A 57,671-nucleotide genomic window follows, 5' to 3' on the forward strand; every position below is an offset into this window, starting at 1 on the left:
CTGCCGCCCACCGGGCGTTGGTTTGGACGGCATTGGAGAGACCGGGCAGCGTGCGAGTGGAGGATGTGGACACCCGCCCGAAGATACCCCTCACAGCGGGGGTACAATTTTTATCTTCAACTTTGTGGGTAAAGGTCAGCTCGGAGGCCCGCGCTCCATGGAGGCGTTTTCAAACGCGCCTGGTCATTCCGAGCCGGGCCCGAGCGGCTGCCCTGAGCTTGATGGCGTGGTGGAGGAACCGCTGCCGCTGCCGCTCCCGGAGCGCATGCGCAGCACGGGCAGGGGTTTGTAGGTGGTCACCCACACCGGAGAGCCCCAGGTGTGCGGGTAGTGGGAGGTGTAACGCACGGTTTTCTCCTTCAGCGGCGTGCCCGGGGCCGGGTGCGGCGCCTCCAGATCGTGGTAGATGTATTCAAAGGAGCCGATCGGCGAGGTCACGCGGTCATAGTAGCCCATGCCGCCCGGGTGGGACGCGCTGTAGGGGTAGAAAACACTGTGCGAAGGCGGCGGCCCATACGGGTGCTGGCTGGCCACATAACCCGGAGACCCATACGCCGGCGAGGCCACCCGTGCGGAGGTGGCCGTGGTCACCGCCGGCACCGTGCGCTGGTACAAATCTCCCGTGCAGGAGGCGGCCAGCAGCCCCAGCAGCGGCATGAGCAGGAAAGAGTGTGTCTTCATAAAAGAAAGCGTGGTGGTGAGGGGTGAGACTTCAGAAGGAATGAATCGATAACCGCAGGCCAGGACAAGTGAATAAACCGCCCCCGGCCCTCCTGTCTCTCACAAATACGCACATCCCCCGCCAATCACGCGCATTCCTCCGCACGAACCGAACACCGAACCGCGAACAGAGAACAACGGACCGAGAACAGCGAACCGCGAACCGAGAACCGAGAACCGAGAAGAGCGAACCGAGAATCGAGAACTGCTGCCAGAACCGTGAAAACGGGTCTGCCTGTCTCGCCCGGCCTGAAGGGCCGCTGGACTCAGCCCAGGGAGCAGTCGCGCAGCGACAAGCCCTGGGTTTCGTCACCCCGTCCGCCGTCGGTGCAGGGCGCGCCCTGAAGGGGGGGCGGGAACACGTTCTTTCCTGCCAGCAGATGAACCTGCCCAAGGGGTGACTTTTCAAGACGAGTCCGGTCGCGTTTGGCAGCGCTCCGAGATCCAGAGCGGCAAGAGGCAGGCGCGGGATGGAAGTGGCCTCTCCCGCGCTCCTTCAGAGCGCACCCTTTGGATAGGAGGCTGTGTTGTTGGAGCGGTCCTAGGGCTTGCCGCTGCGCGGCTGCGCCCTGGGCTGACTCCTGCGGCCCTTCAGGCCGCGTGGTCTGCGAAGGCCCCCGTAAGAAGGCCGCGGAAGATTCAAAACGAGAGCTGGGAACGAGGAACGGCTCCTCCACGCTGCACGTGTTTGCGGCGCGCTAGGATCGAGGACGAGGACGAGGGCGAGGGCCGGACAGAACGAGAGCCACCATGCATGCGCCTCGCCTTGGGGGCCCGGCCACGCGGCAGCGTCTTGGAGTGCGGCGGTCCTCCGCCGCTTTCGGGCGTCTCGTGGCCCGCGCAAAGCTCCAGAGGGCTGGAGCACTCCAGGACGCTGTCGCGCGCATCGCTCACCCTGCGCGAAAATGCTCCCGTCACTCGGCGCTGCGGACGTTGCGGCGCGCCATGATCGAGGACGAAGACGAGGACGAGGACGAGGACGAAACCGCGAACAGAGAACCGAGAACAGAGAACAGAGAACCGGGAACAAAAACCTAAATCTCCAGGCGCAACTGACGACGTTCCTCCGGCGCCATGAGAGTGGAAACGCCGATGCCGATGAGGCGCAGCGGGCCCGTCACCAGGCGGTGGCGGGCCAGAAGGTGGCAGGCCAGGCGGTAGATCTCACGCTCCGTGGTCACGGGCTCCTCCACGCGGATCTGCCGGGTCAGCGTGGTGAAGTCGCTGTAGCGCACCTTCACCTGCACCGTCAGCGCGCCCAGGTCGTGGCGTGCCAGCGTTTGCGCCACATCCAGCGCCATCTCCTTCAGCGCGGCGCGCAGCTTGGGCCGCTCGTCGGTGTCGTTAAGAAAAGTGTTCTCCGCGCTGATGCTCTTGCGCTCGTCGCTGAGGTCCACCGGGCGGTCGTCATTCCCCAGCGCCCGCTCCCGCAGCCTGGCGGCAAAGGAGCCCACCACGCCCTCCAGCGGCTGCTGCGTCGTTTGCAGATCGCCGATGGTGCGCAGCCCCAGCGCCTCCAGGCCCTGGGCCGTCACCGGGCCCACGCCATGGATGGCGCTCACCGGCAGCGGCCGCAGAAAGGCCAGCTTGTCGCGGTCCAGGATCACCGTCAGCCCGTCCGGCTTTTGGAAATCGCTCGCCAGCTTCGCCAGGAATTTGTTGGTGCTGATGCCCACGCTCGCCGTCAGCCCGCACTCCTCGCGGATGCGCCGTTTGATCTGCGCGCCCAGCGGCCGCGCCGCCTCCAGCGCGGCGTCCACTTCGAGAGAATCGTCCACCAGCGCGCTCACATCCAGGTAGGCCTCATCCACGGAGACCTGCTCGATCAGCGGCGTCAGCTCCCCCAGAATGCCCATGATCCGCTTCGACTCCGCGCGATACACCTCCATGCGCGGCCGCACAAAGATCCCCTGCGGGCACAGCCGCCCGGCGGTGCGGGAGGGCATGGCCGAGCGCACCTTGAACTTCCGCGCCTCATAACTCGCCGCACACACCACGCCCCGCTGGTCCGGCGGCGAACCCACGATGACGGGCTTCCCCCGGTACGCCGGGTTGTCCCGCTGCTCCACCGAGGCGAAGAAGGCGTCCATGTCCATGTGCATGATGATGCGGGGCATTGCTAGATGTTAGATGCTGGATGCTGGATGCTGGATGCTGGATGCTGGATGCTGGATGCTGGATGCGCGGGGCGAGTGGCGAGTGGCGAGTGGCGAGTGGCGAGTGGCGAGTGGCGAGTGGCGAGTGGCGAGTGGCGAGTGGCGAGTGGCGAGTGGCGAGTGGCGAGTGGCGAGTGGCGAGTGGCGAGTGGCGAGTGGCGAGTGGCGAGTGGCGAATGGCGAATGGCGAATGGCGAATGGCGAATGGCGAATGGCGAATGGCGAACGCGGGCCGGATCGTCCTCGTCCTCGTCCTCGTTCTCCTACTCGTCCTCGATTCATACGCTCCGCAAGCACGAAGCGCGTGCGAGCAAATCCTCGCGAAGTGGTCCGCACTCTCCGAGTGCGGCGCGAGCGTTCCCAGACTCCCAAGTTACCCATCAAAACCGTGCGTATCGATGAACTGCGAGCCCCTCTCCGCCCGCCCGACCAAGGAAAAGAGGTAGAAAGATTAGGGGTAGAAAAATTTCAGAGTCAGAACTCTGGGAAAATGTTTCCACCCCAAATCTTTCTACCTTCTCTCTGGAGAGATGAAACGGGCAGGCTCTCTCTGAATCGAGCGCCATTCATGTCTGCGAAGCGCCATGATCGAGGACGAGGACGAGGACGAGGACGAGGACGAGCCGAGAGCCGCGAACCGAGAGCCGAGAGCCGAGAGCCGAGAGCCGAGAACCGAGAGCCGAGAGCCGAGAGCCGAGAGCCGAGAACCGAGAACCGAGATCCGAGAACCGGGAACAAAGTCGTCCGCCCCTCCACGCTGCAGGTGTTTGCGGCGCGCTAGGATCGAGGACGAGTACGAGTAGGAGGACGAGGACGAACTGAGAACCGAGAACTGAGAACCGAGAACCGGGAACAAAGTCGTCCGCCCCTCCACGCTGCAGGTGTTTGCGGCGCGCTAGGATCGAGGACGAGTACGAGTAGGAGGACGAGGACGAACTGAGAACCGAGAACTGAGAGCCGAGAACAACACGCCAACTCCCCGCGTGACACCACACGCCATCCATGCTTCGCTCCCTCACCACGGCTCTATGACCACGACCCAGGCACCGCAGGTTCTTGCTCTCACCCTGTTCATCACGGGTCTCCTGGCTCTGTCCGTGGCCGCCGGGCCTGTCCCGCCGCCGCCGTCACTGCCGCAGCAGAAGCAGCAGCCTCTTGAGCCAGTGCCGCCGCTTTCACCTTCGCTTCCATCTCCACAACCACCACCAGCCGCGCCGGCGTCGGTCATCAGCGATGACACTCCGCTCGCTGAGGTCCAGGCTTTGGCGGAGAAGGGGGATGCCGCGGCGCAGTTTGCCCTGGGGCAGCGCTGCCATGCGGGCAGGGGACTGCCCAGAGACCCCGCCGCTGCTGTGCAGTGGTACCGCAAAGCCGGAAATCAGGGCCACGCCGCGGCGCAGGATGCCGCAGCCACTGCCTACTTCACCGGCGATGGCGTGAAGAGAAACGGCGCGGTCGCTGTCGAGTGGCTGCGCAAAGCGGCCGAGCAGGGCTTTGCCAGGGCGCAGGCCCGCTTTGGCATCGCCTATCAGGAAGGCCGCCACATGCCCAAAAACCCGGAGGAAGCCCTGAAGTGGATCCACCGCTCCGTAGATCAGGGCTCCGCCCTCGGCATGTACGGCCTGGGCGCAGCCTACGCCAGCGGTGAGGGTGTGAAGCAGGACCTCGCGCTCGCCCTCCAGTGGTACCGCCGTGCGGCAGACATGCGCGAGCCCCGCGCCCAGGTCGCCATGGGGCAGCTCTGCTACCGCGGCCAGGGCATGGAGAAAGATCTCCCCGCCGCCGCCCGCTGGTATCAGGCCGCCGCAGATCAGGGCTTCGCCGCCGGCCAGAGCCTTCTCGGCCACTGCTACCTCGATGGCACAGGCGTGGCCAAAGACCCCGCCAAAGCCATCGGGTGGCTGCGCAAAGCCGCCGCGCAGAGCGATGTGTATGCGCAAAACCGCCTCGCCATCTGCTGCACGGACGGTATCGGCATGCCCGCAGATGCTGCGGAGGGCCTGCGCTGGTTTCGCGCCGCCGCAGAGCAGGGCTACTCCTACGCCCAGTACCGCCTCGGCCTGTGCTACTGGAAAGGCGAGGGCGCCCCCGTCGATCCTGAAGAAGCCGTGCGCTGGTTCAACCGTGCCGCACAGCAGGGCCAGGCCTATGCCCAGTACCTGATGGGCGCCGCCCGCTGGCGGGGCCACGGCATCGAGACCGACGAATCCGCCGCGATCGAGTGGTTTGGCAAGGCCGCAGACCAGCGCTACTCCAGCGCCCAGTACCACCTCGCCATGCGCTACCTGCTCGGCCAGGGCGTGACCAAAAACGTCTCCCGCGCCTACGAGTGGCTTCACACCGCCGCAGATCTCCCCGGCTCCGATGGACGGGGCCGCGAAAACGCTCAGTATCAGCTCGGCCTCGCCTGCCAGCAGGGGACCGAGATGGCGAAGGACCCCGCCGCAGCCGCCGCCTATTTCCGCCGCGCCGCAGACCACGGCCACATCGCGGCCAGTTGCGCCCTCGGCCTCTGCTACCTGCAGGGAGAGGGCGTGGAAAAAGACGCCTCCACCGCCACCTTCTGGCTGCGCTTTGCCGCTGAGCATGGCAGTGCCACCGCGCTCCACACCCTGGCGCGGCTCTACGAGGAGGGCACTGGTGTGGACAAAGACCCCGTCGCCGCCGCGCGCTGGTCACGCCAGGCCGCCGTGCTCGCCGCCTCCGACCCCACCTGCCCGCAGAGCCCCCACCACACCGCCGACCCCCTGGCCGCTGAAAAGCGGCTGCGCAGCGCCGCGGAGAAGGGAGATGCCCACGCCCAGTACCTCCTGGGGCAGATCTACGCGCTGGAAGATGTGGAATTCTACGAGTGGAATCTCAAAGCCGCCCGGCAGGGCCACGCCCACGCGCAGTATCGCGTGGGCAAGTGCTGCCTCCAGGCCCGGGGCAGGCCTGCGGACCCGGCCGCAGGCGTGGACTGGCTGCGCCAGGCCGCGGAGCAAAACCTGGCCCTGGCGCAGTATGAGTTCGGCCTCCTCCACCAAAACGGGCGCAGCGTGCCCAAAGACCCCGCGGAGGCCGCGCGCTGGACCCGCAAAGCCGCCGAGCAGGACTACACCCCCGCCCAGTACTCCATGGGCCGCTACTTCAGCAGGGACGGCGCGGAGTCCGCCCGCTGGCTGCGCCTGGCCGCCGCCCGTGGCCACCTCATGGCGCAGTACGAACTCGCCAATGCCCTGCGGGATGGCAGGGGCATCCCCGCCAGTCCGGCGGATGCCATCCCATGGTATCTTAGAGCAGCCAGGCAGGGCCACGCGCTCTCGCAGCTCGCCCTGGGCCACCAGTACTTCAATGGCTCCGGCGTCACAAAGGACGAGGTGCAGGGCGCCGGGTGGTACCGCAAGGCCGCCGCACAGGGCAGTGCGGAAGGCGAGTTCCAGCTCGCCGTGTGCTACCGTCTGGGGCAGGGCGTGGCGGCGGACGAGGCCACCGCGGTGCAGTGGCTGCGCAAAGCCGCGGAGCACGGCCTCCCCATCGCCCAGCAGTCCCTCGGCGAATGCCATGCCCGGGGCGATGGCGTGGCCAGGAACCTCCGCGAAAGCGCCCGCTGGATCAGCCTCGCCGCGGAGCAGGGCCTGGCCAGCTCTCAGTTCACCCTGGGCAAATACTGCTTCCAGGGCACCGGCATGACGAAGGACGTGCAGCGCGGCCTCCAGTGGTTTCGCAAAGCCGCCGCCCAGGGCCACGCGCAGGCGCAGTTTGAGATCGGCGAGGCGCTCTACAGCGGCGAGCTGGTGCGTGAAGACATCCCCCAGGCCGTGCAGTGGTTTCTCAAATCCGCCGCGCAGGGCTGCGGCTTTGCCCAGGCCCGCCTCGGCGACTGCTGCATGGACGGCACCGGCATGGCCAAAGATCCCGCCGCCGCCGTGGAGTGGTACCGCAAAGCCGCGGAGCAGGACGACGCCTACGCCCAGAACCTCCTCGGAGACGCCTGCCGCGACGGCACCGGCGTGGCGAAAGACCCCGTGGCCGCGCTCTCCTGGTACCTCCTCGCCGCCGCGCAGAAAGAGCCCGGCGCCCTCGACTCCGCCACCGCTCTGAAAAAGACCCTCACGTCAGAGCAAATCACCGCCGCCCAGCGCCTCGTGGAGAAGTTTCAAAAGGATCACGCACAAGCTGAGGACGAGTGAGGGTTTCTGTTTGTCCTCCTCCTCCTCCTCGTTCTCGTCCTCCTCGTTCTCGGACTCGAACTCACCGTGCTGGCGCATGCCCAGCGCGAAGGTGAGGCACACGCGGGAGCGCCGATGTGTCACCAGCTCCGGCGTGCCGCTCCGTCATCGCGTGAGGCCATCGTCAGTCACGAGACGTTCGCCCAGAGCGGATGAAACATCGGCGCTCCCAGCAAAGGCTCCACGACGCTCAAGGGCCCAAGGCACACGCCTGGTGGCTGGGAGCGCCGGTGTGTCACCGGCTCCGGCGTGCCGCTCCGCTTCGGCCACGCCTCCGCTCGTCTCACTCCGCCAGCTTCGCCGCAGGGGGCCCCTCTTCCAATTTTCAGTTTTCACTTCGCAGTTTTCAGTGATCCCCAGCGCCCGTTTTCAACCTCAACCGCTCGCGCAGCACGCCCCTCTGACGGCGCGAGTTCCCCCTCAACAAACCTTCTGTGGTCATTTTACCTGCCGGCCTTCGCGGGCCACGCGGCCTGAAGGGCCGCAGGAGTCAGCCCAGGGAGCAGCCGCGCAGCGGCAAGCCCTGGGACTCCTCCCAGAACACGACTTCCCCCCAAAGGCCGCGCTCTGAAGGAGCGCGGGAGAGGCGGCTTCACTCCCACGTCTGCCTGTTGTCGGGCTGCACCTCTCAGCGCTGCATCGCACACACGCACCCACCTTGGGCAGGTCCACCTGCTGGCAGAAAAGAGCGTCCTCCCGCGCCCCTTCAGGGCGCGCACTGCACCCACGGTGGACTGGCGGTGGCGAAACCCAGGGCTTGTCGCTGCGCGACGGCGCCCTGGGCTGGGTCCGGCGGCCCTTCAGGCCGCGTGAGAGGCGCAGGCCCGCTTTTCAAAACGCGACCGCGCGAAGAACACACCACACCACATCACACCACGTAATATCAGAACCGAGAACCGAGAACCGAGAACAGCGAACCGCGAACCGCGAACCGCGAACCGAGAACAGCGAACAGCGAACCGCGAACCGCGAACAGCGAACAGCGAACAGCGAACCGCGAACAGCGAACCGCGAACCGCGAACCGCGAACAGCGAACCGCGAACCGCGAACCGCGAACCGAGAACCGAGAACAGCGAACCGAGAACCGAGAACCGAGAACCGAGAACCGCGAACCGAGAACCGAGAACCGCGAACCGAGAACCGCGAACCGCGAACCGAGAACCGCGAACCGCGAACCGAGAACCGCGAACCGCGAACCGCGAACCGCGAACCGCGAACCGCGAACCGCGAACCGAGAACCGCGAACCGCGAACCGCGAACCGCGAACCGCGAACCGCGAACCGCGAACCGCGAACCGCGAACCGCGAACCAAGAACCAAGAACCGAGAACAGCAACTCCCCCCACCCCACTCACAACTCCACCGCTTCGCTTTTGCCGGTGCCGCCCTGGTCTTTGGACTCGCTCAGCGGCATGTTGCGTTCGTCGGGCAGGAGCTTTCTACGGTCGGAGAGGGTGGCGAAGAGGTAGTAGAGGCCGGGGATGACGAGCAGGCCCACCAGGGTGCCCAGCAGCATGCCGCCGGCGGCGGAGGCGCCGATGGTCTTGTTCGCGATGGCGCCGGCGCCGGAGGCGCGGAGCAGGGGGACCATGCCGGCGATGAAGGCGAAGGACGTCATCAAAATGGGGCGGAAGCGCACGCGCGCGCCCTCGATGGCGGCCTCCAGAATGGAGAGGCCCTGCTGATGCTTCTGCGTGGCGAACTCCACAATGAGGATGGCGTTTTTCCCCAGCAGGCCCACCAGCATGATGAGCCCCACCTGGGCAAAGATGTCATTGTCCAGCCCAAAGGTGCGCAGCATCACAAACGAGCCCATCACGCCGATGGGCAGCGAGAGGATGACGGCCAGCGGCAGCAGAAAGCTCTCATACTGGCCCACCAGCACCAGGTACACAAACATCAGCACCACGATGAAGATGTAAACGGACTCGTTTCCGCGCGCCACTTCGTCAAAGGCCAGGCCGGCCCAGCCGATGTCATAGCCGCGCGGCAGCGTCTTTTCCGCCACCTCCTGGATGGCCTTGATGGCGTCTCCGCTGCTGTAGCCTGCCGCCGGCGCGCCCTGGATGGAGGGCGCCGGGTAGGCATTGTAGCGGGTGATCTCATTGAGGCCCTGCGTCTGCTTGAGCACCACAAACTCGGAGAAGGGGACCATCTCGCCCTTGTTATTGCCCACGTAGAGGTCCTGCAGGTCCCGCGGCATCTCGCGGTAGTGGGGGTCTGCCTGCACATAGAGCTTCCAGAAGCGGCCAAACTTGATGAAGCCCTGCTCATACGTGCTGGCCACCAGGATGGCCAGGCTCTCCATCGCCGTCTTGATGGAGACGCCCTTCTGCATGGCCATCTGGTTGTCGATCTCGATGTCGAGCTGCGGGTAGTTGGCGCTGAAGAAGGTGAAGAGGCCGTGCAGCTCCCTGCGCTTTTTCAGCGCCTCCATGAAGTCGTTGTTCACCTCCTGCAGGCGGTCGTAGTCGCCGCTGCTCGTCTTGTCCAGCAGCCGCAGGGAAAAGCCGCCCGCCGCGCCGTAGCCGGGCACCGCCGGCGGCTCGTAAAACTCCAGCTTCACACCGGCGATCACATGGCAGCGCTTCTCCAGCTCCGCGATGATCTGCCGCGAGTTCATCTTCCGCTCAGACCAGTTTTTCAAATTGATCAAACAGGTGCCTGCGTTTGAGCCGCGGCCCTCCGTGAGCACTTCATAACCTGCCAGCGATGAGATGGACTGGATGCCTTCGATCTTCTTGGCGATCTTCTCCAGCTCCAGCGACTTCGCAAAGGTGCGCTCCAGCGTGCTGCCCGGCGGCGTCTGCAAAATGGCGTAGATCATGCCCTGGTCCTCGGACGGGATGAAGCCCGGGGAGAGGGACTGGTTCACCACATAGATGGCCGTGCCCGCCAGCGTCAGGATGCCCAGCGTCACGCTCTTCCGATGGACGATTTTTTTCAGCATCCCCACATACACAGCGGTCACTTTTTCAAAGCCGCGGTTAAACTGCTCCAGCAGCCACTCCACCGGCCCGCGGTGCTTGTGCTTGTGCTGATGCTGCACCTCCGGGCGTCGCAGGATCATGGCGCACAGCACCGGCGTCAGCGTCAGCGCCATGATGCCGGAAAGAATGATGGCCGAGGCCATCGTGATGGAGAACTCCCGGTAAAACACGCCCACCGGGCCGGACATGAACGTCACCGGCACAAACACCGCCGTCATCACCAGCGTGATGGCGATCACCGCGCCGGCGATCTCCACCATCACCTTCTGCACCGCCTCGTACGGCGTGTAGGCGGTGCCGTGCATCTTGGCGTGCACCGCCTCCACGACCACGATGGGGTCATCCACCACGATGCCGATGGCCAGCACCAGGGCAAAGAGGGTGATGAGATTGATGCTCACACCGCATATCTGCATCAGGAAAAACGCCCCCACCAGGGACACCGGCACCGCCAGCGTGGGGATGAGCGTGCTGCGCCAGTCCCCCAGGAACACAAACACCACCAGCGACACCAGAATGAAGGCCTCCAGCAGCGTGTGCAGCACCTTTTCGATGGAGGCGTCCAGGAACTTGGACACGTCATAGCTGATCTCGTAGTCCATGCCGGCGGGGAAGCTCTTGCGCCGCGTCTCCTCCAGCCGGTCCTTGATGCGCTTGATCACCTCGTGCGCGTTGCTGTTGTAGCTCTGCTTGATGACGATGGCGGCGGAGGGGTTTCCGTCCAGGTCCGAGTACAAGTCGTAAAATTCGCTGCCCAGCTCCACGCGCGCCACGTCCCGCAGCCGCAGGATCTCGCCGCTTTCCGTCGCGCGCAGGATGACCTTTTCATACTCCTCCTTGGTGTTGTACCGCCCCTTGTAGGTGAGCACGTACTCCAGCGCCTGGGAGCGCTGCGCATCCGCCCGGCCCAGCCGCCCCGGCGTACCGATGACGCTCTGCTCCTCCAGCGCCTTCATCACATCATCCGTGGACACATTGTAGGCGCGCATGCGGTCCGGCCGCAGCCAGATGCGCATGGCGTAGTTGCGCGTGCCCAGGATGCGCACCTGCCCCACGCCGCGGATGCGCGCCAGCTCCGGCTGCAGCTGCACGAAGGCGTAGTTGAAGAGGAACTGCATGTCCGCCGCCTTGTCCTTGCTGTACAAGTTCACGTACATGAGCATGTTCGGGCTCACGTTGTTCACGATGATGCCCTCCCGCTGCACCAGCGGCGGGAGCTGGTTGCGCACCTGGTTCACGCGGTTCAGCACGTTCACCGTTGCGTCGTTCGGGTCCGTCCCCAGGTGAAACACCACCTGGATCGTCGCCTCCCCCGCGCTGGTGGCGTCAGACATCATGTACTTCATGTCCTGCACGCCGTTGATCGCCTGGTCCAGCAGCACCAGCACGGACTCCTCCAGCACCTTCGCGCTCGCGCCCGGGTAGGTGATGTTCACCATCACCACCACCGGCGCCACATTGGGGAACTGCGAGATCGGCAGCCGGAAGATGGAGAGCCCGCCCAGAAACAGGATGAGCAACGAGATCACGATGGCCAGAGCCGGCCTCTGGAGGATCTTCGAAAACATGGCTGGTGGTTGGACGGCGGTGCGCTACTCCGCCTTGAGCTTCAGGTGGGCGTAGGCTTCCTCCGGCTTCTCGGTGACAAAATCCTCGGCCTTCTCGCCGTCATGCACCTGGCGCATCCCTTCAAAGATGAAGGTCTCGTCCTCCTTCAGGCCCGCGCTCACCACGAAGAGGTCCTCCAGCTCCTTCTCCACCGTGATCTTGCGCTGGTGGATGACGTGGTCCTTGTCCACCACGTAGAGGTAGTGCTGCTCCGCCAGTTCAAAGGTGGACTTCTGCGGCACCAGCAGCGCGCCCTTCACCGTCTCCTGCATGCGGATGTTTCCCGTCTCCCCGTGGCGCAGCAGCCCCTTCGGATTGGGGAAGTCCGCGCGGAAGGGGATGGTGCCCGTCTTGTTGTTAAACTCCGCCTCGATGACGTTCACGCGCCCGGCCTGGTCAAAGATCTGCCCGTTTGCCATCACCAGCTTCACCTGCTTGCTCTCCTCCGTGGGGGCGCGGCTGGAGTACTCCAGGTAGTCCGCCTCCGGCACGTTGAAGTAGATCCACATCTCGCTGTTGTCGGAAAGCGTTGTCAGCAGGTCTCCCTGGTCCACCAGGCTGCCGTTTCGCAGGCGCAGGCGGTCCATGAGTCCGGTGAAGGGCGCCTTGATCACGGTGAAGCCCAGGTGCGTCTGCGCCAGGGACACCTCGGCCAGCTTCTGGTCCCACTTCGCCTTCGCCATGGTCAGCTCCTTGTCAGACACCACATTGCTCTTCAGCAGGCGCTCCGTGTTTTCATACTCCACCTTCGCCACCTGCGCCTCCGCCTCGGCCTTTTTCAGGGACGCATTGAAGACCCGCGGCAGGATCTTGAACATCTCCTGCCCCTCCTTCACCATCTGCCCCTCGTTCACCGCCACCGTCTCCAGGTAGCCGCGCTCCAGCGCGCGCACCTCGATGTTTCGGCAGGAGCGGATCTGGCACACGTAGTCCCGTGTGATGACGGTGTCCCGCCGCACCGGATTGGTCAGGATGAGCTGCGGCTCTTCCTCCTCCTCTCCCTCCGCATGGTGGGCGTGGTCTTCATGGTGGCACCCGGTCAGCGCAAACGCTGCCGCCGCCGCCAGGGCCATCGCCACGAAAGGCGCCCGCATCCACGGAGCGGACGGCCGCACGGAGCGCGAACCGGTGGAGTCAAACAAGCGGGCTGCGGCGGAGTGGGAACGGCATCTCATCATATGGGAAAACGATACTAGGTCACACGGCCCCAAAGTAAAGCCCCGCCACGCACCCTACCGAGGTACAGACTCCCCCATTCCCCTGCGTAAGGGACCCCCAGCCCCCTCACCGCCACCCACCATAGGCTCAAAGCCTATTCATTCCACTCCAGGAGGCTGGGCTTTGGCGGCCCACCCACCGCGGCGTGGTCCGCACTCTCCGAGTGCGGTGCGTGCGTCCCAGAGCCCTCGCAGCTCCCCAGCACTCCGCACACCACTCCGCCAATTTAAAATTTTCAGTTCTCAGTTCTCAGTTCTCAGTTCTCAGTTCTCAGTTTTTCGGTCACGCAAACACGTCACATCACCACGCCCAGAGCTCCGCACACGTTCCCCATCACGGACTCTCCACGCCCCATGCGCCAGCGGCACGTCATGATCGAGGACGAGAACGAGAACGAGGACGAGGACGAGGACGAGGACGAGAACCGAGAACCGAGAACAAAAACCGAAAAGCTCTTGATCCGAAAGCAGCGCTTTCATTAAAATGGTTCCATATCATTCCACAACGGCCGGCCATCCTGCTGTCCCGCATGTGCGCACGTCTTTGAAAAGCGCCGCTGCCGCCGCCCCTCTGAGCAACCATCCCACCCCACCCCACACCATATCATGAACGAACTCCTCATTGTGAAAACCGTGCAGGTCATCTCGGCGGCGCTGGTGATCGCTTTGTTGTTCGGATGGCTGCCGGCGTGGCGGGCAAAAGCACCCGAGGTGAAGACCGCGCTGTGGCGACTCTACGGCATCTGCATGGTTCTCGCCGTACTGATGCTTCTTCTTGGGAACCCCCGGTTTTTATCCAGCCACTCCATGAGAGACGGCCTTCTGTGCGGCGACTCCTCACCTTACGCCAGGCTCGACAAACTTTTGGGAGGAGAGGGATGGGGCATGAGCTATCAGGCGGGTGTCTATGTGATGGCGCAGGTGGATGGGATCCGCATCATCGCTCTTGTCTATTGCATCGCGGCCTTTCGCTTGTGGCGGCGTCAGTCCCGGCAGGAGCAGCAGCCGTCTCAGGCCTGACCATGCGCTTCCTCCCACTGCTGCTGCTGCCACCCCACCCGTCGCCTCCTCTTCCGCAGGGCGTCAGAGTCGGCGTCCCGCCCATCCGCGCTTTGTCATGAAGCGGGTTCATCACATGTCTCCGCGCGCCCGCCGCATCGCTCTCCCGATGATGGCCGTGGTCGGCCTGACGTTCTTTTCTTTTATCGCACACACCTTCATGCTGGGCACCTCCGCGTTTCCCGGCGGCAACCACGTCGGCGGCCGCTACCTCGTTGAGGAGCACGGCCGCACCATCGAACTCACCGCACAGCAGTTTTGGGCCAGCTACCTCCACGGTGTGCTCATGGTCTGCGTTTTTGCCGCCGCAGGCATCACGATCCTCGTGCTCTACAGCAAAGGCGATCTGCGGGATGAATGGCGTGACAAGTGAAGCAAAGCAAAACGCCCCCGCCCACCCACCGCGAAGTGGTCCGCACTCTCCGAGTGCGGTGCGAGCGTCCCCAGAGCCCTCGCAAATCCCCAGCACCCCGCACACCACTCCCCCAATTTACAATTTTCAGTTCCCAGTTCCCAGTTCTCAGTTCTCAGTTCTCAGTTCTCAGTTTTTCGGTCACGCAAACACGGCGCATCACCACGCCCAGAACTCCGCACACATTCCCCATCACGGACTCTCCACGCCCCATGCGCCAGCGGCACGCCACGATCGAGAACGAGAACGAGAACGAGAACCGAGAACAGAGAACCGAGAACAGAGAACAGAGAACAGAGAACCGAGAACCGAGAACCGAGAACCGAGAACCGAGAACAACAAAACTAATCCCCACGGTCTCCGCATCATCATCCATAATCGCCAGCGGCGCGGCCAGGGGCAGCGGGCGCTCGCTGAGCTCGCCTTTCTAGCTAGGCTTGTGTCCGAGAACAAGTAAAAGAAAAGCTGAGAATGTTCGGAGCTTTGAAAAGTGCGGGCAAAAACGTCCCCTAAGATAATAAACCTTGCCAGGAGGTTTTGGAGCGCTGAGGTGGGCGGGCTGGCGATCTCCCGGTGTTTTCGGCCGCCACGTCTTTCTTCCCCCCACGCGCTCCCCATTCACTCCCTCATGAAACACTTCTCGTCTTCCCACCGCCGCCACGCCTCCCTGCTCCTCCGCTTCCTCGGGGCGGCGCTGCTTCTGGTGCTGGTTGTTGCGGGCGGGGCGCAGGCGCAGACCACGATCAGTTTCCTCGACGGCCAGGTGGATGCGACCAACTACGACACCAGCGCGCCGAATGATCCCGTAACGCTGAGCATCAATACCGGCACGGCCACGCTCAGCGGCGTGCTCACCGGGGATGGGGCTGTGACGAAATGGGGGAGCGGCACCCTGATTCTGTCCGGCCTGAACACCAACACGGGCGCGACCCAGATCTACGAGGGTACGCTGGAGGTCAGCGCCACGGGCGGCCTCTCCCTGGGGGCGCAAAGCCTGCAGGTGGGCGACAGGTTCTGGAGTGGTCCGGCCAGGCTGGTCATCAGCGGCGGCACCATCAGCGACACGAACGGGATCCTGGAGGGCCCGGCCCGGGTGGCCTCGGCCACGATGACCAGCGGTGTGTGGCAGAACACGAGCGCTCTGGAGATAGGAAGGTTTTCCACGGGCCTGCTTTATCTCAGCGGGGGCAGCCTGACGGCAGGCACCACCTATCTGGCGGAGTACGGTGGGTTTGGCATGGTCAGCATGAGCGGAGGCACCTGGACCGACAGCAGCAGCCTGTATGTGGGCAATGCAGGCGCGGGCATTCTGAATGTCTCCGGAGGCACCCTGACCAGCGGCTCCACGTACCTGGGAGGCAGCGCAGGTGGGCGCGGCCGGGCCAGCCTCACCGGCGGTACATGGACTGCCACGACCCTCACGGTGGGGTTCGCAGGCAGCGGCCTGCTGGAGATCTCCGGCGGCTCCCTGACCAGTGGTCTCATCCGCGTGGGGTCGATCGCAAACGTCAGCGGTACCGTCAATGTCAGCGGCGGCACCTGGACGGTGAACGATCTTTTCTTTCTCGGCAGCAGCGGCAATGGCGTGCTCAATCTCAGCGGCGGCAGCCTCACCACCACCAACGTCACGCTGGCCGACAGCCTCGGAAGCCTCGGCAAGGCCGTGGTGAGCGGGGGCACATGGACGGTGAATGGCACCCTTGGCGTCGGCCGGGATGGCTACGGTACGCTGGAAGTAGTAGGCGGCAGCGTGCATGCGACCGGCACCATCAGCACCTCCACGCGGCCAAGCACGGGTGCCAGCCAGATCATCGTGAGCGGCGGAAGCCTGGTCGGCGATGCTGACATGATCATGGGGACAAACCACACGGGCATCCTTACAGTCTCCGGCACGGGCAGCGTCACGGTGGGGGCGGGGGGCAGCGGCACCATCACGCTGGGTAAGGGCCGGCGCGGCGTTGTGAACATCGGCAGCCCCACGCTGCAGACCACCGGCGGCACGCTGCTGGCCGGCGAGATCAACGGGTACGATAACAGCCTGGGCGACAATGGCGCGGTGAACTTCAACCAGACTAACACCTTTACTGCTTCCCAGCTCATCAGCGGCATCACGGTGGTGAACCAGTTTGGCAGCGGCACCACGCGCCTCACCCGGGCGAACACCTACCAGTCCGGCACGGTCATTGACAATGGCACCCTGGAGCTGGCTTTTGGCGGCGTCTCCGCAGATATTCTCCCCTCCGGCTCCGCTCTCTCCATGACCGGCGGCAGGCTCCTGCTCAGCGGCACGGGCACGCAGTCGCTGGGGAGCCTGAAGATCGGCAGCTATGGCAGCGCCAGCATCGTACTGGGCGCGAATGAGTCGCTGGTGGTCAGCAGCGCCCCCACCTTTGAGCTGCTGAACTCCCTGAATCTGAACACCGCCGCGGGCGGGGCCAATGCCGGCACCGCCACCCTGGGCAGCGGCACGCTGGAGCTGCCCTCCCTCACCGCGGGGGACGCCATCAACCCTGCCTTCACCGTGACGGATGCGGGTGGCTTTGGCCTGGCCACCGTGAATGGCGCAAACCAGGTGGTGCGCCTGACCACGAGCGATCTGCTGCCCGCCACGGGGGCCGTGGGCACCAGCCACTACCGCATTGACAACAACAGCGGCGGCAGCGCCGCAGCCGGCAGCTCCACCCTGGCCGTCACCGCCTCCCAGTCCGCCCTGAGCATCACGGTGGACACCAGCGCCGCCTCCGGCGTGCTGACGCTGGATCCCGGCGTGGTGGTGAGCTCCTCGGTGTGGAACTTCGGCGGCACCGGCGCCGGCGCAAACACGTACAAGATCACCGGCGGCGCCGGCTCCGGCCTCACCTCCGACGGCACGAGGCTCAATGCAGTGCAGATCAACAATTACGGCAGCGGCGCAGTCACGCTGGACACGCCTGTTCTGGATAACAACACCACCATGCTGGTCATCGGCGGGACGGGCACCGTGATCCTCAATGCCGCGAACAGCTTCACGGGCAATACGGAGGTGATGGGCGGCGTGCTCGAAGTGGCCGCCACGGGCTCCATCATCACACCTGCGTCCTCGCTGGGCGTGGCGGGCACGGGCGGCACCGCCACTCTCAACATCAACGGCGGCAGCGTGATGACTACGGACGGCGGCCTGGGCACGAGAGCGGGTGGGAACGGCACCGTCAACATCACCAACGGCGGCAGCTGGACGACGGACACTTTCGTCCTGGGCGCACTGGGCGCCGGCACGGCGAACGTCACCAGCGGCACCCTGACCGTGAACAACACTACCACCCTGGGGCAGTCTGCCGACTCTTACGGCGCCATCAATGTCAGCGGCAGCGGCACGGTGGTGCTGGGCAGCACCACGCAGGTCGGCGCGGCCGGCACCGGCGTGATCAATGTGCTGGAAGGCGGCACCATCACGGGTTCCACGCTCACGCTGGCCGCAGACGCCGGGTCCGTCGGCATCGTGAACATCGGCAGCGCCACCACGCCCGGGAAGGCGGGCACGTTTAATGTGACCAGCCTCATCGCCGGAAACGGCACGGCTACGGTGAACTTCAACCAGACGGATGACCTGACCTTCACGACGGGCGTTTCCCGCAATGTGAATGTAAGCCAAAACGGCCCCGCCACCACCACGATGACCTTTAGCAAGAACGGCTACACTGGCAGCACCACGGTGAATGCGGGCACGCTGCTGGTGCACGGCACCGCCGGCCGCCTGGGGGACGTCTCCATCGCCTCCGGCGCCACCTTTGCAGGAGATGCCGCGGTCACGATCACGCAGGACCTGTCCATGCGCGTGCAGGGCATCCTGCAGGTGGGAGAAGCCAGCCCGCTGAACGCATCCACGATGTCTGTCACCACCAGCGGCGTGGGCAGCCTGATCATGGGTTCCACGGGCGCCATCGCCATCGATCTCTTCACCGGCGCGGGCCTGGGAGACAACACGGCCACCAGCGGCGCGTCGGACACGCTCGCTGTCAGCGGCGTGCTGGATGCCACGCACGGCGGCACGATCATTCTGGGAAATCCGCAGCACATGAGCGGCTTCGCCAAAGGGGACGTGTGGAACGTCGTCAAACTCACCTCCGGCAGCGTCATTGCCGGCGCCCTGGCCGTGGACGACAAGGCGCTGGGGCTGGGCGCCGGGCTGGCCGGTTATTTCGACACCAGCACCGGCAACTACAGCATCATGGACGCCGCCACGCTGGCCGCCCAGACCTCCGCCAGCAGCACCGGGCTGCCCATGGCGAATGCGGAAGGCCAGGCGCTGCTGGGCGCCACGCAGACCGTGACAGGAGACGTCAACAACCACCTCTTCAACCTGCGCAGCGGCGGCGGTGAAGAGGACGAGGACGATGGCAGCATCTCCGCCGCGCTGGACTACGGCGTCGTGATGGGGCAGGGGGACGGGCCGGAAAGCCCTGTGGCGCGGCGCATTCCGCGCACGCGGCAGTGGCAGGTGTTTGCCACGGTGAATTACGGCAATGTGCAGCTCAGCCCCATCAGCAACCAGGCTGGCGTGCAGATTGACGCCTGGGCCTCCGGGCTGGGGATCGAGCGCCATCTCTCGCGCCACACCACACTGGGCTTTGCCGCCTCGTTTTTGCAGAGCCACCAGAGCTACACCGGCGGGCTGGGCACCGTGAAGCTGGAGGGGCCGGCGCTCTCCGCCTACGTGGCCTATGCGCGCAGGGGCTTCTGGGGCAGCCTCCTGTACAACTTTGGCGTGTATGACATGGACACCACGCGCAATCCGGGCGCGGGCTTCCCCGCGGCCAATGGAAACACGACGACCTACACGCACGCCATCCAGTACAACACGGGCTGGAACTTCCGCTTTCAAAACAACACGCTGGTCACCGGCCCGTTTGCGGGGATCGACTACCTCTACGGCAGCGTGGACAGCTACAGTGAAACCGGCGGCGGGCTGGCCGCGCTGAGCTACGCGCGGCAGAGCTTTCAGTCCCTGGTGACGCGCGTGGGCTGGGCACTTTCCAAAAAACTGCACACCGACTGGGCGGACATCACGCCGCAGCTGCGCCTGAGCTACGAGCGGCAGAACCTGCACAACAACGGCACCAGCGTGAGCCTGATCAATGCGCCCTTCACCGCCGCCGGCGGCAACCAGACACCGGGGCAGGACTACATGGTGGTGGGCGGCGGCGTGAACTTCCAGTTCACCCCCGAATTCAGCCTGCTGCTCAGCTACCAGACGCAGATCTTCCGCAACAACCTGGAGGCCCACTTCGCCTCCGTGAGACTGGGTTATCGGTTCTAAAACGGACAGCGCCCGCTCCCCGGCGCAGCGAATTCATTCGTCTCATAAACGCTTCTGCAGGTGCGAGCTCAAAACTCAGGATGAATCTGAGCCGCCTGAAGGGTGGATCCACACAGACCTCCGAAACGCAGCCCCAAGCGATGAGCGCCTGCATAACGCCGCGCCGCAGATTTATCCCCGCCCACCCACCGCGAAGTGGTCCGCACTCTCCGAGTGCGGTGCGAGCGTCCCCAGAGCCCTCGCAAATCCCCAGCACTCCGCACACCACTCCCGAATTTAAAATTTTCAGTTTTCAGTTCTCAGTTTTCAGTTTTCAGTTTTTCGGTGACGCGAACCCGGCGCATCACCACATCCAGAGCTCCTGCACACGTCCCCACACGGACTCTCACGCCCGATGCGCCAGCGGCACTCCATGATCGAGAACGAGAACGAGAACGAGAACGAGAACGAGAACGAGAACGAGAACGAGGACGAGAACGAGAACGAGGACGAGAACGAGGACGAGGACGAGGACGAGGACGAGGACGAGAACGAGGACGAGGACGAGGACGAGGACGAGAACGAGAACGAGAACGAGAACGAGAACGAGAACGAGAACGAGAACGAGAACGAGAACCGAGAACCGAGAACCGAGAACAAAAAACGAAAAGCTCTTGATCCAGAAGCAGCGCTTTCATTAAAATGGTTCCATATAATTCCACAACGGTCGGCCATCTTGCTGTCACGCATGTGAGCACGTCTTTGAAAAGCGCCGCTGCCGCCACCACTCCGAGCAGCCACCCCCACCCAACTCCATGAACGAACTCCTCGTTGTGAAAACCGTGCAGGTCATCTCGGCGGCGCTGGTGATCGCTTTGTTGTTCGGATGGCTGCCGGCGTGGCGGGCAAAAGCACCAGAGGTGAAGACCGCACTGTGGCGGCTCTACGGCATCTGCATGGTGCTCGCCGTGCTGATGTTTCTTCTTGGGAACCCGCGGTTTTTATCCAGCCACTCCATGAGAGACGGCCTTCTGTGCGGCGACTCCTCACCTTACGCGAGGCTCGACAAACTTTTGGGAGGAGAGGGATGGGGCATGAGCTATCAGGCGGGTGTCTATGTGATGGCGCAGGTGGATGGGATCCGCATCATCGCTGTCGTCTATTGCATTGCGGCCTTTCGCTTGTGGCGGCGTCAGTCCCGGCAGGAGCAGCAGCCATCTCAGGCCTGACCATGCGCTTCCTCCCACTGCTGCTGCTGCCACCCCACCCGTCGCCTCCTCTTCCGCAGGGCGTCAGAGTCGGCGTCCCGCCCATCCGCGCTGTGTCATGAAGCGGGTTCATCACATGTCTCCGCGCGCCGGCCGCATCGCCCTCCCGATGGTGGCCGTGGTCGGTCTGACGTTCTTTTCTTTTATCGCACACACCTTCATGCTGGGCGCCTCCGCGTTTCCCGGCGGCAAACACATCGGCGGCCGCTACCTCGTCGAGGAGCACGGCCGCACCATCGAACTCACCGCGCAGCAGTTTTGGGCCAGCTACCTCCACGGCGTGCTCATGGTCTGCGTTTTTGCCGCCGCAGGCATCACGATCCTCGTGCTCTACAGCAAAGGCGATCTGCGGGATGAATGGCGTGACAAGTGAAGCAAAGCAAAACGCCCCCGCCCGCCCACCGCGAAGTGGTCCGCACTCTCCGAGTGCGGTGCGAGCGTCCCCAGAGCCCTCGCAAATCCCCAGCACCCCGCACACCACTCCGCCAATTTACAATTTTCAGTTCTCAGTTCTCAGTTCTCAGTTCTCAGTTCTCAGTTCTCAGTTTTTCGGTCACGCGAACCCGTCGCATCACCACACCCAGAGCTCCGCACGCGTTCCCCATCACGGACTCTCCACGCCCCATGCGCCAGCGGCACGCCATGATCGAGAACGAGGACGAGGACGAGGACGAGGACGAGAACCGAGAACCGAGAACCGAGAACAACAAACCTACACACCCACCATCTCCTCTTCTTCCTCTTCCTCCGCCTCATCATCCACCATCACCACGGGCGCGGGCAGGGACAGCGGTCTTTCGCTGATCCCGCTCACATCCATGCTTGGCTCGCCGCCCTTCGGCTTGCGGCCGGTCAGACGGCAGAAGTCGTGATAGCTCATCACCTCAAACGTGCGGTCCAGGTGCTCCACCACCACGGTCATGCTCTCCACCCAGTCGCCAGAGTTCAGGTAGTGCACGTCCTCGATCATCTTGTCCGCCGGCGTGTGGATGTGTCCGCAGATGATGCCCTTGCAGCCCTTCCAGCGCGCCAGTTTTTGGAGCTGCTCCTCGTAGCGGCCCACAAAGCTCACCACGTTTTTCACCTTCATCTTCACCCAGCGGCTCAGGGAGAAGGCCTCCTGGTTGCGCCAGCGCAGCCAGGCGTTGTACAGGCGGTTCAGGCGCAGCAGCAGCTCGTAGCCCACCGCGCCCACCTTCGCCAGCCACACATGGTTCGTCGTCACATGGTCAAAGCCGTCCCCGTGCACCACCAGGTAGCGCCCGTGCGGCGACTCATGGATGTGCTCGTCCACCAGCGAGAGGCCCGCCAGCTTGAACGGCAGAAATTTTTCCAGGATGTCATCATGGTTTCCGCGCAGGTAGATCACCTCGGTGTTCTCCTTCTCCATCTTTTTCAGCACCGTGCGCACAAAGTGCGTGTGCTCCTGCGTCCACCGGCCCGAGCTCTTCAGCGCCCACACATCGATGATGTCGCCATTGAGCACCAGCTTCTCGCACTTGCAGTGGCGGATCAAATGCGCCGCCTGCACCGCCTTCGAGTCCGCCATGCCCAGATGGACGTCGGACATGAACAAAGTCTTGATACGAAGTTTCGTTTTCATAAGGGTGGGTGGAAGAGGGAAGGGGAGGAGAATCAGTCTGCGGCACCGCCATTGCATCACTCCCGCAAAGCCTCACGCGGACTGTGAATAGTAACGGCCCTGTCACCTAGACATCGTCTTTCACCGCCCCCTGCGAAACACCCCAAGTAAAACGTTTTCGTCACGGGCATCGCACACCGCGCGCGGCTTGCGCTTGCCGCGCTTCCTTCTCAGCCGTGCTTCCGGCGTGGCTGGGTGGCTTCGAAATTCTGGCTCAGGTGCGCGGTCTCACTGGCTGGCGTATTCAGTGGCGGACGCTGCGGCAGGCGCTGGCGCAGGCTCAGATGCGTGCAGGTGGCCTCCCCCGTCATCCGCCGGGTCCGCTGCCTGTGGCCCGCCCCAGACCTGGTCCGGGAATACGATCAACAGCAGCAGCGGCAGCATGGCCAGCATGCCGATGCAGAAGCCGGAGGCGATCACCTGCGGCCAGAGAACCCCCAACAAGCCGACGAGCGCCCCCAGCGCCAGAAGCAGCGCCGTGGCCCGCCGCAGCACCAGCGGGAAGGGCCTGCTCTTTTTCACACCCGTCCCCACCAGGCTCTGCGCGATCAGCAGCAGGTCCAAGAAGAAGAGCTGCCACTTCGTCATGCTCCAGCGCCGCGTGGCGGAGACCATGCCGTCCGTCAGCGCTGGCCCGTCCAGGGCCTTCAGAGCCTGGAGGATGCCCAGGTTCTCCATCACATCACACAGGCAGATGACCAGCGGCAGCACCAGCAGCGCCAGCGCGTAGCATGGGCGCGGCTGCCGCTGCCAGCCCCGCAGTCCCAGCAGGAGCAGCAGCGCGGTGTAAAAGGCGATAAAATACCAGTCATAACTCACGCTTTCTGCCAGCAGCTCAACATCGCTCTTCTCAGCCCCTTCAGACTTTTGCTGGGCCGGACCGGCAAAGACGGCCTCAAAGTCCGCCTTGCTCCGCGCCAGCTCCGCAAAGAGCACCGGCTGCTGCAGGTGGTCTGGCAGGCCCACCGCCATCTTGCGCTCCATCTCCACGGACCAATGGGAGAGGCTTTGCATCTTGAACGCGATGGCGCCCACGCAGAGGAGCACGACGAGGGTGAACCAGCGAAGGAGGTTTTTTTGGATTTTCATGGCTTGGCGGCGGGGAAAAAGTTGCGGATGGCGGGCATGCCCTCCTTGTCGTCCAGAAACTGCTGTACGCTCTGATCGAGGTCTTGCTTCTCCTCCTCACGCAGGTGCCAGGAAAGCGGCTGCACCTTCGGGTCCACCCCCACATGCCCGGGAAGCAGGTCCTTCTTCTTCTTCTCCACCTCTTTCTCATTCTCCTTAACCCTGGCTATGGGGTAGAAGATTTTGACGTGCGTGATCTCCACATCCCTCCCCGCCCACCGCTGCGTCAGCATGTGAATCAGGGTGCTGGAGGTGGCATGCTGCGCGCTGCCGCGTGTCTGGTACACCGCCAGCAGCGGAGACCCCAGGTCATAGAGCGTGCCATGGGACATGGCCTCGTAGCCAAAGGTCTTTTCCACCGTCAGGTGATCCCGCTCGATGTCGTTCCTGTCCGGCGGCTTCGGAAACGGATTGATCTCCAGGAAGAGCACCTTCAGCACCTTGGCGTTCTCGTTCTTCTTCGCCTCGGGTTTCGGCCCTCCGGTTGCCTCCGCCGCTGCCTGGGTCACCGCGGCCTGATCCGCAGCCGCGGGTTTCGCCGCTGCAGTCTCATTCGTCTTCGCTGCCTCCGTCTTCGCCGCCTCCCTCTGCGTCAGCGCGTCATCCAGCCACTCCACGGCCCCCACCACGGCGGACACATCAAAATAGCCGCCATCCACCAGGTGCAGAGAGTTGCCTCCTTGATGAAAGGTCTTCCACGCATCAGTGGCGCCGGCCTCCGGATCCAGGGCAGGCCGCGCTGCGGGGCTGGCAAACGGGAACGTGGCGGAGAGCCGCGCCGCACGCATCACTGGCAGGTCCGCGCGGTAGCGCTCGGTGAACTCGCACTTCCCCGGCGTGTCCCGCCCTACGCAGCAGGGAATGGTGGAAAAGGCCATCCGCTCCCCCGTCTCCACTGCCGTGGCGCTGCAGATGACTGCTGGCATCTTGAGGTTCAGCGCTTTTGTCTGCCAGGTTCCCAGAGTTTCGTCCTTCAGCGGGCTCATGTGCTGCTCGGTCAGGTGGGTCTCAAAGGTTTCCTCCAGCATCTTTCCCCGGTCGTTGAAGATGTTCCCGTCCGTGATCATGAAGGGCGCCGTGGTGCGCAGAAAATCCGTGCGCAGGGAGGACAGCAGCACGGCGGAAAGGCTGCTGGTTTTCGCCGCCGCCACCATTCCGGACATCTTGTCCGGCTCCTCGCACGCGTGCGCAAACAGCACCGCGCCCACCGCTCCGCCCGAGACACCGCTGACCAGCCGCACGGACTTTGAAAACGCGTGGTCATCGCCGATCTCCTCGTCGATTTTGGCCAGCACCGCCGCCGTCCATGCCGTGGCCTGGATGCCCCCTCCGGCCGCGGCCACCACCACCACCGGCTTGTCCGCCCGCTCACGGATCGCCTTCATCAAAACATCCCCAGGTCTTGCCTGGTTGAGGTCGGTCGTCGCGGTCGTGATCTCGTAGTAATGATCCGCCTTGCGGTAGATGCTCATCCCCGCAAAAATCAATACCATCACCACAAACACCGGGACCCGGATGTAATCCAGCAGGAAGGCCAGGGACGACATCACAAACACCACCAGGCAGAGCACCAGCATCACCGAGGCCAGCGCGGGCGGCAGGTGGCCTTCATAGCCGAAGTAGAGGAACAGCCCCAGCACCGTTAAGTTCACGCACACGTTGATCACGCTGGTCACCATGCCGTTGGCAATGTCCAGCCCGCCGCCCGGCGTCTTCACCACATAGCCGTGCGAGGCGATGGGGTGGTCCCTCTTCAGCCGCCTCGCAAGGCTGGAGCGCCAGGCCGGAGTCTTACGCGGCGAGGTTGGGGAGGCCCGGGTCGCAAAGTAAACTGCAAAGGCCAGGATCATGCCCAGCAGCAGCCCTTTGACGAGCTCCCATGTCAGGCTGCTGGCGGAGACGCGCAGGACCACTCCCGCATTGCACAGCCAGCCCGTGAGCAGCAGGAACCGCCAGCAGTAGAGCACCGGTTTCGTATCCTCCGGAAGCACGAGGCCGGAAAAGCGCGCCCTCCCCTGCTCCAGCATGATGCGTGCACTCAGATGGATGCTGCCGCAGCACGCCGAAAGCGCGCACCCCACCATCAGAGCCTCCAGAAATCCATTCACATCATAAGCGCCGATGACCAGGGAGCGCCCCGCATTGAGCGCCAGCCAAGGCAGCGCCAGGAAAATGCCCAGCCCCAGCAGCGGCACCCGGCTCAGGAAGGCGTAGTGCAGCGCCTGGGTGATCCATTCCACCACGCTGGCCACGCCACGGTACCAGTTTTTGACGCCAGATTTCACGCAGGGGAAAATTCCTCTCGCTGGATTCGATGTCGTGTTCATGCCGGAGTTGGTTTGCAGGTTTCGTCGTTCCTTGGAATCCACCTTGTGAGGCCTTCAGGCGGTGGCGGCTGCGCTCACAGCCCGCGCGGTGCCATCTTCATCGGCAGTGACGGCGCGGGCACGCTGGCGCCCGCCTTCTCCTTCTTCGGCCCCGCCAGGTCCACTGCGGGGTCGCACAAGTCCTTCACCAGCTGCCGGAAATCCAGACGCTCGAAAATTTTCTCCGGCTGCTCGTGCTGCAGCTCGGTGAGCTGCTTCGAGTTCACGCTGAAAGCCGTGGCGGACTTCGGCACAAAGTTGAAGCGGAAAACCTTGTAGTTCGCATTGTACGCCGCCAGCTGCCGGCCCGCCCGCCATTGCAGCAGCGCCGCCTCGTCCCGAGCCTGCCCTTTGAAGGCAAATTTCCACACCTGCGCCGCGCCGCTCAGCCTCGCGGCGTTGGCATACGACTTTGGCTTGAAGTCATCCCCGCAGCCCAGGGAGATGATCACCACCTGCTCGCCGTCCTTCGTCCCCCAGCCCCGGCTCAGCGCCTCCAGCAGCGTCAGGCCCAGCGTGTTGTTCTGCGTCCCCTGGCCTCCGTCGTTGTACACCGCCCCTTTCATCATCTGCCGCGTGCCGTCTGCCTGCACGTACTCCCACTTTTGGTCCGGCGCCTGCACCTTGCCGAAATACATCGCCGCATTCAGCGCCGAGCATGAGATCGCGTCCACCAGCTGCATGTCATACTCGCTGTCCAGCGGGCTGTCCTTGAAGCCCCGGCTGCGAAGGAAGTGCGTGCGCTTGCTGCGCAGGTCATACGCGGGGATGATGAGCAGCGGCGCTCCTCCCCGCTGCTTGTCCAGCTCTGAAAGCATCATGCTCCCATCCTCCGGACGGCGCGGATGGTACCTGTCGATCACCTCAAACAGCGTGTTCTGAAACGTCGCCCGGTCGTACCTCGGGGTAAAGAAGGGAAAGACCGGAAAGGGGTAGCGCGCCTTGCGCTGGAACAGGTCCACCCCCTCCACCGTGTAATAGCGGGCGATCTCCTCCGCCGGCACCCCGGCCGCCACCATCCCCGTGATGATGGCGCCCGTGCTCGTCCCTGAACACACGGAAAGCACGTCCTTCAGGGTCTTTCCGCGGAAGTCTGGCCGCCGCTGCCGCATCTCCCCCTCCAGACGCGCCAGCACCGTCGCGGGTGTGATGCCCATGATCCCGCCCCCGTCCACCTGCAGCAGCACATAGGTCTTCTTCCCCTTCGCCAGTGGCTGCGGCGTGTCCGCATCGCGCTTGATGTCCTTCGGTGGCTCCACCGGTTTTCCCGCCTGCGGCCCCAGCCGTGAGCTGCTGCTCATGTGGTTGGTGCAGGCGCAGCATGCCATCATGGCGGCCAGCATGGTGGTCCTGCGGAGCAGGTGTTTCGATTTCTTCACAGGATGGTGCGCGGCCTTGTTCATGATGCTGGATGATGCTTTTTTGTGGTAGGATTTGTCCGTGGCGCCCCCTTCAGGGTTTCGGCGGTCCGCCGCCGTGCGCTGGGCAGGCGGTCACCTGCAGGCGGATGCTTCCCAGGTTGTTCCCGTATTTGAAAAACCAGTCGTTCACATAGCACACCAGCTCCCCCGAGGCCGGGGCCTGCCAGCGCATCCCTTCGCGGATGCGGAAGGCGTGCCGGCCGTCGATGGTGCCGATCAGCGTGAAAAACGCGCGCGCCGGACTGCGCTTCAGAAAGCACAGCGGCTGCAGCAGCGGAAAGTCCCAGCCGTCCAGATTCGTCAGCTTGATCGTGCTGTCCGCAAAGTCCGCGCTGGGCTGCGCCTGGAACAGGTAGCACCGCCCGGCCTGCACGCGGATGCCTGTGCAGTTGTCCCCCGGCCTGGCTTTCCGTCCGCCGGGGCTGCACTGGGTGCCGCCGCCTTTGCTGATCACCGTGGCGTTCATGGAGCCCGGCAGCACCGTGAAAGGCCGCGTCTCATGGCTGTTCACGCACGCGCCCAGCAGCAGCGCGGCCACCACGCACAGCCCGCCCCGCAGGCCGCGCCGGACATCTTCATTTTTGCGCACTTCCGCACGCCCATGGGTTCCTGCAGTCCTGCTCTGAAAGGAATTCATTTTTCTTCATTAGCGGAAAATGCCCGTTCAGGGCAAGGATAAAATCATCTCTATGATTATGAGTAAATAGTGAAAAATGCTAGAATACATATGGTTCAGAGTGGTATCAAAGCACTAACCTAATCGGGTGATTTTTATTTCATCTCTTTAATCCGCTGATTCACAAAAGACCCCTTTAGCGTGCCTAGGCTTATGTCTCATTGAAATATTATAACGGTTTCTTTTTCCGCCGGAATTCGGTCCACTGGTCCGCTTTTTGAAACAAAAGCATCACCCTTCATCGCTTGTAAAAATGAACATCGCCTCACTGCCTGCACGCGCATTCGCCGTCACCATCCTGCTGCTCACCGCAGCATCGCCGCGCTCTTCCCGCGCTGAAGATTCACCCGCAGCCAGGGAGGCGCTCTCGCGCTCCTTTTTTACCAATCCCGTCGGCAACCTTCAAGACCGCCACATCGAGGATCTGGGGCTGGTGATCTGGGGTGCGAAACCCATCGATCTTCTGGAGCAGTCTCTTCAGGGGCTGACACGCCATGTGCCCGGTTCTGAAAAGCCCGCCCAGGGGAGCATTCCCAATCCAGCGCTGGTTCCGGTCTCTCCCATGGGCCACCCGGAGTTCACCCTCAATAATCTCACCATTGTCGCCCGGCTGCAAAACAGCCTGGATGTGGACGAGTCCAAAGCCCAGGCCGCCACCTACCAGTGGATCCGCGACGCCCAGATGGGAAGCTACTGGAACGTGGACGCCGCGGCTATTGTGGACTGGTATTTCCCGGTAGGCGCAGGATTCTTCGCCTACAACACGCAGAAGATGGCCGCCCATCTCCGCACCGGTGTGGCGTGGGAGCGTGTCACCGCGGGCAGCGCCGTCACTTCGGTGGATTTGCGTGAGGCCTTTCTTGGCGTTGGCTTTCGTCTCAAGCCCTTCAGCGCCCAGGAACGGCAGAACTTCCAGCACCAGTCCGAATTTCAGATTGGTCTCAACTACAAGGAGAACGCAGTCACAAACGACAGCCAGTGGAGCTTTGATTTGAACGTTCAGCCAGTTTTCCGCTTCCTCCCTCCACTCCTCAAAGATCAGCTTCCTTTCGCCATTGGTGAGCACTGGCTCATCCATAAGAGCGACCGCCTTGCCGCGTCGGACACGACCGCGCCGGCCGCCGTCGCCGGCACTTCCGACAATCCTGCCAACAAAGGCGCCTCCACCCTCGAAAACATCCCGGACTACTTTTATCTGAAGCCCAACTTCACGCTCAGGTCCGTCTTCAGCGACTTCACCAAAAGCGGTGGCAAGGTCAATCCCGGTGACTACCAGGTTGATTGGGGCAGCCGTGTCGGCTTCGGCTTTTTCCATGACAAGCTTCGTCTCTCCTACCAGCTCTCCGGCGTCACTCCGCTCGATCAGATGGACCGCAGCTTCATCTTCCAGGAGGCGCGTGCCGAGATCGGCCCGTTTCCCGGCTTCCCCGGCGTTTTCAGCGCACGCTACACCAAAGGCAAGCGGGCCCCGTCCTACATCAATGAGGACCGTGTCATTCTCGCGGTGGGGATCAAGTTTTGATGCGAAGGTCAGTTTTTTAGGTGTTGGTTGAGGTCAGCAAAAGCAAGGTCCGGGCGGGGCAGGAGCGGCGTTCAGCGCCGCTCCTGTCTCTGCCGGGAATCAGGCGCATGCACTTGATCCGGAGCCCAGCCCCAGTTTCAGCGCAGGCGGTGCGCTTCACCGCCCACCATAGCGCGAAGCCTGCAGCGTGCTGTCCGGGATCGCCTGTGGCTTCGGCACTCCGGCACGCTGCATGCGGGCCTCGGCCTCCCGCTGTCGCCACTCCACCCGTGCGCGCTCCGTTGCCTCCGGGCTCTCCATCTGCGTGCGGTGCTGCTGCTGCGGCGGCCGGCGGTTGGTGGAGACCTGCCACACAAACCACAGGCCCGTCACGCACAGACCCACCGCCATGATCGGCCCGCCGTAGTGGCGGATGAACCGCGTCTGCCGGCGCCATTCCAGGAAGTGGTGAATCTCATCATGTCGGGGCTTGAACATGCCCCCGATATTGAAAAGCCACGCCGCCTTCCTCAATCATCAACGCGTCACATTACCGTTGCCGCAGTGGGGGGGGGAGACAGCCCGACAATGAGACAATCGATGCTCGACCATTCTCTTCATCTCTCGCTCCACATCCCGCAAGCCTCCATGGGCTCCACATCGGAGGGGCTCATTGTCTGATTGTCTCCCCATCTGATTGTCTCTCTCTTTCATGTAGCGTCCCCAGCCACCGCTGCATAGGACATCTGTCGTCTGCAAAACCCGCGCATCCCCGCACCGCTTCCGCGCTCCGTTTCTTGCGCTCACACCCGTCACAAATTCGTCACCATCACACCTCACACTCCTCTGCGACGAGATCGTAACACGCTTGTCTTTGGCAGCGCTTCATTCCTGCCGTCACAATCCCGTCACCCGAAACATGAGCAGAATCCTGGTAGTCGATGACGAGAAGGACATCGTTGAACTCGTGAGCCTTCATTTGCAGCGCGAAGGCCACGAAGTCGTCTCCGTGGGCAACGGCCTCGCCGTCCTGCCCATGGCCGTCAAGACCGCCCCCGACCTCATCGTGCTCGACATCATGCTCCCCGGAATCGACGGCGTGCAGGTGCACCGCCGCCTGCGGGCGGACACCCGCACGCGCCACATCCCCGTCATCATGCTCACCGCGCGCGCGCAGACGAATGACCGCATCGCCGGGCTTGAGAGCGGCGCGGACGACTACCTCACCAAGCCCTTCAGCCCGCGCGAGCTCATGCTCCGCATCGGCGCCGTGCTGCGCCGCTCGCAAAAGGTCGTCATGCTCGCGGAGCAGCGCATCGGCGAGTTCCTGCTGGACCGCAAAAACATGTCCCTTTCCATCAATGGAAAGCTCGTGGAGCTCACCATCACCGAGCTCAAGCTCATCACCACCCTCATGGCCAATCCCGACGTCATCCACTCCCGCAGCGAGCTCCTCAGCGCCGTCTGGGGTTACGCGGATGACACCCACTCCCGCACGCTGGACACCCACATCAAACGCCTGCGCGACAAGCTCGGAGACCACGGCCGCCACATCGGCACCCTCCGCCGTCAGGGGTATCTCTTTCAAAGCGTGGTTCAGGAGACGGCAGAAGCATGACCACGCAGGCAATGACGGCCCCGCCGCCGCAGCAGCAGCAGCAGCCCGTTTGGAAATCAGCAGCACCAGCAGCAGCGCCATCGTCCGCGCCCTCCACCGCTGCCTCCCCCTCCCCCATGTGCATGCAGGACGACTGCGTGCTCTTCGGCTCCCTGCTCAATGAAGCGCCGCAGGGCATTCTCGTGGTGGATGACACGGACGTCATCGTCTTTGCCAATCTCGCCATGAATGTCCTCTTTCTCCCGCATGTGCTGGAGGAGGGGCGCCTCCTGCCCGCCGTCCCCGCGCTGGAGCCCGTCACCCGCGTCGTCGCAGACGCCCGCCGCCAGCGCACCCGGGTGGAGGCAGAGCTGCGCCTGCCGCTGCCGCACTCCTACGCCGCCGAGTGGTCCCATGAGCGCCACTACCACCTCTGCGCCTCCCCCTGGGCGGAAGGCCACCGCTCCGGCATCTGGGTCATGGTCATCGACCGCACGGAGCACGACATGATCGCCCAGACGCGCCAGGACTTCGTCACCAGCGCCGGCCACGAGCTGCGCACCCCGCTCTCATTGATCCACGGCTACATCGAGACGCTGAAGAGCGGCATGATCAAAAACACCGCCTCCCTCGTGCGCTGTCTCGATGTCATGGAAAAGCACAGCCGCCGCATGATGCGCATCATCGACGACATGCTCACCCTCTCCCGTCTGGAGAGCCTGGAGGAGCCGCTCAAGACAGAAACCTTCCTCGTGCGCGGCTCCGTGCAGGACGCGCTGGAGCACCTCACCCCGCTCATCGAGACACGCCAGCCCCACATCACGCTCGACTTCCCGCCCGATGGCGGCCTGCTCAGCGGCGACCGTTTTTACTGGGACCAGATCTTTTCCAATCTCATCGAAAACGCGCTCAAGGAGAACCCGCGCACCGGCCTCCGGCTGAACATCCGTGGTCGCTGGACCCGCCACGAGTGCGTCATCACCATCACGGATGACGGCGTCGGCATCCGCGCCGAGGACGTGCCGAATGTCTTCAAGCGCTTCTACCGCAGCACCCAGGAGAGCAAAGGCAGCGGCCTCGGCCTCTCCATCGTCCGCCGCGCCGTGGAGCTCCACGGCGGCACCATCGAGCTGGAGAGCCACCCCGGGCAAAGCACCACCTTCACCATTCGGGTGCCGCTGCCGGAGTGATAGGTCGGCACGCTCTTCACACTGCCACCAGCTCCTTAAATGTGATGGAGTCAGCAGCTTCGATAATTTGACGGGCATCCTTGTTCTCGGAACCGTGACCCTCGGTGTAATTCACTTCGATCACGGCCTCAAACGCCCTGTTTTTCTGAGCGTGAGCCTCATCATCGAATGCAAAGAAAGAGTTCAGGTACGCATCCTCTGTCAAAAACTTGGCCATGGCATTCGTGGCGACTCCGCTGAAGCCGGACAAGATCATGATCCGTCTGGTCTCCGGCAAGCTGAAAGGGTTCTGGGCGACGACGAGAAGCCCGTGCATTTTTCCAGATTTCTGCTGACCACCGTCCATGGAGGGGGGCTCGTGTCCATACACCTGAAGCGCATCCTTTGAGCTCTGTCCGAGCCGGGCGATTCCTTCTGTCTCATCCTGCTCTTTCCTCCAGTAGAAGGCGCTGGGCGTGTTCTTCCTTTCACGGATGAGGACGAACCCCTTGGACTTCTTCCTCGCGCTGTCGTCGTAGGGTTCGATCCCATGAATCCGCGAAAGGACGATTTCGGCGAAATCATTGACGTCCGGTGAGCCGATGATGATGCAATCCTTGTCCTTCAATAAATTGCCGATCTCGGCGATTCGGTTCGCTAGAATGTTTACCTTGTTGATGTCTTCCTGCTGCAGCTTGCTTGCGGGATCTTCAATCGTCACCTTGGTGCCGGGGTAATTCGACGCGAAGAAATGCGCGATGCCAAGGGCCGCCCGGTAGTCCCATTTGTCGATGCCGGTTCTGAAGCCTCCAGTGCCGCGAGGCCGATCTTTTTGAGGGGGGCTGTCTCTGCCGCAGGTAAAGATGTGAACGTCCCTTTTCTCAGCAAACGGTCCCCAGAAGCGTCGATGCTGGTAGTAATTCCGGGCCTCAATGACCTTTGCTCTCGCGTCGTCGCGATCCTTTTCGAGCGTCTTCTGGATATCCTCGGATTTCTTCTCGAAAGCACGGAAGTTCTGATCGAGTTCTTTTCGCGCCTCCTTGAGAATGTAGATGATGACATCCTTCAGGGATGCTACGCGTTGCTGGCTGCTTAACACCTGCGGAACATGTTTGTCTGGGCAATCCGGCGCTTTTAAGATGAAGATTTTCCTTGAAAGGTCACCCTTGGCATTCGTCATGAATGTCTTGATCTCGTGGCTGACTTCGGAGGAAGCCTTTGACTGCACTGTGCAATACACGAGAAGATGGCGGCTGTTTTTGATGGCCTCCTCGATCTTTTTTCGCCACTTTTCGGCAGGCTCGAGTTTCTTGTCCCACCACGCAGTTATGCGAACGTCGTTGAAGTCGTTGGCGAAACCTTCAATGATCGGACGCTGCTCACTGGCGTAGCTGATGAATATCTGATTTTCGAACGTGTTCATAATGATGATGTTTTAAAAGATGCATTTTATTCATTGGGGTAAAAGTACCTACGCAAATTGATGTTGGGTTTATTCAAACACTCGCGGGTGTTATCAGCGAATCATTCGCAAGGGACTGGCGCGATGGGATTTGAATGAGGAGAGAGGTCTGGTCGGCAGACAAGGCTCCCGCAGAGTTGTTGTCGTCACTCAGACGCAGCGCCGATAAAAATCTCCGACACCTTCCCCTCTTTGATCGTGAAGATCACACCGCCGACCGTGGACCCGGCCACGAACATTTCGCCGGGCTTGGATTCCTCCCCCTTCCACTTCGTGTAAGCCTGGATGACCTCTGCTTCCGTGCTGCCGATCTTGATGCCCTGGGTGGTGGCCAGCTTGCAGGGCCGGGTCGCCTTGATCATGTAAACGGTCTGCTCTCCGCGCGCTTTCTCGGCGGCCATCTGCAGCTCCAGCCCCAGCGCCGGATAGTCCCACTGCTGTACAAAAAGGCCCACGCCCTCCCAGTTTTCCATCTTGCCCTGGGTGGCCGGCTTCCCATAAAACTCCACCACCTGCTTCGCCTTCATCTCAAAGCGCAGTTTGCCCAGCAGCTCCGTCTTCATCAGTTTAAAACCCGCCTCGGTCTGTTCGTCCGCAGTGGGTGTTTTATCGGCTGCTTTGGGCGCCTGTTCAGCCCCTGAAGCAAGAGGGCAGGCAGCCAGGGAGAAAAAGCACAGACTCAGAATGACTCGGGATGATTTCATGATCTTGGGTGGCGTGCGGGTTCACTCTTGTGGCATGCCTCAGGAGGTAGCACGGAAATTCGCGGGTGCAGTCCGGTTTTGCACGAAAGGGCGGCTACTCCGAAAGCTGGGCCATCGCCCACGGATTGAAGACCAGGAGATACAAAGCGATCACCGCCGCGCCGCCCGCGAAGGGCAGGAGGATCGTCTTCAAGGCCAGCGCGCCGCCCTCGGGTTCGGCGTCTGGGGCCAGGGGCAGCCTGCTCCGCCGCGCCCAGCCGATCAGGCCGCCCAGGGTCATGCCGGGCAGGCATCCCAGCACCGCGCCGGTGAGGGCGGAGACGAAGGCGATCATGATGAAATTGCCCTGGTAAAACTGGCGCATCACCACGGTCGCCACGATCACTCCCACCACCCCGACGCGGGGAATGAAACAGACGCCGATGGCGATGAGAAAACAGAGGGCCGCGCCGGGCGCCACCACGGCCAGGCTGGCCGCCGTATCCAGCAGCTTCAGGCAGATGCCGATGAGCATGCCCCACTTCAGTCCCGCCATCGCATGGCTCCAGGACGGACGGTAGAGCACATTCAGCTTAAACGCCGACCTGGCAAACTCCGCCACGCTTTGCGTCGTCTGGTGCCACTTTCCCTCCGCGTCCTTCCAGCGGGTGTGCGCGTTCGCATGGGCAGGATGGCTGCCATCCATGATGGCCGCGCGCACCTCCTTGACCATGTCTTCAGGGCGGTAAAACCGGACACCGCCGCCGCGCGTTTCGATCGCAAAGAATCTTGGGAACTCGCCCTCCCACTTCTTCCGCCCCGCGTTCTCCGGATCATTGAACTCCTCCACGCTGATCTCGCGCTGAAGGTCCGTGAGGTCTTTGGGCGGCTCCGGCTCCCGCGTGATGAAGGCCCAGAAAGCCTTGAGCATCGGTATCACGATGAAGAACACGACCGCGAGGATCACGAATTGTGGGATCTGGTTGTTTCTCATAAGAGCTGTGGGTGGGTTGAGAGTGATGATTGGGCTGACGCTGACACACCCAGGTCGCCGCCCCTGTTTGGGTGTGACAAAAAATGTTTGCGGCGTGCTGCAGCTCGCACGGCGGAAAGTTGTCCTCTCGCTCCGCGAGAGGACCCAGCGTTTACGCAGCGGCGGAGGACTTGCGGACTACGGAACGCCTGGGGTGTGGCGTGAGCGCTGGGCTCATCTCGGCGGAGCGAGATGAGTACTTTGCTGACGGCTTCGCCGCCTCACAGCGCCCGTTTTAGAAACACCATCTCCTCATCCAGCAGCACCGTGCCGGAGATCTTCTCGGCCATTTGAAATCCACGGTCCGGTTTGCCGGCCAGGGTGAGGAGGCCGGCGACCACGGCGCGGGGGCCGGGCGGCAGGGTTTCGGCGCGGGGCAGGGCGGCCAGTTGTTTTTGCATCTCCTCGCGGTCTCCCAGGCGGTAGGCGGAGAGGGCGCGCAGCAGCGGCGCGGGGATGCGCTCCACCTTCACGTGGAGCGCCGCGTTCAGTTCGTTCTGCGGCGTCAGGGAGCCCACGTCCACCGTCTCCATCTCCACGCCCAGCACCAGGCGCAGATACACAAAGCGGTCCGCAAAGACGACGCTGCTCGGGCTCAGCTCATGCAGGCGGCGCACCGCCTCCAGCAGCGTGCCCGTGTCCTTCGCGCGCAGCGCCAGCTCCGCGCTCTTCTGCAGGTTTTGCAGCGCCGGTTCGCTCTGACCGGTTTTTGCCGCCTGCAGGCCCGCCTCCTTGTAGGCCTGGCAGGCGATGTCCGCAAAGTTCAGCTTCTCCGCCAGCGTTGCGGCCGCGTTCAGCGTGTTCAAATCTCCCGCCTGCGCCGCGTTCACGACCGTTCCCTCCAGCAGGTGGCGTGACTCGCGCATGTCCGGCTGCAGGTGGCTCAGCACCTCCACCATCGCCAGGTCCAGCAGGATCGCCGGCACCGGCGGCCGCGGAATTTTGAGCAGCTCCTTCAGCTCCTCCCAGCGCTTCGCCTGCGCCATCGCCTGCACCAAAATGGGATACAGCTCGCGCGACTGCAGGGCCAGGTCCCGCGGCACCAGGGCGAAGACCTGGTCGTTGAGATTTTCCCGCATCAGCCAGAAGGCCATCTCCTCCCGCGTGCCCCGCTTCGTGCTGGCAAAGCGCCGCACCTCCGCCTCCGCCAGCTCGGTGCGCTGCTCCGGCTGCAGCCGCATCAGCGCGGACACCACCTGCAGCCTGTCCTTCAGCGACTTCAGCGGGTGCTTCTCCTCCAGCTCCAGCAGGCGCCGCGCCTGCGGCAGCGTCAGAAAGGGGTGCGCCGCCAGCCGGGAGACGGCCTCCAGGCTGCTCTCGTCCGTTCCTTCCGCCAGCTTCCAGAGCTGCTCGTAGGCATCCTTTCGCACCTCCGCCATCGGGCTCGTGAGGTCCTGCGTCACCATCTGCAGCTTCGTCTCCGGCCTCGCCGTGTCCTGCGCCGCCGCACGCCGCGCGGCCTCCGCCGCCTCCTTGGCGTGCCCCTCGGCGCTCAGGATGTCAGAAAGCAGCGTCAGCCCCGCCTGCCGCGTGCTCTGCTGCGCCGGCAGCTTTTCATACACCGCGCGCGCGTCCTTCGTCTTCCCGCTGGCGATCAGCGACCGCCCCAGCAGCAGCTCCTCATCCTCCGTCAGCGGCCGCTGCTTCTTCAGCGTCTGCAAAGTCTGCGCCAGGCCGCCCGCGTCCGCCCCTGAGGCCTTCAGAAACGCCACCCACGCCAGCAGCACCTGCTCATCCTCCGGCGCGCGCTGCCGCGCCAGCACCAGCGCCTGGTAGGCCCGTGTCCAGTCCTTGGCTTCAGTCGCCTCGTTCGCCTCCTTCGCGTTCTTCCGCCCCAGCGCCGCACGCGCCGCCCTCGTCACCGGGTGCCACGCGAACAATCCCAGCAGCAGCATCCCAAAGCCCCCCATCACCAGCAGCGAGAATTTGCCGATCCTCTCCCGCGGCGGCGCCTGCTCGGGGATCTTCTGCTGCGATTCGGAGTCAAATTGAAAGGCCATGGTCTCGCGTGTGGGTTGAAGTTTGCATCTCACTCGCCCGGCTGGTCGCTGGTGCGTTTGCGGTCGTCATTCGTGCCGCTCCCGCCGCCATAGCCCAGCACTTCCACCGTGATCGTGGAGTTCTGGTCCTGCGGCGTCGTCTGCGGCGGCGGCTGCCCCTGCGTGGGCGCCTGCGCATTCGAGCCCGTCGTCGCCGCGCCCGCGGAGGCGGCGCTGGCCAGCCCGCCCAGGCTCGGCGCCGCCACCGCCGGCGCCGCCGGCGTGCCCGCGCTCGTGCCGCCCACGGAGATGTTGGAGGCGTTCAGCACAATCGTCGCCGCAATGTTCAGGTTCCCCGTCGCGCGGATGCCCGCGTCACCCGCGTCCACCGCGCCCACCGGGGCGATGAGGTCCACGTTCCCCGGCCGCACGCCCGCCACCGTGGCCAGCACGCCGATGCCGCCCCCCGTTGCCAGGCCCGCCAGGTCCGTGGACACATTCGCGCTCTGCGGGTCGATGAGCACGCGCGTCGGCGGCGCGGACTGCACCGTCTTCGAAGACGAACCCGCCGCGATGTCTCCCGTCGAAGACCAGATCATGATGTCACCGCCGCGCAGCGTGAAGATACGCGCGATGCCGATGTCCACGCTGCCGTCCGCGAAGATGTTGATGTTCCCGCCCGTGTCCGTGATGATCCCCGGCGGCGCCAGCGTGCTGCCGATCGTGGTGGAGGCCATCTGCAGCCCGCCGTCCGGCGTCAGGATGCTGATGTCCCCGCCGCTCTGCGTGCGGATGTTGCGCGCCTGCGTCAGGATGCTTCCCGCGGTCGGCGTGGGGAAGAGTTTGGCGATGGCCGCATAGCCCTCCGAGTAGGTGCCCACGTTCGGGCTGTTCGCATCATTGTGGTCGCGGCCCGCATCCCGCAGCGCCAGGTAGTACACCGCCAGCGCCAGTTGCTTCTGCTGCTCCGGCGTCAGGGTGGGGTCGTTCAGATTCACCGACGGCACGCCCAGCAGGTCTGCCAGCTCCGCCAGGTAGCGCGCTCCGGTGCCGCTGCTGCTCAGGTAGCTGATGAAGCTGGCGAAATCCATCGCCGTCCCGCCCATCCCCGTCGCCGCCGCGCCCGCGCCCGCCGCCACCACCAGGTCCGCGCCGGCAAACGGCAGGTAGGGGTTGCGCCCGTTGCCGATGCTCGTGATGCCCACCCCCGTGCCGTTCGAATTCGTCGAACCCGTGCCCAGGTTGATGTTCCGCCCCGCCAGCACTTCCAGGCTGCCGCCGCCGCTGATCTGGATGTCTCCCGCCAGCGTCGGCCCGGCCGCCCCGTTCACCAGCGCATTGCCCGTGGAGCGCGCCAGCGTGCGGGTCGCCGTGCTGTCATTGTAGGCGATGATGTCGCGCCCCGCCGCCACCACCGACAGGCTCGAGGCAGTGGCGTTCTGAATGTACAGCGCGATGTCCGTCAGGTCATTGCCCGCATACACCCGCGTCGCCTTCGGCGTGTACATCGTGATGCCGGAGATGTCCCCGCTGTTTGCGTACACATACACCGGCGTGGTGTCCGCCGCGTGCAGCACCCCCGGCGCATGCAGCGCCTGCTTCGTCTGCAGCACCGCCGCCGTGCCCGTGGTGGAGCCCGTTTCATTGAACAGCGCGTTGATGAAGGAGAGGAAGTTCGACTGGCTCACGTTCGCGTTCCCGGTCGTCTTTCCCACGGTGGAAAGAGACGCGTAGGCAAACGGCGTCGCCGCTCCCGGCACCGAGGCCGGATTCGCGTCGGAGAGATTGATCGTCGCGCTGCCCCAGCTCACCACCGTTTTCCCGGTCACCAGGGAATTGGAGGTGCCGTTGGACTGCAGCCCGTTGATCGAAGTCGCCGCCAGCAGGCTCAGCGTTCCGGTAGCCGAGGGAGACAGAGTCAGCGTGCCCACCACATTGATGCCGCTGGAAAACGACGTCGCCTTCAGCGTGCCCGGCATCAGCGCCGCCACCACCTGGAATGCCGCCATGGACGTTTCATCCGTGCGCAGCCACGGCTGGTCATAGGAGGGCCTCAGGGGGGCCGAGCTGCTGTACAGCAGCACATTGCTGTACCAGTTGTAAAGGATGGGGTCCGCCTTCGCGCTGTTGCTGTTGGACGCCTCGCGCAGCGTCACCGTTCCCGCGGTGGATGCCACGCTCACCCCGCTGGTGGAGCCATAGGTGGAGAAGTACGTCTTGTTCCAGAAGCGGTTGTTCAGCCCCTGCGGCAGCAGGAAGGGGTTTGCCACCGGCCCCAGCAGCACGTCCAGCCGCGCGCTCACATCAAACGAGCCCTTGCCCACAAACAGCGTCGTCGGCAGCCACGTTCTGGAATCCAGCGCCTGCGGGTTGTTCAGGTTGCTCAGCAAACCCATCGACATCGTGCGCGTCGCATTCGTGGTGATGCTGCCGCCCGCCTGGATCACGCCCTGGCCGCGCTCCACGTAGTACACGCCGCCGTCCACGTTTCTCCCCGCCAGCACCGTCACATTGCCGCCGCCCAGCTCCACGAACTTGTTCGCATCCGGCGCCACGTTCAGCCCGGTGCCCGGGTCCTTGCCCGCCATGCGCGCGTTCGTCGGCGCCACCGCGTCCACGTTCGTCACATCGTGTCCGGCCTTCAGCGTCACATTGCCGCCGCCCAGCGCGCCCACGCCTTCAAAGAAGTTGCTGAAGTCCACCCACCACGTCGTCGATGCCGTCGGGTCATTGATGATCGAAAGCGGCGGGCCGGTCGTTCCGTTGGCGCCAAACAGCCCCGTCGCCGTGTCCACAAATCCGCGGCGGTAGAGCCAGTTCGTCGGCATCTGCCGCTCCGAATCCGCGATCAGTACGTTCGAGGTGTTGCGTGTCAGGTGGATGATGTCGTTCTGCGCGTACACCAGCACATTGCCGCCGGCCATCGTGTAGTACACTCCGTACTGCTGCTGCAGGGAGCCCAGCGTGCCCTGGCTCACGGCCTGCGAGTTGTTGGTCACCACCGGAATGCCGAAGTCATTGTCCGCCACCACATGTGTCGGATTCGGCAATCCCACGCCCGCCGTGTAGATGGTGGCAAACTGGTTGAGAAGCTGCACGTCACGCCCCGCGGAGATGTCGATGTCTCCCGTTCCGGTGCGGATGACCTGGTACAGCTTGGCCAGCGCCGTGCTCGTCTGCGCCGCGTCTCCAAGGGTGGTCGGCAGGGCCTGGCCGCCGTTTTTGCCGAGCTGCAGGGAGCCGGAGGTGGCGCCGAGCTGGCTCAGGGCCTGCACGCCGTGGAAATCCACCGCGCTGAGGTCCGCGCCCGCCGTGAGGCGGTAGGACCAGGACTGCGTGTTCATCGGCAGCGTGCTCACCGCCGTGGTCACGGGGGCCAGCCACAGCCAGGAGCTGTTGCTGTTTGCCAGCGTCGGGGTGAATCCATCGCTCAGCGCATTGTAAAACACCAGGTTCCCCGCCGCGCGCAGGGTCAGCACTCCCGGCGCCTGGTTGGTGCCGTAGCGGTAGGTCGCCAGGTTCCAGTCGCTCGTCGTGGTGGAGCTCGTCGTGCCCAGCGTGAGGTCTCCCGTGCGGTTCACGATCTCAGCCCCTGGCTGGATCACGAGCAAGGAGCCCAGCCCTGTGTTCGCCAGGATGCGGTTGAGCATCGTGGTGTAATTCGTGTTGTTGGTGATGAAGGCCAGGCCGTTGTTTTGCACATTGCTTTGCACCGTGCTGGTGATCGTCCCGCCGCTGCTGGTCAGGTCCTGGATGAAATACCCTTCCACCGTCACGCTGGACGCGCCCGTGATCGTGCCCTGGATCGCGTTCACCGTCACATCCAGCCCGCCGCCGGGCGCGGAGACCTGCGGCGCGCGCAGGTGCAGCACGCCGCTGAACTGACCCAGGCCCGCGCTGGACGAGGTCTGCGCCGCCACGGAGAGGTTGATGCTGGAGTATTTCTGGATGTCCACCGTGCCGGTGCCCGCGGCATAGGTGCCGCTCACCAGCGCCGCCGCTCCGGCCTCCAGCGAGACCAGGCCGCCTTTCCCCGCTGAGTCAAAGGTCTGCCCCGCCACCGTCAGCGCCGCGCCGGTCTGCGTGCCGCTGTCTCCTTGAAGCACCACATCCTTGCGCGCCACCAGGCGGATCGTGCCGCCCGTCGAGCCGCTGGCGTTGATCACGCCGGTCTTGCTCACCGTGATGGAGCCCGCGTCCGCCGCGAGCTGGAACTGGTGCGCCTTGATCGAGTCGCTGATCGTCACATCTCCCGTGCGCACGCGCACGCTCAGGGACTCCGTGAATGAGGCGCTGCCCGGCCCGGAGAGGGAGCCCAGCGTCAGCGTGCCCAGGCTGCCCACGTCCAGGGTCAGCGTGCCATTCAGCCCGCCGCTGCCGCCCGTGCCCGTGAGGTTCGCCGGTGTCGGCAGGTTGAAGGTGCCCAGCGGTGCACTGATGTTTACAAAGCCCGCGTTGCCCCCGCCGCTATTGGCGGACACGTTCACCTTTGCCGTGGAGCTGATCGTCACGTTGCCCGTGCTGGAGGCCAGGGAGATCTGCCCGCCGCTGGTGTATTTGTCCACGTCCTGAAAGCTCACCTTCACGCCGCCGGCGTCCAGCGTGCCGTTCACCGTCAGGCTGCCGCCCGTGGCCGTGGCGCTGAACAGCCCGCTCGGCAGCTTCACCATCGTGTCCACCTCCACGCTCTGCCCCTGCAGCGTCAGGCTCGCGCCCAGCCCCGCCGCCGCCGGAGTGGCATTCGCTCCGTCAATGAGCAGCGCATTCGCCGCGGTGATGGTCTGCGTGGCTCCCGCCAGTCCCGTGATGTAGGGCGTGGTCAGGTGCGCCGCGCCGTCCGTGCTCAGGCCGCCGGTGCCTTCGAGCTGAATGCCCGTGGTGGCCTGGATCTGCACCGTGCTGAACTGGTTCACCAGCATGGTGCCGGTGCCCAGGCGCAGCAGCCCTGTGCTCAGCGCCAGCGTGCCGCTGTTGCCGCTCGCGGCCGCCGTGCTGCCGCCCGCGCTATTGTCCAGCAGGATGTTCTGCGCCACAAAGGAAACCGTGCCCGTGCCCTGGCTGAAGCCGCGGATCTGCGCCGCGTGGATGGAGAGGTTTGCCAGGCTGGCATTTCCCACCGTGCCCGCGCCATAGGTGTCAAAGGTGCCGTAGCTCAAAAGGGAAAGGGACTGCGCCGTGCTCAGGCTTTGCAGGGCAGGGCCCAGCAGCAGCAGCCCCGGTGTGGAAGGCACGCCCGTGAGCGTGCTGTCCAGCTGCAAAATGACGCTGCCGCTATTCAGCGCGATGTTCGCCCCGTTCAGCACGGCGGAAGACGCCAGGCTGGTGCCATACGTGGTGTCCAGCGTCAGGCTGGTGCCCTGCAGCACCGCATTCGCGCCCACGATCAGGCTTGGCAGCGTGGAGCCCGTGCGGTTCACGCGCGTGATCGTGGCGTTCGCGTTGCTGCTCACCCGGACCAGCGCGCCGTTGCCGCTGCCCGCCGTGGTGGTGTTCCCCAGGATCAGCGTCTCCGCCGTGGTGATGGCGCTGCCCGCGCTCTGGGAGATGACCGAGCCCGCGCTCACCGTCAGCACCTGGTTTGCCACCAGCAGCACTTCCGGCCCGGACAGCGGCGTGCCCGCGTCATCCACCGTGAGGTTGTTCGTCCGCACGGTGATGTGAGTGCCGTCCGTGGCGGTGTAGCGCACCCCGCCGATCAGCAGGCTGCCCGCGCCGATGGCGCTGAGGCCCGCCGCGCTCAGTTGCAGCTTGCCGGGGATCACCGGGGCCCCCGGCGCGCTGATCACGATGTCCACCGGGCTGCTGATGTCCACCAGCGCGCCGTTCCCGCCGGTGGCCGCCTGTCCCAGCACGGTGCCCTGGAGCTGCATGGTCTGCACCGCCTGGAACACGGCGTGGCCGGCGTCCTGCGGCAGTTCCGGCACCGTCACGCCCAGTGTCAGGGCCTGTGCTTTCAAAAAGCTGCCCGCGGTGAACTCATCATACTCCGCGCGCTGGCGCACCAGCGCTCCGGACGCCACTTCATAGGCCGTCACCACCGCCGGCACTCCCGGGTCGGAGTTCAGTCCGCTGACGCGGTAGCCGTTCACCTGGTACGCGGTGCTTGGCAGCCGCGTGCTGCCCACCGGTGCGGCCGTGCTCGGAGTCACCAGAAATCCGCCCGGCAGCAGCGCATACCGCGCGGGCAGCAGCGTGTACACCCCCGCCGCCAGTCCGGAGGATGCGCCCAGGTACACCTGGTCTCCCACCTGCAGCGTGGAGTTTGTGTAGCCCTTGTCTGTGCCCAGCGTGGCCGTGGAGGCCGCAGTGCTGTTGTAGGCGCCGAAGGGCGCAAAGCTCGCCGCGTAGTCCGCCAGCACCGCAAAGCTGCCGCTGTCCGCCAGCACATCCGTCGTCCCTCCATTGCCGCTCACCCAGCGGTAGGCATACAGGTCCCCGCCGCCCGCCACATCAATGATCGAGCCCTGCGCCGTGGTCACGTTCTGCGCCGCGATGTGGATGGCCTTCGTTGGCCCGCCGCCCGTGGTGATGTCCGTGCCGTGCGGGTCGATCCAGTTCGTGCCGTTGAGATTGATGCCATAGGGAATGATCAGCGCCTGGCCCGTCAGCCGGTCCACCGCGGAAACCGTGGTCACGCTGGTGGAGGTCAGTGTGAGCTGGCTCGTCACCGGCACGGTCAGGTTCGTCACCAGATCCGTGGGCGCGGTCTGCGCACCGTCCCAGCCGCCCAGGCCGTCCCAGCCCAGGTTGATGGTGCCAAACGGCGCCACCAGCGTGCCGCCCTGAACGATCTTCGAGGCATACAGGTTCAGCGTGCCCCCCGCGGAGAGCGGCAGCGCATGCTGTCCGGAGCCCGTCACCGTGATGGAGCCCTGCGTCGTCACTCCGCCGCTCAGGTAGTCATAGGCCACGATCTGGAATTTCACCGCGGTGGGCGGGTAGATCTGCGCCGCCGTGAGGCTGATGCCGCCCGCCACCTCCAGATAGCCGTCTCCGCGGATCTCCCCGTCGTAGGCCTGCAGGTTCAGTGCGCCGGTGTTCAGCAGGGTGAGGGTTCCCACATCGATCAGCTTCGCCGTCACCGTCAGGCTGCCGCTGCCATAGGTGGGGGAGAAATACAGCGGGTTGGTGCCGTTCGCGTCGGTCTTGTTGAAGAGCGGCAGCGCCGCGTCCTGCAGGCTCAGCGGATTGGCAAAGGCCAGCCCCAGGCTCACGTAGCTGGCGGTCAGGTGCACGGCGTCATTCGTCTGGATGATGCCGCCCGAACCGGCGCTGATGGCGCCGCGCGCGGTGATGTTCACCGCTCCCACAAAGCCCACGTTGCCTTTCAGCGTGAGGGAGTCAAAGCCGCCGTTTTGAAAGGTGTCCGCCGCCATGTGGCCCGCCGCCGGCGCCACCGCGCCCAGGCCATCCCTCACCGGATTGCCAATGCCCGCAAAGGCCGCGGAAAGCGTGGGCCCGCTCTGCGTGATCCACAGCGTGATGTCCCGCGGATCTGAAAAGCTTCCCACCGGGATGAACTCGCCCGAGCTCAGCGTGAGCGTGCCGCCCTGTGCCGTGCTGCCCCCCGCATTCGCTTTCAGCGTGCCGTCCACATAAAACTCCTCGCCGCCGGCGATGTTGATGCTGCCGCCGTTGCTGTCCTCACGCACGGACTGCACCGTCTGCTGGTTCAGCACCACGCCGCTGCCACCCACATACTGCGGCAGCACATCCACCACACCGCTCGTGCCGGAGACATCCACCACCGCGCCCGCCGCCATCACCAGGTTCCCGGTGAGGTTCACCGTGCCGCCGTCATACACCGTGCCAAAGTTCCGCCCGTAGGCGTCCGGCACCAGCACCGTCTTCCCCGCGGTGGAAAGACTGGCCCCGGCGCCCAGATACAGCGTCGGCAGCGCGTTCGGCAGGTCGGTGTCGCTGGGATATTTGATGGCAAAGGAAAGATCAATGGTGCCGCCCGGAGCCGAAATGCTGCCGAGAATCGTCCCCGTCTGCCCTTTCATTTTCACCGTTCCCGTGGCATCCGTGGTGATCGACGAGCCCGCCCCCATGGAGATGCTGCTGCGGATCAGCAGCAGCCCCGAAAAGTCATCCGCCACTCCCGGAGTCGTGAGCTGCAGGGAGGCCGCCCGGCGCACCCCTTCCGCCGCCGTGGTGGGGCTCAGCGTCACCGCGCCAGATCCGTCCGTGGCCTTGCTCGCCACATAGCCCTGCGCCTGCAGCGAGACCGTGGTGCCCGCCGTGACGCTGATGCCCGGCAGGTAAGTCCCGCCCCCCTGCGACTGGCCCAGGCCGGTGAGATTATACTGCGTGAATCCTCCGGTGCTGAAAAAGGCCGGCGCCAGCACCAGCGTCAGCGGATTTGCCGAAGTGCCGCCGATCTGGATCATCTGCGCCTGCACCCCCAGCGTGCCGCCCTGCGCTCCGGAGAAACCTTTCAGCTCGCTGCCCAGCGTGAGCGAGCCGCCGATGATTCCCAGCAGCTTCACCGTCAGAGTCTGCCCAAACTGCAGGTAGGAGTAGGCCGGATTCTGCGCCGCCGCGATGGTGATGGAACCCGCGTCCCCATAGAGGAACTGGTTGAGCGGCGTCACGTGCACCCCGCCGGAGACATCCACCACGCTGCCCTGCGCCATGTCCACGCTGTAGCCGCTCACGGAGATGCTGCCGCCGCCGGTCACGATGGGCTGGTACAACTGGCTTGCGGAGGCGAGGCTCTGATTCGCCACCAGCCCCGCCGTGCTCAGCACCGCCGCGCTGCCCACCGTCACCACCCCGCGCCCTGAATTCACCGCCGGGTCCGAGGTCGGCCGGTTCAGCGCCAGCGCCGCCATGGTGGCGGGAGAAATGTTGTAGGCCGCCAGGCTGATGCTGCCGCCCGGGGCGATGATGCTGCCCTCGACGGTCACATTCGCGCCGCTCAGCGAAAGGCTGCCCTGCGGCGTGAGCTGCAGCGTCTCTCCCGCGGCAAGCAGGATGCTGCCGTCATAGTTGACGATGCTCAGCCGGCCAAAGCCGTCCTTCCCCACCAGATCAGGGGAGAGCACCACGGTGTCGCGCCGGTCCTGCCGCAGCGCGGGCGCCACGCCGCTGCCATTCACGCTGAAGGCGTCCGCCGCCGTCTGTGTGAGCGTGCTGCTGAACTGGATGGCCGGCGGGGTGGGGGAGGTGAAGAGATAGCTCGGCTTCCCCGTGGTGGTGGACTCCCACTTCAGGGACAGCGAGGCCGGTGTGGCCAGATGAGCCTCCTGCAGCGGGCCGGAGGCCGTGAGACCCACCAGATCTCCGTCCAGCGCCATCGCCGGCGCCGTGATGGACAGCGTCCCGCCGGCATTCCCCTGCAGGTAGCCGTTGTCGTAGTACGAATTTCCGCGCCACATCGCCGCGGAGGTGGAGGTGACGCTGTACCGCGCGTCGGTGGTGCTGGCGCTGCCGGTGTAGATGGCGTCATACGCCACGGAGGGGTCCGCCTGCGAGATGTCCACCACCTGCCCGGACACCACCAGCCGCGTGGTCTGCACGTCCGAGCCCTGGAAGTTGATCCACCCGCCGGACACGTCCACCTTCGCGCCGGACTGCATCACAAAGCTGCTGCCCGCGGACACCGTCACATTGCCCCCCGCCGTGGTCAGCTCCCCCACCGTGCGCTGAATGATCCCCACGTAGCCGCTGAGATCCGCCAGCGGCGTGCCATACCAGGTGCTGCCATCCGCCCGCGTGCCCGTGTTCCGCAGATCCACGGTGATTGTCTGCCCGCGCAGGAAGCTGTTGCGCTGCAGCGGTGAGTTCGCCAGCTCCGCCGCGTGCAGCGTCACCGTCAGCAGGTACTGGTCCAGCGGCACCTCGATGTCCGTGGAGCCCTGCACATCCACCACCGCGTCCTGGTCCATATAGACCTGCCCGCTGGTGGTGATCAGGTCATTCGTGGTGCCCCCGCTTAGCAGGTTGTACACCCACACCCCGGCGCTGATCGCCACGTTCGCGTTCGGTGCATACACCGTGGACCCCGTGCCGAGGTAAACCGTCTGCCCCACGATGTTGACCTGCGACTTCAGCGCCAGCTCCGTGCCCACCACCGTCAGGGGGTTGTCCCACTCCGGCAGGATCTGCATCACCGCCCCCGCCGCCATCTTCACCACCCCCGTGGACTTCTGCACAAACGGCAGGTCGTTCGCCAGCAGGACAGGATCGTAGAACGTGTTCGGGATCGAGTCATAGCTCGCCCGGAGGTCGATGCGCCCGTTCAGCGCCGCCGTCGTCGTGCTCTCAATGACTCCGTTCTCGTTCACATTTTTTCCCACCATCGCCACGCTGCCGCGCGGCGCATCGATCAGCCCGGCGTTTGTGACCGTGCCGCCATAGGTGCCCACCGAGCCCACATACACGTCCAGCCCGCGCAGGCTCGCATCGGTGGAGGCATGCGCCGCAAAGCCGATCTCCATGCCCGCCGCCAGGATCGTCTGCCCGTCCGGCGTGCTGATGGTGCCGTTGTTCGTCACGTTCGGGCCCACCAGCACCACGCGCCCGCCCACGTTCGCGGAGGAAGTCGGCGCGGTGATGCGCGCTCCGGTCTGCACCGTCACATCGCCGATCTTGCCGCCCGGCGTGCTGGGCGGGGCAGGGGGCGTGTAGGCCGGCGTGGGGCCCTTCGTGCCGGCGGCCTGCGCATTCGCGGAAAAGAGGAACTGCGAGTCCGGATTGTTCAGCAGGCCGCGCGACACCAGGTTGTCATTCAGCGGCAGCGCGGAGGCCACCATGGCATGCGTGTTCACCTCGCTGCCCGCGCCGAAGATGATGCCGTTCTGATTGATCAGGTACACCTGGCCCTGCGCCTCGATGGAGCCCAGGATCTGTGTGGGATTTCCCGAAGGATCGGTGATCTTGTTGAACGCGATCCAGTTGCCCGCATCCGCGCCGCCCGCGCTCTGGTCAAACTTCACCGTTGTGTCGCTGCCCACATTGAAGGTCTTCCACGTGAGCAGCGCCTGCTGCTGCGTCTGCTGGATGGTGACAATGGTGTGCGCGTTTTGCAGCGACTGCGTGGGGGAGTTTGCCCCGGTGGGCGTGCCGATGATCTCCAGCCCGCCCGTGGCCAGCCCGTTCGGCACATCCGGCAGCGTCTGGCCGGGGAAGTTCGGGTTTGCGCCTGCGTTCGTCGCGCCCGCGGCGGCCGCATGCGCCGCGTCCTGCATGGCCGTCACCGCCTGCAGCGCCATGGTGTTGCGGGCCAGCATGTCCTGCGCATTTGCGCGGGCCTCCGCCGTGGCGGCGGCCGCATTCACCGTGACCGCATCCGCGGCGGAGGTGCCGGTGGTGCCGGTGCCCGCGCCGGTGCCCGCGCTGGACATGTGCAGAATGTCGCCCGCCTGCGTGCACGGCATCGTGAGCAGCAGCAGGACCATCATGTGCACCAGCACGGCGTGGAGAAAAGAAATTCGCTTCATGTGAAAAAAAGTAGGGTTCAGGGATTGGCGGGAGCGGCCGGTGAAGGCACTTCCTGCAGCAGCTTTGACAGCGCCACCTCGTTCACAGCCACAGGGTGATCGTGTAACAGTTCCGTCATATAGGCCTGCATGTTTGCCCGGGCCTTCTCCGCCCGCAGCCGCTGCGCCAGCTGCACGCGCACCTGGTCAAACACGGGTGTGAAGGGCTCCCGCACGTCCATCACCTTCAGAATGTGCCAGCCGTCCTTCAGCTTGATGGGCGCGGAGACCACCTTCAGCCGCAGCTTCGGCAGTTGCGCCAGGATCTCCGGCTGGATCTGCCGCTCGTTCAGCCAGCCGATCTCGCCGTCGCGCGAGGCGCTCTCCTTTTCCTCGCTCAGCTCCCGCGCCAGCTTTTCAAAGCTCTCCGGGTTTTCCTTCAGGCGCTGCTGCACCGCCTTGAGCTTTTTCTCCGCGCCGTTTTCATCCGCCACGAAGATCTGCGCCAGCCGGAAGGAGCGCGGCACGGTGAGCGCGGCGCGCTGCGTTTCATACGCCAGCTTCAGCTCGCCCTCGCTCGGGTAGCTCTCCGGCGGGCGGCTCACCGCCTTCAAATAGCTGTCGCTGATGGCCGCCTCGCGCGCGCTCTTCAGCAGCGTCTGGATGGAGGGCTCCTCGTCCCACTTCTTCGCCAGCGCCTCCTGCAGCACCACCCGCTGCACCAGCAGCGAGCGCACGAGCTGCTGAAGCTGCGCGGGATCCCGCGCGAGCGCCGCCTTCTCCACGCTGCCCAGCGTGCCGAGAGAGGCCAGCACCTCGCTCTGATGCAGCTCGATGTCTCCGATGCTCCCGACCGTGGGATCACTCTCCGCCGCGCGCACCATTCCGCTGCACAGCAGCAGCGCAGAGCTCAGCAGGAGGCAGGGCAGGGGGCTCATGGTTTTCAGCGTCCGGCGGGTTTCTGCACCTTCGCCGCCTCTGCCTTCGTCACGGGCGTGGGGGCGGGCGCGGGTTTGGCCTCCGGCTTCACTTTGCCGTCCACCAGCTTGTCGCCGTAGTCCTGCACCAGCGTCTCCAGCTTCACCCGCATGTTTCCAGTGAAAGGCTCACGCGCCGCGATGGCGGTGCCGAGGCCAAAGCCTTCCAGCCGGGTCAAAATCTCGCTGCCCGTTTTGTACAGCTCGTCATTCTTGCGCTGGTAATCCGCGATCCTGCGGTCCTGCAAAATCACCCGTGCGGAAAGCTCCGCGCGCTGCGCCTCGATCTTCTTCGCCGCGTCCGTGATCTTCTGGTGCCCCGCCTTCCAGCTCGCCAGGGACTCCTGCAGCCGCGCCTGCTCGCGCTCCTGCTCCAGCACCTTCGCCTTCAGCTCCGCGATGAGCTTCGCGTCATTGTCCTTCTGCTCGTTGGTGTCCTTCGCCAGCTTTTTAAACTCCGCCTCGCTCTTTTTGAGCTTCTCGTCCAGCTCCACATTCGCCGCCTGCAGCGTGGCGATCTCCGCATCCGCCTTCTGCTTCTGCACGGTGATGCTGCGGAGCTGGTCGCGCATCTTCTTCAGCACCGCCATGGCGGGGTCCGCCTCTTCAGCGGCATGCGTGGCGCCGGTCAGCAGGCCGGCAAGAACGATCAAAGATAAAGTCAGGTGTTTCATGATGGAAAAAGTTTAAAGGATTGCGTGCTCATGTGAGAACCCACAGCCGCCCTGGAGCGCGGACCACCGAGTCCGCAGCAGGTCGCCCGCGCTGGGCGCGTGCTTCTTTGCATATCGCGCCGCAAGCACGGGCGCTGGAGACTGAGAGAGCGGGGGAGAAGCGCGGAGCCTCGGAGCGCGGACCTCCGAGTCCGCAGCAGGTCGCCCGCGCCGGGCGCATGCTTCTTCGCGCATCGCGCCGCAAGCACGGGCGCTGCAGCCTGAGAAAGCGGGGGAAAAGCGCGGAGTTCCGCAGCCTTGCGGAGTGCTGCGGGCTCGGAGGCCCGCGCTCCGGAAAGCGGCGGAAACGCGGAGCTCCGGCAGCCTTGCGGAGTGCTGCGGACTCGGAGGTCCGCGCTCCATAAAGCGGGGGAGAAGCGCGGAGTCCCGGAGCCTTGCGGAGTGCTGCGGGCTCGGAGGCCCGCGCTCCGGGCGCTCTGCGCTTCGCGGCGCGGGGCGGCGCTTTGCACACAGGTTTCTGTGAGTTCTCCCGGCATGCTCAAAATCTTGCGGTCAGGTCAAACATCACCACGTCGGACCGCAGCGTCGGCCCGGCGATCTGCGCGGCGGACATGTAGGAAAGGCGGATCGCCGTTGCTTTGGACAGCGCCATCGCCGCGCTCAGCGTGTAGCCCTTCATGTTGGTGCCGCCGCCGCCGAAGTTTGAATCCGTGAATCCGTCCACCACCGCGTCAGACTCGACGTAGCGGTAGCTCAACCCCACGTTCCAGTCGCCGCGCTCGCGGAAGAGCGTGTAGGGCTTGCCCACGTTCACGCCCAGAAACCACGCCGTGTCTCCGCCCGCATAGTCGCCGCTGCCGCCGCCCGTGCGGTTGTTCACCGCCACCGAGTTGATGTTCGCGCGGTTGAACGCCACGTTCTTCACAAACTCTCCCAGCAGGGACACCTGCAGCGGCTCCCAGTAGTTCAGGTCCATGCGTCCCGCCCACGCGATCTGCCGGAACGGTGTCGCCAGGCCAAAGTACTGCCACTGGTTTGTGGTGCCAAATCCGTTCAGCGGGCTCGGCGTGATGTTACGGATCGCCCGGTATGTGTTCCCTTTCTGCGCAAACAGCGGGCGGCTGTTGTCCGTGCTGCCGGCGTCCACGTTGTTCAGCGGCACAAACGGGTCGGACAGGCGGCCTTCGATGTTCTTCCAGTCCCAGAAGGAGAAGCCCATCGTCACCTCCACCTTTTCCACCGGCTTGAACTGCACGCCAAACTGGGTGGCAAACAGGTACTTGTCATAGCTCGCCACCTTGCTCGGGCTGTTGTCCGGGAAGTTCAGCGCGGTGTTAAACACCGCAAACGCGCCGCCGCTGAAGAACGTGCGGAAGTCCGGGTTCCACGCCTGGTCCAGCTTGAAGGCCAGGCCGTCCAGCGCCACGTCTTCGTCCCACATGATTTCGCTGGTGGTCATGAACAGGTTGTCAAACCGGCCCAGAAACAGCGCGATGTGCGAGTCCGTGGAGATCGCCGCGTCATACTTCACAAAGGCGCGGTCCAGCCAGAGCTGGTACTTTGAAAAGTTCCCGCCCTGCCCGCCCGGGCCCGCCGCCGCCAGCGCCTGGTTTGTGGACACCGGCGTGTTTGTGCTGCCGGTGGCAAAGCGGATGCCGGCGGTGAAGCCGTCCTCCAGATCGATGTCAAAGCCCAGCCGCATGCGCATGAGGTACGTGTCGCGGTGCTTGTCCACATTGAGCTGGGGTGAGAAGATCGTGGCCGTGGGGGACACATCAAACGGCGCGCCCGTGTTGATCATGTTGAAGTTTGGAAACACGCCTGTGGTGTCGTTGCCGTCCGGATAGCTGAAGCCCTGGTAGAGCATGCGCACATCGCCAAAGAGCTTGATGCGCTGCGTCCACTCCGGCACGGAGTTCGGCGCGGCCCAGTGCTGCTGCCGCGCCTGCTCCATCACCTCCGTGCGGAGCTGGTCGCGGATCTGGTTTTTCACGGTCTCGGGGATGTACGTCACCCGCACCTCCTCGCTGTCCGGCTGCACCGGCGGCATCGCGTTCTGCGCCATCACCGCTGCCTGCGTCTCCGCCACGGCCTGCGCCTGCGCCTTGGCAAAGGCCGCGTCTTCCTCCGCGCCTTTGATCAAGTCAGCCGCCTCCGCGTGCGTCAGGATGCCCTTCTGCACCAGGCGGTTGATCAGGTTCAGCGTCACATTCTGCGAGGGTGTTCCCAGGAGCTGCTGCTGCGGCGCTCCATTCGGATCTGGCAGCACCCCTGCCGCGGCAGCCGCGGGATCCGCTGGAATCGGCGCCGGCGTGGGTGCGGGCGCGGGCGCTGCTCCTCCGGCGGCCGGCGGCGCGTTCTCAGCCAGCAGCGGCGCGGGCAGCGCGGGCTCCGCGGCATACGTCAACGCGGGCATCAGGGCGGAAAGCAGGGAGGCGGTGAAACAGGCGTAGGTTCTTCGCCAGACTTGGTTTGGAGTGAGCATGGAGCGGGAGAAAAGGAAAGAAAAAGAGGAAGGGGCTTCAGTTCGGTTTGCGCGCCGTCAGCCGGAGGTTGATCGGCATCGGCATGTCGCCGGGCGGCGGCTCCGAGAGCACCAGGCCGCTGAAAACTTCGTTCTCGATCGCGGAGTCCAGCTTGGTGTCTCCCGTCGTGCCGCCCAGCTTCACCCGCGTGATGCGCCCGGTGTTGTCAGACCAGATCTTGATCGTGTTGGTAAATCCGGCGCGCTTCGTCAGCGGGTGGTTGCGCAGCGCGTCCGCCAGGCGGTTCTGCACCTGCCCTGCATACCAGCCCCACTTGCTGCCGCCTTTGCCGCCGCCGCCGATCATGCCGCCTTTCCCACCGCCGCCGCCGCCCATGCCCAGGCCGCTGCCGTCACCACCGCCGATGGCCGTGCCCAGCGGCTCGTCCGCGGGCTTGTCCAGCTTGTCGTCAGGCTTCTGCTCGTCAGGCTTCACTTCCTCCTGCACCACCATCTCCTCCTCCTTCTCCTTTTCCTCAGGCGGCGGCTCCTCCTTCTTGGGCGGCGGTGGCGTGGGTGGTGGCGGGGGCGGGGGCAGCGAGATGGAGATCATCTCCATCTTCTTCTTCGGCGCGGATTTGGATGGCGTGTAGTTCGCCGCAAAATAGCCCCCGCCCGCCAGCGCGAGCCCGCCGATGATGATCAGCACCAGGTGGCGCCTGAAGAAGCCAGGTTCGTCTTCGTCGTCGATGTGAGGAGATGCCATAAGATGGTAGAGGTCTGCGGGGTTATTTTTTAGGCGGCTGCGTCGCCAGGCCGATGTTGGTGAAGCCCGCGCGGCCGATGGCGGTGAGCACGTCCATGATCGTCTGGTAGGGCGTGCCCGTGCCGCCCCGCACCACCACCGGCGCGTCCGGCATCGAGGCCTTGATCCCCTCCAGCTTGCTGGAGAGCTCGTCCATCGTCACCGCCGTGGCGTTCAGCTTGATGTTTCCCTGGTCGTCCACCGTCACCGCCTGCATCTTCGGTCCTTCGATCGGCTTGGAGGTGCTCGGTCCGCCGCGCGGCAGGTTCACCTTCACCCCCTGCACCCCGGCAGTCGTCATGATGATGAAGATCAGCAGCAGCACCAGGTAGAGGTCCACCATCGGCGTGACGTTGATGTCATCGTAGGATTTGTTGTCGGCCTGCATGGGAAGGGAATGACGAAATCAGAATGAGGAATGACGAATGCGGAGGACGCGCCGGGTTGTTATTCCTTGTAGTGCTCCGCCATCTTGGTGACGAACTCGTCGATGAAGGTCTCCATGTTCGAGACCACGTCCTTGATCCGGGAGCTCAGGTAGCTGTAGATAAACAGGGCGGGAATGGCGACCGCGAGGCCGGCCACCGTGGCGAGCAGGGCGCCGGCGATGCCGGGGGCGATGGAGTTCACCTCCACCTCGCCTGATTTCGCAATGACGGCGAAGGTGATCATCACCCCGATCACCGTGCCCAGGAGGCCGAGGTACGGGCCGCCGGCGATGCCGATGGTCAGAAACACCAGCTTGCCGTTGAGCTTCTGCACCTCGCGCACCATGCCGCCGTGCAGTGTTGCCTTGATCGCCTGGATGGAGCGCCCGGAAAGCCCCATGGCGATGCCCTTGGCCTCCTTCTTTTCCTCTGGATTGAACGTCACCTGGCGGAAGGCCTTCATGCGGTGGCTGATCTCCTGCGCGCCCAGGTGGTAGAGCTGGTACAGCGGGGACTGCCGCATCAGCTTCTGCATCTTCCCGCTCACGCTGCCGCCCAGGTTTTGCACGCTGTCAGAGTCCTCCGTGTCGATGGCGGTCAGGTCGCTGGAGATCTTCTCCCAGCGCTTCATGAACTCCTTCGAAGCCTTCTCGATCGTGTTCAAATACATCACCTTTCCGGCCGCGATGGCCCAGCCGACGATGGCCAGCAGCGTGCAGAGGAAGATCACCACCCAGCCGTCAAAGGTCAGGTCCTTCGAGATGTCCGTGATCAGCGTGAGATGCTTCATGATCTCGCCCTCCTCCTCATGGTCGGAGGCCTCGTCCGCGCCCACGCGCAGCAGCTTGTCCTTGTCCGCGCCGGAGCCCTGGTTCACCGCCGCAAAGTGGATGAAGCCCGCCGGGCGCGCCGTCTTTGCAAACTCCACTTCATCCAGCTCGCCCGCGTAGCCCGTGAAGTTTCCGGCAGCCGGGGAGCTGTCCTTGTCGATCTCCACCGGCGTCTTCAGCGAGGGCATGGCCGCGCTCAGCGCGCCGTATGATTTCCCGTTCACATACACCGTGATGTTTCCCGCGTCCGCCACGGCCGCCACGTGGTGCCAGGCACCGGCGGTGATGGGAGCGCCGGGGCTGCTGCGCTGCTTGTTCACCTCCACAAACGGCACGCCGTTGTCCAGTCCCAGGATGAAGGAGTTTGCGCCGTCGCGGCGGCTCAGAATAAGGGCGTTCGGCTGCAGCGCGCCGGGCTTCAGCCACAGGGACACGGTCATCGGCGCGCCCGGGGCCCACTCCGGCAGAGGCGGGGCGGGGACCTTGATGGTCGATTGTCCGAAAACGCGAAGGCCGTTGCCAATGAGCGAGCCCGCGGCGGGAGCCGGTGCGCCTTCCGCGTTCGCGCCTGTGGCGGAGCTGTCAGAGCCCACCTTGCCACCGTCGGCAAAGTGGTACACCAGCGTCGTGTTCGCCTCATAGGTTTCCTTCACGCCCTCCGGCGCGGGGGCTTCGTGGTTGCCAAAGTACATCCACAGGCTCGTCACGCTCGCCGGCTTCAGGTCCGGCACCTGCACCCACACATAGGCCTCGCTCAGCAGCGCGTCCCAGCTTTCCACCTGGTGCTTCAGCACGGTCTTGCCGTCTTCCGTCACAAAGCGCAGGTCGCTGCCGTCCTCCTTCGCCGCCATGAAGTCCAGTACGCCCGCGTGCAGGCGCACCAGCACCGTCGTCGTGCCGATCGGCTCCGCGATGGCCACGCCCTTGCCGCTGGTGTCGATTTCGATCTTTTTGCGCGTCGGCCATTTCGCATCCCACCAGTTCTTTTCAGCGGCGGAGGCAAAGGCGGCGGCGGCCAGGTGGAAGGCCAGGACGGAGATCAGGAGGCGTGGGAGACTGAACATGCTGCGTTTTGGGAGAGAGGGGGGGAAGAGAGTGAGGCTTAGAAATCCATGCCGAGGCGGAACATGAGGAAGAGGTCGTGCGCCAAAGCGTTCGGCTGCGTCACCAGCGGCATCGCCAGATCGACCGAGCCCGTGATGTGGTTCAGGTACCGCACGCGGCTGCCGAAGCCCGCGCTGGCCAGGTCATAGCTGCGCTGCTCCGCCGGCAGCGCGTGGTGCGTGTAGAGCTTGCCGCCTTCCAGGAAGGCGTACACCCGCCACTGGTTCTCGCGGTCCTTCGCCGTGCCGATGAAGTTCGGGCTGCGCAGCTCCAGGGAGCCAAAGATCCCCGAATCCCCCAGCCGCGTGGCCAGCAGGTACCCGCGCACCGTGTTAAAGCCGCCCCCGGAGATCTGCTCCGTGTTGATCAGCGCGTCCGGCGTCGCCTGCCCCTGCGCGCGGGTGTAAAGCTGGAGGCCTCCCGGCAGGTCATGCGTGTGGGAGAGGTCTCCGCGCAGGTAGAAGAAGCTGTCCGTCGCGCCGTAGCGCCGCGCCGCAAACTGCGTCTGCGAGCCGCCCATCCCGCTCAGGTGCCAGGTCAGCGCCGTGTTGAACTCCGTGTAGGAGGTGTCCCGCACCCGGCTCGCGCTGTAGGACAGGTTGAACGGGTAGTAGGCGATGGGAGAAGATACCAGCGTGCCCCCGGCGTTCACATCCTGCACAAAGTTCTTGTAGTCCAGCCCGAAGCTCAGGGAGTGGAAGAACCCCGGCTTCGAAGGCAGCGTCCGCATCAGCCGGAAGCCCACGATCTGGCCCTTCCCGATCACCGTCGTGCCGCCCAGCGCCGCGATGTTGCTGTCCTGCACCGTGCCCGTCAGCATCACGTTCAGCCCCTCCACGCTCTGCACCGGCATCTGGTAAAAGGCCGAGTACACCGCGCTGTCAGAGATCTTCTCCGGCGCGATCTGAAAGCTCCCGCCCAGCGTGTGCCCGAGCTGCCACAGGTTTCCGTAGCTCAGGGAGCCGTTCAGGCGCAGCGGCACCGTGTTGGCATTGTGCTGGTTGTTGAGCTCCCAGCTCCCGTGCAGCGGCAGCTTGTCCTCCACCTTCAGGTCGATGTCCACCGTCCCCGGCACCACGCCCGCGCGCAGCTCCGGCGTGATCTTGCGGTCCCGCCAGCGGTTCAGCGCCACGATGTCCTTCTGCACCTCGGTGAAGTTCGGCACCGACCCCTCCTTCATGGAGGGCGCCTGCGCCTTGATCGTGCTCGGCAGGAAATAGCGCGCGCCTTTGACACGGAGGCGGCCCACCGGCTGCTCTACCACTTCCAAATAGATCACACCACGATTCCCCGTCTGCTGCGGGATCTGCACGCCCACGCTCTGGTAGCCCTTCGCCTTGTACACTTTCTCCAGCGCCAGGCGTGCGCCCTCGATGTCCTGCTCCCCGCG

Annotated in this window: 32 protein-coding genes (1 of these 32 running past the window's edge); 10 read left to right on the forward strand and 22 right to left on the reverse strand. The window is 64.5% G+C overall.

Annotated features, from left to right (window positions below; all coding sequences use genetic code 11):
* Nucleotides 1-183 precede the first annotated feature (183 nt).
* Entirely contained in the window at nucleotides 184-681 is a 498-nt protein-coding gene (locus ACILSQ_RS15070; protein ID WP_395744475.1) for a hypothetical protein, read from the reverse strand.
* 1,073 nt (nucleotides 682-1,754) lie between these two features.
* A complete protein-coding gene (gene dinB / locus ACILSQ_RS15075; protein WP_395744476.1) occupies nucleotides 1,755-2,837 on the reverse strand; it encodes a DNA polymerase IV in 1,083 nt (360 codons plus the stop codon).
* A 1,067-nt stretch (nucleotides 2,838-3,904) separates the two neighbouring features.
* On the opposite strand from dinB, the gene ACILSQ_RS15080 reads away from it, so the two are divergent.
* Nucleotides 3,905-7,048: a hypothetical protein gene (locus ACILSQ_RS15080; RefSeq protein WP_395744477.1), complete on the forward strand. Its 3,144-nt coding sequence runs from the start codon at nucleotides 3,905-3,907 to the stop codon at nucleotides 7,046-7,048.
* Nucleotides 7,049-8,438: 1,390 nt separating this feature from the next.
* Here ACILSQ_RS15080 and ACILSQ_RS15085 read toward each other — a convergent pair.
* On the reverse strand, nucleotides 8,439-11,645 hold the full coding sequence (locus tag ACILSQ_RS15085) for an efflux RND transporter permease subunit (protein ID WP_395744478.1): 3,207 nt from the start codon (nucleotides 11,643-11,645) through the stop codon (nucleotides 8,439-8,441).
* A gap of 24 nt (nucleotides 11,646-11,669) precedes the next feature.
* Nucleotides 11,670-12,860 (reverse strand): efflux RND transporter periplasmic adaptor subunit, encoded by a 1,191-nt coding sequence (locus ACILSQ_RS15090; protein ID WP_395744479.1) that lies wholly within the window; start codon nucleotides 12,858-12,860, stop codon nucleotides 11,670-11,672.
* 648 nt (nucleotides 12,861-13,508) lie between these two features.
* Here ACILSQ_RS15090 and ACILSQ_RS15095 point away from each other — a divergent pair.
* The 6 genes from ACILSQ_RS15095 to ACILSQ_RS15120 all read left to right on the forward strand — a co-directional run bounded on the left by ACILSQ_RS15095 (nucleotide 13,509) and on the right by ACILSQ_RS15120 (nucleotide 21,289).
* Nucleotides 13,509-13,922, forward strand: a complete 414-nt coding sequence (locus ACILSQ_RS15095; protein WP_395744480.1) for a hypothetical protein — start codon at nucleotides 13,509-13,511, stop codon at nucleotides 13,920-13,922.
* A gap of 115 nt (nucleotides 13,923-14,037) precedes the next feature.
* Entirely contained in the window at nucleotides 14,038-14,334 is a 297-nt protein-coding gene (locus ACILSQ_RS15100; protein ID WP_395744481.1) for a hypothetical protein, read from the forward strand.
* Between the two features lie 667 nt (nucleotides 14,335-15,001).
* Entirely contained in the window at nucleotides 15,002-19,669 is a 4,668-nt protein-coding gene (locus tag ACILSQ_RS15105; protein WP_395744482.1) for an autotransporter domain-containing protein, read from the forward strand.
* Nucleotides 19,670-20,081: 412 nt separating this feature from the next.
* Complete coding sequence (locus tag ACILSQ_RS15110; RefSeq protein ID WP_395744483.1) at nucleotides 20,082-20,402, forward strand: hypothetical protein; 321 nt, start codon at nucleotides 20,082-20,084, stop codon at nucleotides 20,400-20,402.
* 61 nt (nucleotides 20,403-20,463) lie between these two features.
* A complete protein-coding gene (locus ACILSQ_RS15115; RefSeq protein ID WP_395744484.1) occupies nucleotides 20,464-20,877 on the forward strand; it encodes a hypothetical protein in 414 nt (137 codons plus the stop codon).
* Between the two features lie 115 nt (nucleotides 20,878-20,992).
* Nucleotides 20,993-21,289: a hypothetical protein gene (locus ACILSQ_RS15120; RefSeq protein ID WP_395744485.1), complete on the forward strand. Its 297-nt coding sequence runs from the start codon at nucleotides 20,993-20,995 to the stop codon at nucleotides 21,287-21,289.
* Nucleotides 21,290-21,628: 339 nt separating this feature from the next.
* On the opposite strand, the gene ACILSQ_RS15125 is transcribed toward ACILSQ_RS15120, so the two are convergent.
* The 5 genes from ACILSQ_RS15125 to ACILSQ_RS15145 all read right to left on the reverse strand — a co-directional run bounded on the left by ACILSQ_RS15125 (nucleotide 21,629) and on the right by ACILSQ_RS15145 (nucleotide 28,110).
* The gene (locus tag ACILSQ_RS15125) at nucleotides 21,629-22,519 is read right to left on the reverse strand and encodes a UDP-2,3-diacylglucosamine diphosphatase (RefSeq protein ID WP_395744486.1); all 891 of its coding nucleotides are present in this window, start codon (nucleotides 22,517-22,519) and stop codon (nucleotides 21,629-21,631) included.
* 267 nt (nucleotides 22,520-22,786) lie between these two features.
* Entirely contained in the window at nucleotides 22,787-23,647 is an 861-nt protein-coding gene (locus tag ACILSQ_RS15130; RefSeq protein WP_395744487.1) for a hypothetical protein, read from the reverse strand.
* Nucleotides 23,644-25,971, reverse strand: a complete 2,328-nt coding sequence (locus ACILSQ_RS15135) for a patatin-like phospholipase family protein (RefSeq protein WP_395744488.1) — start codon at nucleotides 25,969-25,971, stop codon at nucleotides 23,644-23,646. The genes ACILSQ_RS15130 and ACILSQ_RS15135 overlap by 4 nt, the downstream gene beginning before the upstream one ends.
* Nucleotides 25,972-26,087: 116 nt before the next feature.
* Nucleotides 26,088-27,455 carry a patatin-like phospholipase family protein gene (locus tag ACILSQ_RS15140; RefSeq protein WP_395744489.1) on the reverse strand — a complete coding sequence of 456 codons (1,368 nt, stop codon included), beginning with the start codon at nucleotides 27,453-27,455 and terminating at the stop codon, nucleotides 26,088-26,090.
* A gap of 49 nt (nucleotides 27,456-27,504) precedes the next feature.
* The gene (locus ACILSQ_RS15145) at nucleotides 27,505-28,110 is read right to left on the reverse strand and encodes a hypothetical protein (protein WP_395744490.1); all 606 of its coding nucleotides are present in this window, start codon (nucleotides 28,108-28,110) and stop codon (nucleotides 27,505-27,507) included.
* A gap of 292 nt (nucleotides 28,111-28,402) precedes the next feature.
* On the opposite strand from ACILSQ_RS15145, the gene ACILSQ_RS15150 reads away from it, so the two are divergent.
* Nucleotides 28,403-29,671 (forward strand): hypothetical protein, encoded by a 1,269-nt coding sequence (locus tag ACILSQ_RS15150; RefSeq protein ID WP_395744491.1) that lies wholly within the window; start codon nucleotides 28,403-28,405, stop codon nucleotides 29,669-29,671.
* Nucleotides 29,672-29,827: 156 nt separating this feature from the next.
* Here the strand turns inward: ACILSQ_RS15150 and ACILSQ_RS15155 are convergent, their stop codons facing one another.
* On the reverse strand, nucleotides 29,828-30,148 hold the full coding sequence (locus ACILSQ_RS15155; protein ID WP_395744492.1) for a hypothetical protein: 321 nt from the start codon (nucleotides 30,146-30,148) through the stop codon (nucleotides 29,828-29,830).
* Between the two features lie 421 nt (nucleotides 30,149-30,569).
* Here ACILSQ_RS15155 and ACILSQ_RS15160 point away from each other — a divergent pair, with 421 nt between their 5' ends.
* Both ACILSQ_RS15160 and ACILSQ_RS15165 read left to right on the forward strand, forming a co-directional pair.
* Entirely contained in the window at nucleotides 30,570-31,268 is a 699-nt protein-coding gene (locus tag ACILSQ_RS15160) for a response regulator transcription factor (RefSeq protein ID WP_395744493.1), read from the forward strand.
* The gene (locus ACILSQ_RS15165; protein ID WP_395744494.1) at nucleotides 31,265-32,437 is read left to right on the forward strand and encodes a sensor histidine kinase; all 1,173 of its coding nucleotides are present in this window, start codon (nucleotides 31,265-31,267) and stop codon (nucleotides 32,435-32,437) included. Before ACILSQ_RS15160 ends, ACILSQ_RS15165 begins: the two co-directional genes overlap by 4 nt.
* Nucleotides 32,438-32,453: 16 nt before the next feature.
* Here ACILSQ_RS15165 and ACILSQ_RS15170 read toward each other — a convergent pair whose 3' ends face one another.
* The 12 genes from ACILSQ_RS15170 to ACILSQ_RS15225 form a co-directional block, all read right to left on the reverse strand.
* Nucleotides 32,454-33,839 carry a toll/interleukin-1 receptor domain-containing protein gene (locus tag ACILSQ_RS15170; protein WP_395744495.1) on the reverse strand — a complete coding sequence of 462 codons (1,386 nt, stop codon included), beginning with the start codon at nucleotides 33,837-33,839 and terminating at the stop codon, nucleotides 32,454-32,456.
* Nucleotides 33,840-34,024: 185 nt separating this feature from the next.
* Nucleotides 34,025-34,582 (reverse strand): hypothetical protein, encoded by a 558-nt coding sequence (locus ACILSQ_RS15175; protein WP_395744496.1) that lies wholly within the window; start codon nucleotides 34,580-34,582, stop codon nucleotides 34,025-34,027.
* Nucleotides 34,583-34,676: 94 nt separating this feature from the next.
* Nucleotides 34,677-35,528, reverse strand: a complete 852-nt coding sequence (locus tag ACILSQ_RS15180; RefSeq protein WP_395744497.1) for a hypothetical protein — start codon at nucleotides 35,526-35,528, stop codon at nucleotides 34,677-34,679.
* A gap of 287 nt (nucleotides 35,529-35,815) precedes the next feature.
* Complete coding sequence (locus tag ACILSQ_RS15185) at nucleotides 35,816-37,594, reverse strand: hypothetical protein (RefSeq protein ID WP_395744498.1); 1,779 nt, start codon at nucleotides 37,592-37,594, stop codon at nucleotides 35,816-35,818.
* Between the two features lie 29 nt (nucleotides 37,595-37,623).
* Nucleotides 37,624-49,020: a filamentous haemagglutinin family protein gene (locus ACILSQ_RS15190; RefSeq protein WP_395744499.1), complete on the reverse strand. Its 11,397-nt coding sequence runs from the start codon at nucleotides 49,018-49,020 to the stop codon at nucleotides 37,624-37,626.
* A gap of 17 nt (nucleotides 49,021-49,037) precedes the next feature.
* On the reverse strand, nucleotides 49,038-49,937 hold the full coding sequence (locus ACILSQ_RS15195) for a peptidylprolyl isomerase (protein WP_395744500.1): 900 nt from the start codon (nucleotides 49,935-49,937) through the stop codon (nucleotides 49,038-49,040).
* Nucleotides 49,938-49,942: 5 nt separating this feature from the next.
* Nucleotides 49,943-50,650 carry a phage major capsid protein gene (locus ACILSQ_RS15200; RefSeq protein ID WP_395744501.1) on the reverse strand — a complete coding sequence of 236 codons (708 nt, stop codon included), beginning with the start codon at nucleotides 50,648-50,650 and terminating at the stop codon, nucleotides 49,943-49,945.
* 538 nt (nucleotides 50,651-51,188) lie between these two features.
* Nucleotides 51,189-53,135: a putative porin gene (locus ACILSQ_RS15205; protein WP_395744502.1), complete on the reverse strand. Its 1,947-nt coding sequence runs from the start codon at nucleotides 53,133-53,135 to the stop codon at nucleotides 51,189-51,191.
* A 37-nt stretch (nucleotides 53,136-53,172) separates the two neighbouring features.
* On the reverse strand, nucleotides 53,173-53,880 hold the full coding sequence (locus ACILSQ_RS15210) for a TonB C-terminal domain-containing protein (RefSeq protein WP_395744503.1): 708 nt from the start codon (nucleotides 53,878-53,880) through the stop codon (nucleotides 53,173-53,175).
* A 22-nt stretch (nucleotides 53,881-53,902) separates the two neighbouring features.
* On the reverse strand, nucleotides 53,903-54,307 hold the full coding sequence (locus tag ACILSQ_RS15215; RefSeq protein ID WP_395744504.1) for an ExbD/TolR family protein: 405 nt from the start codon (nucleotides 54,305-54,307) through the stop codon (nucleotides 53,903-53,905).
* A gap of 59 nt (nucleotides 54,308-54,366) precedes the next feature.
* Nucleotides 54,367-56,241, reverse strand: coding sequence for a DUF2341 domain-containing protein (locus tag ACILSQ_RS15220; protein ID WP_395744505.1), 1,875 nt, complete (start codon nucleotides 56,239-56,241; stop codon nucleotides 54,367-54,369).
* Between the two features lie 38 nt (nucleotides 56,242-56,279).
* Nucleotides 56,280-57,671, reverse strand: the 3' portion of a protein-coding gene (locus ACILSQ_RS15225) for a ShlB/FhaC/HecB family hemolysin secretion/activation protein (protein WP_395744506.1). 276 nt of this gene lie beyond the right edge of the window; only the last 1,392 of its 1,668 coding nucleotides appear in the window; the start codon falls outside the window, past its right edge — the gene reads right to left on this strand; its stop codon occupies nucleotides 56,280-56,282.

It is taken from the genome of Prosthecobacter sp. (assembly GCF_044227185.1).
In the GTDB taxonomy this organism is placed as follows: Bacteria; Verrucomicrobiota; Verrucomicrobiia; order Verrucomicrobiales; family Verrucomicrobiaceae; genus Prosthecobacter.

Coding starts and splice junctions, on each gene's coding strand:
- ACILSQ_RS15070 (WP_395744475.1), bottom strand. CDS start 681: ATGAAGACACACTCTTTCCTGCTCATGCCGCTGCTGGGGCTGCTGGCC.
- dinB (WP_395744476.1), bottom strand. CDS start 2,837: ATGCCCCGCATCATCATGCACATGGACATGGACGCCTTCTTCGCCTCG.
- ACILSQ_RS15080 (WP_395744477.1), top strand. CDS start 3,905: ATGACCACGACCCAGGCACCGCAGGTTCTTGCTCTCACCCTGTTCATC.
- ACILSQ_RS15085 (WP_395744478.1), bottom strand. CDS start 11,645: ATGTTTTCGAAGATCCTCCAGAGGCCGGCTCTGGCCATCGTGATCTCG.
- ACILSQ_RS15090 (WP_395744479.1), bottom strand. CDS start 12,860: ATGAGATGCCGTTCCCACTCCGCCGCAGCCCGCTTGTTTGACTCCACC.
- ACILSQ_RS15095 (WP_395744480.1), top strand. CDS start 13,509: ATGAACGAACTCCTCATTGTGAAAACCGTGCAGGTCATCTCGGCGGCG.
- ACILSQ_RS15100 (WP_395744481.1), top strand. CDS start 14,038: ATGTCTCCGCGCGCCCGCCGCATCGCTCTCCCGATGATGGCCGTGGTC.
- ACILSQ_RS15105 (WP_395744482.1), top strand. CDS start 15,002: ATGAAACACTTCTCGTCTTCCCACCGCCGCCACGCCTCCCTGCTCCTC.
- ACILSQ_RS15110 (WP_395744483.1), top strand. CDS start 20,082: ATGATCGAGAACGAGAACGAGAACGAGAACGAGAACGAGAACGAGAAC.
- ACILSQ_RS15115 (WP_395744484.1), top strand. CDS start 20,464: ATGAACGAACTCCTCGTTGTGAAAACCGTGCAGGTCATCTCGGCGGCG.
- ACILSQ_RS15120 (WP_395744485.1), top strand. CDS start 20,993: ATGTCTCCGCGCGCCGGCCGCATCGCCCTCCCGATGGTGGCCGTGGTC.
- ACILSQ_RS15125 (WP_395744486.1), bottom strand. CDS start 22,519: ATGAAAACGAAACTTCGTATCAAGACTTTGTTCATGTCCGACGTCCAT.
- ACILSQ_RS15130 (WP_395744487.1), bottom strand. CDS start 23,647: ATGAAAATCCAAAAAAACCTCCTTCGCTGGTTCACCCTCGTCGTGCTC.
- ACILSQ_RS15140 (WP_395744489.1), bottom strand. CDS start 27,455: ATGAACAAGGCCGCGCACCATCCTGTGAAGAAATCGAAACACCTGCTC.
- ACILSQ_RS15145 (WP_395744490.1), bottom strand. CDS start 28,110: ATGAATTCCTTTCAGAGCAGGACTGCAGGAACCCATGGGCGTGCGGAA.
- ACILSQ_RS15150 (WP_395744491.1), top strand. CDS start 28,403: ATGAACATCGCCTCACTGCCTGCACGCGCATTCGCCGTCACCATCCTG.
- ACILSQ_RS15155 (WP_395744492.1), bottom strand. CDS start 30,148: ATGTTCAAGCCCCGACATGATGAGATTCACCACTTCCTGGAATGGCGC.
- ACILSQ_RS15160 (WP_395744493.1), top strand. CDS start 30,570: ATGAGCAGAATCCTGGTAGTCGATGACGAGAAGGACATCGTTGAACTC.
- ACILSQ_RS15165 (WP_395744494.1), top strand. CDS start 31,265: ATGACCACGCAGGCAATGACGGCCCCGCCGCCGCAGCAGCAGCAGCAG.
- ACILSQ_RS15170 (WP_395744495.1), bottom strand. CDS start 33,839: ATGAACACGTTCGAAAATCAGATATTCATCAGCTACGCCAGTGAGCAG.
- ACILSQ_RS15175 (WP_395744496.1), bottom strand. CDS start 34,582: ATGAAATCATCCCGAGTCATTCTGAGTCTGTGCTTTTTCTCCCTGGCT.
- ACILSQ_RS15185 (WP_395744498.1), bottom strand. CDS start 37,594: ATGGCCTTTCAATTTGACTCCGAATCGCAGCAGAAGATCCCCGAGCAG.
- ACILSQ_RS15190 (WP_395744499.1), bottom strand. CDS start 49,020: ATGAAGCGAATTTCTTTTCTCCACGCCGTGCTGGTGCACATGATGGTC.
- ACILSQ_RS15195 (WP_395744500.1), bottom strand. CDS start 49,937: ATGAGCCCCCTGCCCTGCCTCCTGCTGAGCTCTGCGCTGCTGCTGTGC.
- ACILSQ_RS15200 (WP_395744501.1), bottom strand. CDS start 50,650: ATGAAACACCTGACTTTATCTTTGATCGTTCTTGCCGGCCTGCTGACC.
- ACILSQ_RS15205 (WP_395744502.1), bottom strand. CDS start 53,135: ATGCTCACTCCAAACCAAGTCTGGCGAAGAACCTACGCCTGTTTCACC.
- ACILSQ_RS15210 (WP_395744503.1), bottom strand. CDS start 53,880: ATGGCATCTCCTCACATCGACGACGAAGACGAACCTGGCTTCTTCAGG.
- ACILSQ_RS15215 (WP_395744504.1), bottom strand. CDS start 54,307: ATGCAGGCCGACAACAAATCCTACGATGACATCAACGTCACGCCGATG.
- ACILSQ_RS15220 (WP_395744505.1), bottom strand. CDS start 56,241: ATGTTCAGTCTCCCACGCCTCCTGATCTCCGTCCTGGCCTTCCACCTG.